Origin of the sequence: Paenibacillus sp. 102, from assembly GCF_039549175.1 — a bacterium.
Classification (GTDB): Bacteria; Bacillota; Bacilli; order Bacillales; family Bacillaceae_G; genus Bacillus_A.
In genome coordinates this window covers 1-55,824 of record NZ_JBCGHT010000021.1, presented here as the reverse complement: position 1 = coordinate 55,824, position 55,824 = coordinate 1, and the positions used below count along the sequence as shown (strand labels likewise).

Below are 55,824 nucleotides of genomic sequence, written 5' to 3'. Positions count from 1 at the left end.
CTTAGATCCCGTTATTGGTCGTAGTAAAGAGATTCAACGTGTTATTGAAGTATTGAGCCGCAGAACTAAGAATAACCCAGTATTAATTGGAGAGCCTGGTGTAGGTAAAACAGCAATTGCTGAGGGCTTAGCACAGCAAATTGTAAATAATGAAGTTCCGGAAACGTTACGTGATAAGCGTGTTATGACGTTAGATATGGGTACAGTTGTTGCTGGTACAAAGTATCGTGGTGAATTTGAAGATCGCTTAAAGAAAGTGATGGATGAAATTCGACAAGCGGGTAATATTATTTTGTTTATCGATGAACTTCATACATTAATTGGTGCAGGTGGTGCAGAAGGGGCAATTGACGCATCTAATATTTTAAAACCATCGTTAGCACGTGGTGAATTGCAATGTATCGGGGCGACGACATTAGATGAGTATCGTAAATACATTGAAAAAGATGCAGCGCTAGAAAGACGTTTCCAACCAATTCATGTTGACGAACCAAGTTTAGAAGAGTCGATTCAAATTTTAAAAGGACTACGTGACCGTTACGAGGCACATCACCGCGTCTCCATTACAGATGATGCAATTGATGCATCTGTAAAACTTTCTGATCGTTATATTACAGATCGTTTCTTACCTGATAAAGCAATTGACTTAATCGATGAGGCAGCTTCAAAAGTACGCTTACGTTCTTATACAACACCACCCAACTTAAAAGAACTTGAAGTGAAGCTTGAAGAAATTCGAAAAGAAAAGGATGCAGCCGTACAGAGTCAAGAGTTTGAAAAGGCAGCTTCTTTACGAGATATGGAACAACGTTTACGTGAAAAGTTAGAAGATACAAAACGTCAATGGAAAGAACAACAAGGAAAAGAAAACTCAGAAGTAACAGTAGAAGATATTGCAAATGTTGTTTCTACGTGGACGCGTATTCCGGTTTCTAAACTTGCACAAACAGAAACAAATAAATTATTGAATCTAGAATCTATTTTACATGACCGTGTAATTGGCCAAGACGAGGCTGTTGTCGCGGTAGCGAAAGCAGTACGACGTGCACGAGCGGGGTTAAAAGATCCAAAGCGTCCAATTGGTTCATTTATCTTCTTAGGACCAACTGGTGTAGGTAAAACGGAATTAGCAAGAGCTTTGGCGGAATCCATGTTCGGTGATGAAGATGCAATGATTCGTATTGATATGTCTGAGTACATGGAGAAACATTCTACTTCGCGCTTAGTGGGTTCTCCTCCAGGATATGTTGGATATGAAGAAGGCGGTCAATTGACTGAAAAGGTTCGCCGTAAACCATATTCTGTCGTTCTATTAGATGAAGTAGAGAAGGCTCACCCAGATGTATTTAATATTTTACTGCAAGTATTAGAGGATGGACGCTTAACGGATTCTAAAGGACGTACAGTTGATTTCCGTAATACAATTGTGATTATGACATCTAACGTTGGTGCGGAAGCGCTAAAACGCAATAAACACCTTGGTTTTAACGTACAAGATGAGAGTCGTGATTATTCAGATATGAAGGGTAAAGTGATGGATGAATTGAAAAAAGCATTTCGTCCAGAATTCTTAAACCGTATTGATGAAATTATTGTGTTCCATATGCTTGAGAAAAAACATATTCAAGAGATTGTAACGCTTATGGTTAATCAACTTGTTAATCGATTAAAAGAACAAGAGATTGAATTAGAGCTAACAAGCAAAGCGATCGAAGCGATTGCTGATAAAGGATTTGATCGTGAGTATGGTGCTCGTCCACTCCGAAGAGCAATTCAAAAGCATGTGGAAGATCGATTATCAGAAGAACTTCTAAAAGGAGCGATTGAGAAAGGTCAAAAAGTTGTTTTTGATGCTGAAGGAGAATCATTTGTCATTCGCAGTGCAGAAAAGGTAAAATAAGTATAGACAAACGAAGAGGGCTAAATAATAGCCCTCTTTCTTGTACAAGAAGGATTATATGTTTACATATGAAAGTGAAGTGAAGTAAAAAACAAGATGGCTAAAAAGAAAACGAAGTTTATATGTCAAGAATGTGGTTATCAGTCACCTAAATATATGGGGAAGTGTCCTGGATGTGGACAATGGAATACCCTTGTTGAAGAAATGGAACAGGTTGTATCCTCGCGCCGTATCAACTATGCAAATGCGATTCAAACGGAAGTAACGAAGCCAAGACGTCTTACAGAAGTAGAGACAAAATCAGAAGCAAGGATTGAAACGAAATTTCAAGAATTTAATCGTGTGCTTGGTGGAGGAATTGTAGATGGTTCTCTCGTACTTATTGGAGGAGACCCTGGAATTGGGAAATCAACCTTATTACTGCAAATATCATCGCAATTAGCGGATTCTTCGTACGATGTATTGTATATATCTGGTGAAGAATCAGCAAAACAAATTAAACTTCGTGCAGATCGTCTACATGTAAATGGAAATAACTTATTTGTTGTTTCAGAAACAGATTTACAGAGAATTGCGGCACATATCGACGAAATGAACCCTTCCTTTGTTGTTATTGATTCCATTCAAACTATTTATTTACCAGAAGTAACCTCAGCGCCAGGAAGTGTTTCACAAGTACGTGAATGTACAGCCGAACTGATGAAACTTGCGAAAACGAAAGGAATTCCAATTTTTATCGTAGGACATGTAACGAAAGAAGGCGCAATTGCAGGGCCGCGTATGTTAGAACATATGGTGGATGCGGTTCTTTATTTTGAAGGAGACCGTCATCATACATATCGTATTTTGCGTGCAGTTAAAAATCGCTTTGGTTCCACAAATGAAATGGGTATATTTGAAATGAAAGAATTAGGTCTTGCGGAAGTATTAAATCCTTCTGAGATTTTTCTAGAAGAAAGACCTGTTGGAGTTGCAGGTTCTACAGTGGTTGCTTCTATGGAAGGGACAAGGCCGGTTTTAGTAGAAATACAAGCATTAATCTCTCCTACTAGTTTTGGAAACCCACGAAGGATGGCTACAGGGATTGATCATAATCGTGTATCGCTTATTATGGCAGTGCTAGAAAAAAGAGCAGGTTTATTATTGCAAAACCAAGATGCTTATTTAAAGGTTGCTGGAGGATTACGATTGGATGAACCAGCAATTGATTTGGCGGTTGCTTTAAGTATTGCATCGAGTTTTCGAGATAAGTCAACTGCACCAACGGATGCGGTAATAGGAGAAGTTGGGTTAACTGGAGAAGTAAGAAGGGTATCGAGAATTGAACAACGAGTACAAGAAGCGGCTAAATTAGGATTTCAGCGCGCCATCATCCCACGAAAAAATTTAGGGGGTTGGACAATTCCTGACGGGATTGAAGTAGTCGGTGTCTCTAATTTAGGAGAGGCGCTTCGTTTGACATTAGGAGGCTAGGCTATGGAAGAAAACAAGCAACGTGTTAAAAGTATGATTAATATTTTACAGCTTGTTGCGCCAGGGACACCTCTGCGAGAAGGAATAGATAATGTACTTCGTGCGCAAACAGGTGGCTTAATTGTCCTTGGATATAACGATCAGATTAAAAGCATTGTTGATGGAGGGTTTCATATTAATTGTGCGTTCTCCCCTGCTAGTTTATACGAACTAGCAAAAATGGATGGAGCTCTTATTTTAAATGAGACGGGAAGTAAAATTTTAATTGCAAATGCACAATTGGTTCCCGAGTCATCTATTGATTCCATTGAAACAGGAATGCGTCATCGGACAGCAGAACGCGTAGCGAAGCAAACGGGAAGTCTTGTTGTTGCTATTTCACAAAGGCGTAACGTAATTACGCTATATCAGGGAAGTTTACGTTATACACTAAAAGACATAGGTGTTATTTTGACAAAGGCAAATCAGGCGATTCAAACTTTAGAAAAATACAAGGCAGTATGGAATGATGGTATTACGAACTTGGGCATTCTAGAGTTTGAGGAAGTTGTTACGATGTCTGAAGTGGTCCATGTCTTGCATAGCGTCGAGATGGTCCTTCGTATTAAGAATGAAATCTTAAGTTATATTCATGAATTAGGAACAGAAGGTAGACTGATTCGTTTACAACTTACTGAGTTATTGGCAGATTTGGAAGCGGAGGCAGCATTATTAATTAAAGATTACTATCAGGAAAAGACACAGGATCACTATCAAATATTGAAAAAATTACAGGAACTTGCAAATGCGCAACTTTTAGAAGATAGTGATTTAGTGAAATTACTTGGTTACCCAGGGCAAATGAGTTTAGAGGAAAGTGTTACACCGAGAGGATATAGGATTACAAGTAAAATTTCTAGGGTACCACCTCTTATTATTGAAAACTTAATTAATCGATTTAAAACATTGCAAGGTGTTTGTCGTGCGAGTATTAACGAGTTAGATGATGTAGAAGGAATTGGGGAAGTTCGAGCGAAAAAAATACGAGAAGGTTTAAAACGAATCCAAGAGCATTTATATATGAGTAGACACAATTAAGAATATTACATTGATTTCATAATATAACGACACTAGCGCATTTTTGGTATATGATATGATATATTGGTAAATAAAACAATTTATGAAAAGACACGTCCGCTTTTGCATTCGGCGTTTTGATTAGCAAAACAATGGTTAATAATGAGTAGGAGGTGGTTGGATGTTAAAACGGATCGTACAGCTCTTCTTTTTAGTAATCGGGGGAGCATTAGGGATTTATTTAATCCCGAAAGTTATTAATGTATTGGACATTGGTGCAGTTCCTTTACTTGAAGGTTCATATGTTCGTGCAATTATTGGTGCAATTATTTTATTCTTAACAACATTTTGGCTCGTAGATTATATTGTTCAGCTTATTAAACATATTGAAGAGGCCCTTGTAAAGGCGCCTGTAACAGATGTTTTATTTGGTACGCTAGGGTTAATCTCGGGTCTTATTGTTGCATATTTAATTTTGATACCAATTCGTGAATTTACAATTCCAGTCATTAGCACTGTATTACAGATCTTCTTTACACTTTTACTTGGTTACTTAGGATTCCAAGTAGGATTTAAAAAGAGAAATGAATTGCTAGGGTTATTTACATTACCACAACGCGGAGGTAAAAAGAAAAATAATCATAGCGAAAATGAAGAGGCTGAAGCGGTAGCAGAAAAAAGCTCAGCTCATTGGAAAATTCTTGATACAAGTGTAATTATTGATGGACGTATTGCTGACATTTGTCAAACAAAGTTTCTAGAAGGAACAATTGTGATTCCGCAGTTTGTGTTAGAAGAGTTGCAACATATTGCTGATTCTTCGGATGCATTGAAGCGTAATCGAGGGCGTAGAGGGTTAGATATTTTAAACCGTATTCAAAAAGAAATGCCAATTCCAGTAGAGATTTATGAAGGCGATTTCGAAGACATTCAAGAAGTGGACAGCAAACTTGTGAAATTAGCGAAGATAACTGGTGGTACTGTTGTCACAAATGATTTTAATTTAAATAAGGTTTCTGAACTACAAGGAGTAACGGTTCTGAACATTAATGATTTAGCAAATGCGATTAAACCGGTTGTGCTCCCTGGTGAAGAATTAAGTGTTTATGTTGTTAAAGATGGAAAAGAACAAAATCAAGGTGTTGCTTATTTAGATGATGGTACGATGATTGTAGTAGAAGACGGTAGGGAATATGTTGGTTCACAACTTGATGTACTCGTTACGAGTGTACTACAAACATCTGCTGGTCGCATGATTTTTGCAAAGCGTAAGTCATTAGAAAAAGCATTATAAGTAGAGGATTATTAGCATGTATACATTAATTATTCCGGCTGCAGGTCAAGGGAAGCGAATGGGCGCTGGTAAAAACAAACTATTTTTGCTTATTAATGAAGTTCCTATTATTGTGCATACGTTACGCGCCTTTGAAAAAGATAAAGCATGTAAAAATATTATTATGGCAATTAATGAAGAAGAACGCACTTATTTTGAAGAGTTAATACAGAAGTATCGTATTCAGAAGGATGTGCAGTTTATTCAGGGTGGAGCTGAAAGACAAGATAGCGTGTATAATGCTGTTCAACATGTGAAGCATGTTGATTACGTTCTCGTACACGATGGAGCACGTCCGTTTGTAACGAATAAAATGATTCATGCTGTATTAACTACAGCGAAGCAGAAGGGTGCTTCTATTTGCGCAGTACCTGTTAAAGATACAGTGAAAAAAGTAGAACAGAATACGGTTGTTGAAACGGTTGAACGTTCTCAGTTGAGGGCGGTACAAACACCGCAAGGGTTTTCTGTTGCGCTTTTACTAGAAGCACACAGAAGTGCAAAACAAGGATGCTTCCTTGGTACCGATGATGCAAGCCTTGTAGAACGCATAGGAAAAGAAGTAGGCGTAGTAGAGGGTAGTTATTACAATATTAAAGTAACAACACCAGAAGATTTATTAATTGCTGAAAGTTTCCTACGTGTTCAGAAGGAACGATAGTGATGGTATAATGTTAAGGAAAGCTCGGTAATTACCGGGCTTTTCTTAATAGATTCATCGATATAAAATCATGAGTTTCGGTAGTTTAGCTTGAGGAGGATGTAAAATGTTTCGAATTGGACAAGGTTTTGATGTACACGAATTTGCAGAAGGTAGACCATTAATTATCGGTGGAATTAAGATTCCGCATGAAAAAGGTTTATTAGGTCACTCAGATGCAGATGTACTTTTACATACAATTGCTGATGCATGTTTAGGAGCGATTGCTGCAGGTGACATCGGAAAACATTTTCCAGATACAGATCCTGCCTTTAAGGATGTGGATTCAGCGGTATTATTACAAAAGGTTTGGGAATTTGTGCGTGAGCAAGGGTATGAGTTAGGTAATTTAGATTGTACAATCATTGCACAGAAGCCAAAAATGGCCCCGCATATTGAAAGTATGCGTAAGCGTATTAGTGAGTTGTTAGAAACTTCTATAGACAATATTAACGTAAAAGCGACAACCACTGAAAAATTAGGATTTACAGGAAGAGAAGAAGGAATTGCTTCTCAAGCAGTTGTATTATTACAGAAAAAATAGTTATTTTTGATTTGCAAGATGGATAATCATATTTTTTTGGTGTACAATTATAGAATGTGTTGACATTAAGAATGGAAGGTGTACCAATTATGGAAAAGCAAGTGAGAGTGCGCTATGCGCCAAGTCCAACAGGACACTTACATATCGGAAATGCGCGTACGGCATTATTTAATTATTTATTTGCTCGTCATCAAGATGGTAAGTTTATTATTCGTATTGAAGATACTGATGTAAAACGTAACGTTGCTGGTGGTGAAGAAAGCCAATTGAAATACTTGAAATGGCTCGGTATGGACTGGGATGAAGGTGTTGATGTTGGTGGTGAATATGGCCCATATCGCCAAACAGAACGTTTAGATATTTATAAAAAGTTATATGAAGATTTAGTAGAGCGTGGTTTAGCTTATAAGTGTTACATGACAGAGGAAGAATTAGAAGCAGAGCGCGAAGGACAAATCGCTCGTGGTGAAACACCTCGTTATGCAGGTAACCACCGTGATTTAACAGAAGAACAAGTGAAGCAATTTGAAGCGGAAGGACGTATTCCAAGTATTCGATTCCGCGTACCAGCTGACCGCGATTACACATTTAAAGATATCGTAAAAGATGAAGTTGCCTTCCACTCAAATGACTTTGGTGATTTTGTTATTGTGAAAAAAGATGGTATTCCAACTTATAACTTTGCGGTAGCAGTAGATGATCATTTAATGGAAATCACACACGTTCTTCGTGGTGATGATCATATTTCTAATACACCAAAGCAAATGATGATTTATGAGGCTTTCGGATGGGATATCCCGCAGTTTGGTCATATGACATTGATTGTAAATGAAAGTCGTAAAAAATTAAGTAAGCGCGATGAATCTATTATTCAATTTATTGAGCAATATAAAGAGCTTGGATATCTTCCAGAAGCGATCTTTAACTTTATCGCATTACTAGGTTGGTCACCAGTAGGAGAAGAAGAGATTTTCTCTAAAGAAGAGTTTATCGAAATGTTTGATGCAGCTCGTTTATCAAAATCACCTGCATTATTTGATTCTCAAAAACTTAAATGGATGAACAACCAATATATGAAAAAGCAAGATCTAGATGCTGTTGTTGCATTAAGTTTACCGCATTTAGTGAAAGCTGGTCGTGTAAATGAAAACGTAAGCGAGCAAGAACAAGCTTGGATTCGTGATGTGATTGCTTTATATCATGAACAAATGAGTTTTGGAGCTGAAATTGTAGAGCTTTCTGAAATGTTCTTTAAAGATCATGTAGACTATGAAGAAGAAGGACAAGAAGTATTGAAAGGTGAACAAGTACCTGAAGTACTTCGCGCATTTGCAACAGGATTAGAAGCGTTAGAGGAAGTAGAACCAGCGGCAATTAAGAAAGCAATTAAAGCTGTTCAAAAAGAAACGGGTCATAAGGGTAAAAACTTATTTATGCCAATTCGTGTTGCAACTACTGGCCAAACGCATGGTCCAGAACTTCCAAATGCAATTGCACTTCTTGGAAAAGAAAAAGTTTTAAATCGTATTCGTAAAGTAATTGGTTAACATTTAACGAATTTAGAAATATAATAAGAATACTTAAAAAACCTAATAAATGAAAGCGACGAGAAGGAGAAGTAGAAAATCAGGCTTTTTACAGAGAGAACCACCTTTTGGCTGGAAGTGGTTTATAAGCGGATTTTTGAAATGCCCCTTCGAGTCTTCTGCTGAACAAAGAAGAGTTTCGGGAAACGTCATAAGAACGCAAAGTAAGCAGAAGCGGTATAAACCGTTATCATGATGAGTTTGAGGCTGTATTTAAGCCTAAACAGAGTGGAACCGCGCTTATAAGGCGTCTCTGTCAATTTGACAGGGGCGTCTTTTTTTATACCATATAATAGGTAAAGGTATAAATTTTTGTACAGGTGGATAAAGACTAGGTAACAAGTAAGGGAGTTAACGATAAAGTGAAACTTTAATCAGTGGATGTTTTTCTTCATGCCTCACTAATTATGAGTTTTTACTAATCGGGCCTTTACGGATAGTCTATCTCCAACTTAACTTTTTGCTTTTGCTAAATGTTGAGGTGGAAGTATGATTGTCCGCGAATAGCGAGGTAAATCGGTTCACTCAGAAAAGTAGCCCATAAAGGGGAGGGGACATCGATGTTTAAGAGGCTTCGAGAAGATATTGAAGTCGTTTTTGAACAAGATCCAGCGGCACGAAGTTATTTCGAGGTCATTTTAACTTACTCTGGATTACACGCAGTTTGGGCACACCGAATTGCACATGCCTTTTATAAACGGGATTTTTTCTTTATCGCACGCCTAATTTCACAAGTTAGTCGTTTCTTTACCGGTATTGAGATTCATCCGGGAGCCACTATTGGTCGTCGTTTTTTTATTGATCATGGTATGGGGGTTGTTATTGGAGAGACGTGTGAGATTGGAGACAATGTAACAATTTATCAAGGAGTTACATTAGGTGGTACAGGGAAAGAAAAAGGAAAAAGGCATCCAACAATCCAAGATAACGTACTTATTGCGACTGGTGCAAAAGTACTCGGATCCATTACAGTTGGGGAGAATTCCAAAATTGGTGCAGGCTCTGTTGTATTGAAAGAAGTTCCTGCGCATTCGACAGTTGTAGGTATACCTGGTCGTGTCGTAATTCAAAATGGAGTAAAGATAGGTCAGGAATTGAATCATTCAGATCTGCCAGATCCAATTTTCGATAAATTAAAAGTGATGGAAGCTGAACTTGAGAAAGTAAAAAAGCAACTTGAAGTAAAAGTGGAAAGGAAGGATGAAAATGACTATTCACATTTATAATACGTTAACGCGTCAGAAAGAGGAGTTTGTTCCTTTAGAAGAAAATAAAGTGAAGATGTATGTATGTGGACCGACAGTATACAACTATATTCATATTGGGAATGCAAGACCACCTATGGTATTTGATACAGTACGTCGCTACCTAGAGTATAAAGGGTATGAAGTGCAGTATGTTTCCAATTTTACGGATGTAGACGATAAGTTAATTAAAGCGGCAAATGAATTAGGAGAAGATGTTCCAACGATTGCAGATCGCTTTGTTGAAGCGTACTTTGAAGATGTAACTGCACTAGGTTGCAAGCACGCTACAGTTCATCCTCGTGTAACGGAAAATATGGATATCATTATCGAGTTTATTCAGGAACTTGTGAATAAAGGATATGCATACGAATCTGAAGGTGATGTTTATTACAAAACAAAGGAATTTGAAGGTTATGGTAAATTATCACATCAGCCAATTGCAGACCTGCGCCATGGTGCACGTATTGAAGTTGGGGAAAAGAAACAAGATCCGCTTGATTTTGCCTTGTGGAAGGCAGCGAAAGAAGGAGAAATCTTTTGGGAGAGCCCTTGGGGAAAAGGTCGTCCAGGATGGCACATTGAATGCTCTGCAATGGCGCGCAAATATTTAGGTGATACAATTGATATTCATGCTGGTGGGCAAGATTTAGCATTTCCTCACCATGAAAATGAGATTGCTCAATCTGAAGCATTGACTGGAAAAACATTTGCACGTTACTGGATGCATAATGGATATATTAATATTAACAATGAAAAAATGTCTAAATCATTAGGGAACTTCATTTTAGTTCATGACATTATTAAGCAATATGATCCGCAGTTAATTCGTTTCTTTATGCTATCTGTACATTATCGTCACCCAATTAACTTTAGTGAAGAGTTATTACAGAGCACGAATAATGGGTTAGAGCGCATTAAAACAGCATACGGTAACTTAAAGCACCGTATGGAAAGTAGCACGGATTTAACAGACCATAATGAAAAATGGTTAGCTGAAATAGAAAAATTCCAGTTGGCATTTGAAGAAGCGATGAATGATGATTTTAATACAGCGAATGCGATAACTGAGTTGTATAATTTAGCAAACCACGCAAATCAATATCTACTGGAAGAGCATACATCAAAAGCTGTAATTGGCGCGTATGTAAAACAATTTGAAACGTTATTTGGTATCTTAGGATTAGAATTAACAAAAGAAGAATTGCTTGATGAAGAGATTGAGGCATTAATTCAAAAACGTATTGAGGCTCGTAAAAACCGCGACTTTGCATTGTCTGATCAAATTCGTGATGATTTAAAAGAGCGTAATATTATTTTAGAAGATACCGCTCAAGGTACAAGATGGAAAAGAGGATAAGCATGATTGATGCAAAGCAATTAAACAGCTTAGCGTTAGCATATATGGGTGATGCGGTATATGAACAATATATCCGCTATCACCTTCTTCAAAAGGGAACGGTTCGTCCTAACCAATTACATCGTTTAGGGACAAGCTTTGTTTCAGCGAAAGCGCAAGCGAAAGTTGTTTATTATTTACTAGAAACAGCGTTTTTGACAGAGGAAGAAGAAGCGGTATTAAGAAGAGGACGTAATGCAAATTCGGGTTCTGTTCCTAAAAATACGGATGTGCAAACATATCGCTATAGTACTGCCTTCGAGGCGTTGCTTGGTTATCATTATTTATTAAACAACCGTGGAAGATTAGAAGAACTTGTATATAAAGCAATTGATGTTTTAGAAGCGAAGGAAGGGGGCGCATCAATATGAGTAGTGAGTATATTATCGGACGTAACCCTGTAATTGAAGCGTTACGATCAGGGAGAGATATTAATAAAATTTGGATTGCAGAAGGTGCTGCTAAAGGACAAGTGCAAATTGTATTAGCGTTAGCGAAAGAGAATAAAATCATTTTGCAGCATGCACCAAAGAAAAAATTAGACCAACTTGTTGAAGGAAATCACCAAGGTGTAATTGCACAGGTAGCAGCCTATCAATATGCAGAATTAGAGGATTTATTTGAAGCAGCTGCTAAACGTAATGAAGATCCGTTCTTCTTAATTCTAGATGAAATTGAAGATCCTCATAATTTAGGTTCTATTATGCGTACGGCAGATGCAACAGGTGCTCATGGGATTATTATCCCGAAAAGAAGAGCTGTCGGTCTTACAGCATCAGTTGCAAAAGCTTCAACAGGAGCAATTGAATATATTCCTGTTGCTCGCGTGACAAACTTATCTCGAACAATTGATGATTTAAAAGAGCGCGGTCTTTGGATTGCGGGTACAGATGCAAGAGGGAAAACAGATTACCGTAATTTAGATGGTAATATGCCGATAGGATTAGTAATTGGTAGTGAAGGAAAAGGTATGAGCCGTATTATTGGTGAAAAATGTGATTTCTTAATTAACTTGCCGATGGTTGGTAAAGTTACATCCTTAAATGCTTCAGTAGCTGCAAGTCTGTTAATGTATGAGGTATATCGTAAACGTCACCAAATCGGTGAGTGAAAATGAATGATATCTTAATCGTTGATGGTTACAACATTATTGGGGCTTGGAGAGACTTGAAAAAGTTGAGGGATGTAGACTTACAGGCATCAAGGGAAGCGTTAATTGATAAGATGGCCGATTATCAAGGTTACACAGGAACAAGAGTAATGATTGTATTTGATGCTTATACAGTTCAAGGTATTGAAAAGAAAATGAAGCAATCGCGTGTTGAAGTTATTTTCACAAGGAAAAATCAAACCGCTGATGAAAAAATTGAACAGCTCGCGATTGAACTTCGTAACATTAATACGCAAATTTATGTTGCAACTTCTGATTATACGGAGCAGTGGGTTATTTTTGCACAAGGAGCGCTTAGGAAGTCAGCCCGTGAACTAGAAATAGAAGTACAGGCGATGGAACAACAAGTGCGCCATCAAACGCAAGAGGTAAAAGAGAAACAACCAGCTATGCGAACAATATTTAGTAAAGATATTGCAGAAAAATTGGAAAAATTAAGACGAGGAGAGCGTTGAAGCATTGACGCTCTTCACGCGCTTACTGTATAATATTTCTAAATAAATAGCGGTCGGAGGGATCAAAGTGGAAACAGGCTTCGTAAGTACCAACAACGTTACGTTTCGCGATTTAGAGGATGAGGCAATAGTTGAGTTAGTTCGAAAAGGTAATATTGATGCTCTTGAATATTTAATTCACAAGTACAAGAACTTTGTTCGCGCAAAATCAAGATCGTATTTTTTAGTAGGTGCCGATCGGGAAGATATTGTTCAAGAAGGTATGATTGGATTATTTAAAGCCATTCGTGATTATAAAGAGGACAAGCTATCTTCTTTTAAAGCATTTGCTGAGTTATGTATTACTCGTCAAATTATTACTGCTATTAAGACAGCAACGAGACAAAAACATATTCCTTTAAATTCGTATGTTTCTTTAGACAAACCGATTTACGATGAGGAATCTGATCGTACGCTATTAGATGTTATTTCAGAAGCGAAGGTGACTGATCCTGAAGAGATGATTATTAGTCAGGAAGAATATACCGACATAGAACTTAAAATATCTGAATTATTAAGCGATTTAGAAAGAAAAGTTCTTTCTTTATACTTAGATGGTCGTTCTTATCAAGAAATCTCAGAGCAGTTAAACAGGCATGTGAAGTCCATTGATAATGCCTTGCAGCGTGTAAAAAGAAAGCTTGAACGATATATGGAAATGAGAGAAAATACAACTTTAAACTCATAGTATATGTTGCAGGGGAGAAAAAGATTCTCCTGCTTTCTTTTTGTAAGGTAGTAAGCGGCATGTCATTGACATTGTCTTTTATTGTATGATACATTTTTAGGGACATAATGTTACAAGGCTGGTGTAACAAATGAGGAAAAAAGTTGTACTCTCATGTGAAGAGTGTAAGAACCGAAACTACTCCACAATGAAAGATACGAGCTCAGTAGAGCGACTTGAGATAAAGAAATTTTGTAAAACATGCAATATGCATACAGTTCATAAGGAAACAAAATAAATAATCGAAACAATACACTGGAGGTCCCGTAAATGCGTTTGACGAACTTTTTCGGCGATGTAGGTCGCGAAATGAAAAAAGTAAGTTGGCCTAAGAAAGATGAATTACTTCGTTCGACAGCTACCGTTATTGCGACGGTTGTGTTTTTTGCAGTTTTCTTTGCAGTAGTTGACATGGGTATTTCTTCTTTAATTCGGTTAATTCTTGGTTAATTCTTGAATAAGAAGCACTTATCCATGATATAATGTTATTTATACGAACTGTGTAAAAGCCCGATGAACGGGTTTTTTCATTTGCACAAAAAAATGTACGTCAGGGAGGGAAGGACGCTCGTCCTAAATGAATGGAAAAAAGTTGGTATGTTGTCCATACTTATTCTGGATATGAAAATAAAGTAAAAGCAAACCTAGAGAAACGTGTAGAATCAATGGGAATGCAAGATAAAATTTTCCGTGTTGTTGTTCCGGAAGAAGTAGAAGTAGAAATGAAAAACGGAAAAGAAAAATTAACAAAAAGAAAAGTATTCCCAGGTTATGTATTAGTTGAACTAATTATGACTGATGATTCTTGGTATGTTGTTCGTAATACACCGGGTGTAACAGGTTTTGTTGGATCTTCTGGATCAGGTTCAAAACCATCTCCTTTATTAGAAGAGGAAGTTGTTACCATTATGAAGCATATGGGAATGGACAATGAAGTGGTTGATTTTGACTTTGAACTTCATGAAACAGTACGTGTAAATGAAGGGCCATTCGCGAACTATACAGGCGCAATCGAAGAGATTGACATGGAAAAACAAAAGGTAAGAGTGCTTGTAGATATGTTTGGTCGTGAAACACCGGTCGAGCTGGATTTCCATCAAATTGAAAAATTATAAAATGAAACTTGAAATGAATTGTAAAAAGTGATAATATCTTTTAAGTCAGTACGTCTTCGGTAACGGAGACGTTTTTTGAAAAAGATTTTATCGTTACAGATAAAATATGAAGTGGGAGGGCAAATCACTGCCCAATTGACCACATCACGGACTTAAGGAGGTGTGTCTCGTGGCTAAAAAGGTAATTAAAATGGTAAAACTTCAAATTCCTGCAGGTAAAGCTAACCCAGCTCCACCAGTTGGTCCAGCATTAGGACAAGCGGGTGTTAACATCATGGGCTTCTGTAAAGAGTTCAACGCTCGTACAGCAGATCAAGCTGGTCTTATCATTCCTGTTGAAATTACGGTATTCGAAGACCGTTCATTCACTTTCATTACTAAAACTCCTCCTGCTGCTGTTCTTCTTAAGAAAGTAGCTGGTATTGAGTCTGGTTCTGGTGAACCAAACCGTAATAAAGTGGCAACTGTTAAGCGTGATAAAGTACGCGAAATCGCTGAAACAAAAATGCCTGACCTAAACGCTGCTAGCGTAGAAGCTGCAATGCGTATGGTTGAAGGTACTGCGCGCAGTATGGGTATCGTTATCGAAGACTAATTCGATTTGTTTTTTTGTAAAAAAGGTTGCGGGTCTGGAATTCCAATTCGCAACCTTTATTATCGTAAATGAGTATCGTTTTTAAATAAATGGATGGGCGCACATCCTCGGGGGTTTCCCGAAATGAAGGCGTAAACGTGGGAGGTTATTCCGCTAAAACCACATTCAAGGAGGAAATAAACATGGCTAAAAGAGGTAAAAAGTACGTAGAAGCTGCGAAGCTTGTTGATCGTGCAACTGCTTATTCTGCAACAGAAGCAGTAGAATTAGTAAAGAAAACAAACACAGCTAAATTTGATGCAACTGTAGAAGCTGCATTCCGTTTAGGTGTTGACCCTAAGAAAGCTGACCAACAAATTCGTGGTGCAGTTGTTCTTCCACACGGTACTGGTAAAGTACAACGTGTATTAGTGTTCGCTAAAGGCGAAAAAGCAAAAGAAGCTGAAGCTGCTGGCGCTGACTTCGTAGGCGATACTGATTACATCGGTAAAATCCAACAAGGTTGGTTCGATTTCGATGTAGTAGTAGCAACTCCTGACATGATGGGTGAAGTTGGTAAACTTGGTCGTGTATTAGGACCTAAAGGTTTAATGCCAAACCCTAAAACTGGAACAGTTACTTTCGATGTAACAAAAGCTGTTAACGAAATCAAAGCTGGTAAAGTTGAATACCGCGTTGATAAAGCTGGTAATATCCATGTTCCAATCGGTAAAGTATCTTTCGAAGATGCTAAACTAGTAGAAAACTTCAAAACAATTGCTGATACGCTATTAAAAGCTAAGCCAGCTGCTGCAAAAGGTACTTACATGAAGAATGCAACTGTTGCTTCTACAATGGGACCTGGCGTACGTGTAGACGTTTCTACAATCGCGTAAAAATTGGAAGTTGACTTCATAAAGAAGTTTTAATATAATCATTTATGTTGTGAATTTAAATAGTGTACCGTAGACAGTAGGCGCCAACTTGGCTTAATTTCCTACCTAGGTGTTAATATACGAAGCGGAATTTTTTTCTGTGACTATATGCCTCCATGTCTACAACTGGGCATGGAGGTTTTTTAGTGCACTTTCGGTACATCTTCTATATAATCTACAGGAGGTGTAATAACATGAGCAAAGCAATCGAAACTAAACAACAAGTTGTAACTGAAATCGCTGATAAACTTCGCGAAAGTAAATCTACAATTGTTGTTGACTACCGTGGTTTAACAGTATCTGAAGCAACTGAATTACGTAAAAACTTACGTGAGGCTGGCGTTGAGTTCAAAGTTTACAAAAACTCTTTAACTCGTCGTGCTGCAGAATCTGTTGAAATGGCTGAGTTAAATGAATTCTTAACAGGACCAAACGCAATCGCGTTCAGTAACGAGGATGTAGTTGCTCCTGCAAAAGTATTAAACGACTTCGCTAAAGATCATGAAGCTTTAGAAATTAAAGCGGGCGTAATCGAAGGTAAACTTGTAACACTTGATGAGGTTAAAGCTATCGCTACTCTTCCATCACGTGAAGGCTTACTTTCTATGCTTCTTAGCGTTCTTCAAGCTCCAATCCGTAACCTTGCACTTGCTACTAAAGCAGTTGCAGATCAAAAGGAAGAGCAAGGCGCTTAATTTTTTAAAAGATAATTACGTGTTATCGATAAAACAATACAAACCTATTTAAGGGAGGATATTTACAATGACTAAAGAACAAATCATTGAAGCAGTTAAATCTATGACTGTATTAGAACTTAACGACTTAGTAAAAGCTATCGAGGAAGAATTCGGCGTAACTGCTGCTGCTCCTGTAGCTGTAGCTGGTGGCGCTGGTGAAGCTGCTGCTGAGCAAACTGAATTTGACGTAGTACTTGAAAGTGCTGGCGGACAAAAAATCAAAGTTATCAAAGTTGTTCGTGAAATCACTGGTCTTGGCTTAAAAGAAGCTAAAGAATTAGTTGACAACACTCCAAAAGCAATCAAAGAAGGCGCTTCTAAAGAAGAAGCTGAAGAAATGAAAGCTAAACTTGAAGAAGTTGGCGCTGCTGTAGAAGTTAAGTAATTAACTTTTGAAGCTTTAAAAAAGCTCGCTCTTATGCGGGCTTTTTTTTTAACTGTAAAGAAAAGAGGTGGCCATATGGCAGACCATTATTTTTCTAACGACCCTTCGAGCAAAAGTGATCGTAAACGATGGGAATATACATTGCGAGGATCTCAATTTGCTTTTTTATCTGACCATGGGGTGTTTTCGAAAAACGAGGTGGACTTTGGTTCTCGTCTTTTAATTGAAGCGTTTCAAATGCCGGATATTAAAGGTGATGTATTAGACGTCGGATGTGGATACGGTCCAATCGGTTTGTCGTTGGCAAAAGAGTTTCAAGAGCGTAGTGTTCACATGGTGGATGTGAACGAAAGGGCACTTGGACTTGCAAAAGAAAATGCTGCTAATAACAAAGTTGAAAACGTTCGTATTTTCCAAAGTAGCGTCTATGAAAATGTAGATGGCAAGTACGCTGTTATTCTATCTAATCCTCCAATTCGTGCTGGTAAGCATATCGTGCATGAGATTTTAGAAAAAGCTGTGCAACATCTAGTGCCAGGTGGGGAGCTTTGGATTGTTATTCAAAAGAAACAAGGTGCACCATCTGCGCTTAAAAAACTAGAGGAAACATTTTCTGAAGTTGAGGTTGTAGAAAAGAAAAAAGGATATTATATCATAAAATCAAAAAAACGTTGACGGTTATTTTTGGCTATGTTAACATTATACAATGCCAATATATGATTTTCTGCGTTGAGAAATATGTATATTTTTGTTTCTCTTGGAAAAGATAGTAAAATCAGCAGATTATGAAACAGAATGATGGTTTTCTTATAGAAGCCATTTTTCTTTTTTGAGCAGGTAGAAAGACTCAACGTATCTATCTTTGAGAGAAAGAGCTACGCTAATAGCGTTAGCTGTATTTATTTGTGATTTTGCACAAATTTTTTTGTGCATTTATAATACTCATGATTTGAGGGGTGAAGCAGTTGACAGGTCAACTAGTTCAATACGGACGCCACCGCCAACGAAGAAGTTATGCCCGTATTAGTGAAGTATTAGAGTTACCAAATCTTATCGAAATTCAAACCTCTTCTTATCAGTGGTTTCTTGATGAGGGTTTGCGAGAAATGTTCCAAGACATTTCTCCGATTGAAGACTTTACGGGAAATCTATCGCTTGAATTTATCGACTACAGCTTAGGTGAACCTAAATACTCTGTAGAAGAATGCAAAGAGCGTGATGTGACGTATGCAGCACCACTTCGTGTGAAAGTTCGTCTAATCAACAAAGAAACTGGTGAAGTAAAAGAACAAGATGTGTTCATGGGAGATTTCCCACTCATGACAGAGACAGGAACATTCGTAATTAACGGTGCAGAACGTGTTATCGTTTCCCAGTTAGTTCGCTCTCCAAGCGTATACTATAGTGGCAAAGTGGATAAAAACGGAAAACGTGGTTTTACTGCTACTGTAATTCCAAACCGCGGAGCTTGGTTAGAGTATGAAACAGATGCTAAGGATGTTGTATATGTGCGTATCGACCGTACGCGTAAACTTCCTGTAACTGTTTTGTTACGCGCATTAGGGTTTGGCTCTGATCAAGAAATCACCGAGCTTTTAGGTGATAACGAATACTTAAGCAATACGCTAGAAAAAGACAACACAGATAGTACAGAAAAAGCATTGCTTGAAATTTATGAGCGTCTACGCCCAGGTGAACCGCCAACAGTAGAAAATGCGAAAAGCTTGCTTGTTTCTCGCTTCTTTGATCCAAAGCGCTACGATTTAGCAAATGTAGGTCGCTACAAGATCAACAAAAAGTTACACATTAAAAACAGATTGTTTAACCAACGCTTAGCTGAAACATTAGTAGATCCAGAAACTGGAGAAATTTTAGCGGCAGAAGGAACAGTCTTAGACCGTCGTACACTAGATCGCATTTTACCTTACTTAGAGAAAAACATTGGATTCAAGACAGCGAAACCAATGGGTGGAGTGGTAGAAGGCGATGTTGAGCTGCAATCTATTAAGATTTATGCTCCAGAGTCAGACGGTGAACGTTCTATCAATGTAATTGGGAATGCAAATATCACTCGTGACGTAAAACACATCACACCAGGCGATATCCTTGCTTCTATTAGCTACTTCTTTAACTTACTATACAAAGTAGGAGATACAGACGATATTGACCATTTAGGAAACCGTCGTCTGCGTTCTGTAGGGGAGTTATTACAAAACCAATTCCGTATCGGTCTTTCTCGTATGGAACGTGTTGTTCGTGAGAGAATGTCGATTCAAGATACAAATGCAATTACACCACAAGCGTTAATTAATATTCGCCCGGTTATTGCATCTATTAAAGAGTTCTTCGGAAGTTCTCAGTTATCTCAGTTCATGGACCAAACAAATCCATTAGCAGAGTTAACACACAAACGAAGACTATCTGCATTAGGACCTGGTGGTTTAACACGTGAGCGTGCAGGCTTTGAAGTACGTGACGTTCACTACTCTCACTATGGTCGTATGTGTCCAATCGAAACGCCAGAGGGACCAAACATCGGTTTGATTAACTCATTATCTTCATTCGCGAAAGTAAATGAGTTTGGTTTCATTGAAACACCATACCGTCGTGTTGACCCAGAAACTGGTCTTGTAACGGGCCATGTTGATTACTTAACAGCAGATGAAGAAGATAACTATGTTGTAGCCCAAGCGAATATGAAATTATCTGAAGAAGGGGAATTCCTTGATGAGGATATCGTAGCTCGTTTCCGTGGTGAAAACATTGTCACAAATAAAGAGCGTATCGACTACATGGATGTATCTCCAAAGCAGGTAGTATCTGCAGCGACAGCTTGTATTCCGTTCTTAGAAAACGATGACTCTAACCGTGCACTTATGGGTGCGAACATGCAACGTCAGGCGGTTCCGTTAATGAATCCGGAATCACCAATTGTAGGTACAGGTATGGAGTACGTATCAGCAAAAGATTCAGGTGCTGCAGTAATCTGTAAACACCCGGGTACTGTTGAACGTGTAGAAGCACGTGAAGTTTGGGTACGCCGTTATGTAGAAGTTGACGGACAAAAAGTAAAAGGCGATTTAGATCGCTACAAAATGTTAAAATTCATTCGTTCTAACCAAGGAACTTGTTACAACCAACGCCCGATCGTAAGTGTTGGGGATCAAGTTGTAAAAGGTGAAATCCTTGCGGATGGTCCTTCTATGGAAAAAGGTGAACTAGCACTTGGACGTAACGTGCTTGTTGGCTTCATGACATGGGATGGTTATAACTACGAGGATGCGATCATTATGAGTGAGCGCCTTGTAAAAGATGATGTGTACACTTCTATCCATATTGAAGAATATGAATCAGAAGCACGTGATACGAAGCTTGGACCAGAAGAAATTACACGTGATATCCCGAATGTTGGGGAAGATGCACTTCGCAACCTTGACGAACGCGGTATTATTCGTGTCGGTGCTGAAGTAAAAGACGGAGATCTACTTGTTGGTAAAGTAACGCCAAAAGGTGTAACAGAATTAACAGCAGAAGAACGTTTATTACATGCAATCTTTGGTGAAAAAGCACGTGAAGTACGTGATACATCATTACGTGTACCACACGGTGGTGGCGGTATTATCTTAGACGTAAAAGTATTCAACCGTGAAGATGGCGATGAATTGCCACCTGGTGTGAATCAACTTGTACGTGCATATATCGTTCAAAAACGTAAAATCTCTGAAGGTGACAAGATGGCCGGTCGTCACGGTAACAAAGGTGTTATCTCCCGTATTTTACCGGAAGAAGATATGCCTTACTTACCAGATGGCACACCAATCGATATCATGTTGAACCCATTAGGGGTACCATCTCGTATGAATATCGGTCAGGTGTTAGAACTTCATCTTGGTATGGCAGCAAGGTACCTAGGTGTCCACGTTGCAACACCAGTATTCGATGGTGCTCGTGAGGAAGATGTATGGGGAACAATCGAAGAAGCTGGTATGGCACGCGATGCTAAGACAGTTCTGTATGATGGACGTTCTGGTGAACCATTCGACAACCGCGTATCTGTTGGTGTCATGTATATGATCAAACTTGCGCACATGGTTGACGATAAACTTCATGCTCGTTCTACTGGACCGTACTCACTTGTAACGCAGCAACCTCTTGGAGGTAAAGCGCAATTCGGTGGACAACGTTTCGGTGAGATGGAGGTTTGGGCACTTGAAGCTTACGGTGCTGCTTATACTCTTCAAGAAATCTTAACAGTGAAGTCTGATGATGTTGTCGGCCGCGTTAAGACGTATGAAGCGATTGTTAAAGGCGAAAATGTTCCAGAACCAGGCGTTCCAGAGTCATTCAAAGTATTGATTAAAGAGCTACAAAGCTTAGGTATGGACGTTAAGATGATGTCTAGCGACGATACAGAAATTGAAATGCGTGATACAGAAGATGATGATCATCAATCCGCAGATAAATTAAATATCGAAGTTGAGGCAACAAAGGAATAATTGGGATAACCTGTAGACTAAAAGGGAGGTAGGCCCCTTGATAGATGTAAATAACTTTGAATATATGAAGATTGGACTTGCTTCACCTGACAAGATTCGTTCTTGGTCATACGGTGAAGTTAAGAAACCAGAAACGATTAACTATCGTACATTAAAGCCTGAAAAAGACGGCTTGTTCTGTGAGCGTATTTTCGGACCACAAAAGGACTGGGAATGTCATTGCGGAAAGTATAAACGTGTACGTTATAAAGGTGTAGTTTGTGATCGATGTGGCGTTGAAGTAACACGTGCGAAAGTTCGTCGTGAACGTATGGGTCATATTGAATTAGCTGCTCCTGTATCTCATATTTGGTATTTCAAAGGTATCCCGAGCCGCATGGGACTTGTCTTAGACATGTCCCCTCGCGCGCTTGAAGAAGTAATTTATTTCGCTTCTTATGTTGTAACAGAGAGTGGAGATACACCACTTGATAAGAAGCAATTGCTTTCTGAAAAAGAATACCGTGCATATCGCGATCGATATGGCAGCACATTCCAAGCTGCTATGGGTGCAGAAGCGATTAAGAAGTTATTACAAGATATCGATTTAGATAAAGAAGTAGACTTCTTAAAAGAAGAATTAAAAACAGCGCAAGGACAACGTCGTACTCGTGCTATTAAACGTCTAGAAGTATTAGAAGCATTCCGTAACTCGGGAAATGAACCATCTTGGATGATTTTAGATGTTCTTCCAGTTATCCCACCAGAACTACGTCCAATGGTACAGTTAGACGGTGGACGTTTTGCAACTTCTGACTTAAACGATTTATATCGTCGTGTAATTAACCGTAACAACCGTTTAAAACGTTTATTGGACCTAGGTGCACCAAGCATTATCGTTCAAAACGAAAAACGTATGTTACAAGAAGCTGTAGATGCACTAATCGATAATGGTCGCCGTGGCCGTCCAGTTACTGGACCAGGTAACCGTCCATTAAAATCACTATCTCACATGCTTAAAGGTAAACAAGGACGCTTCCGCCAAAACTTATTAGGTAAACGTGTTGACTACTCTGGCCGTTCCGTTATCGTTGTAGGACCGAACTTAAAGATGTATCAATGTGGATTACCAAAAGAAATGGCACTTGAACTGTTCAAACCTTTTGTTATGAAAGATTTAGTGGAAAAAGGATTGGCACATAACATTAAGAGTGCGAAACGTAAAATCGAGCGTGTACACCCTGAAGTTTGGGATGTTTTAGAATCTGTGATTAAAGAACACCCAGTACTTCTAAACCGTGCTCCAACGCTTCACCGTCTCGGTATCCAAGCATTTGAACCTACATTAGTAGAAGGTCGCGCAATCCGTCTTCACCCACTTGTGTGTACTGCATACAACGCGGACTTTGACGGTGACCAAATGGCGGTTCACGTTCCATTATCATCAGAAGCACAAGCAGAAGCTCGTCTTCTTATGTTAGCGGCGCAAAACATCTTGAACCCGAAAGACGGAAAACCGGTTGTTACACCATCTCAGGATATGGTATTAGGTAACTACTACTTAACACTTGAGCGCGAGGGTGCAATTGGTGAGGGTATGGTGTTTAAAGATGCAAATGAAGCATTGCTTGCGTATCAAAATGGATATGCGCATCTTCACACTCGTGTTGCAGTTGCTGCAAGCTCAGTGAACAACAATGAAACATTTACTGAAGAGCAAAAAGGCAAGCTACTATTAACAACAGTTGGTAAATTAATATTTAACGAAATCTTACCGAAGTCGTTCCCTTATATTAATGAACCGACAAACTCAAACCTTGAGAAAGAAACACCAGCGAAATATTTCGTTGAAAAAGGTGCGAACATTAAAGAAATTATTGCTAGTCGCGAAGAAGTGGCACCATTTAGCAAGAAAATTCTTGGTAACATCATTGCGGAAGTATTCAAACGTTTCCAGATTACAGAAACGTCTCGCATGCTTGACCGTATGAAAAACTTAGGATTTAAATACTCTACTAAAGCTGGTATTACAGTTGGGGTAGCGGATATTCTTGTATTAGGTGAAAAAGATGAGATTCTCCACGAAGCACAAGCAAAAGTAGATAAAGTAATTAAACAATTCCGTCGCGGTTTGATTACGGAAGAAGAACGTTACGATCGCGTAATCTCTATTTGGAGTAATGCGAAAGATGTTATCCAAGGAAAGCTGATGAAATCCTTGAATAAACGCAACCCAATCTTCATGATGAGTGATTCTGGGGCCCGTGGTAACGCATCAAACTTTACTCAGCTTGCTGGTATGCGTGGTTTGATGGCCAACCCATCTGGACGTATCATTGAACTTCCAATTAAATCAAGTTTCCGTGAAGGTTTAACAGTACTTGAGTACTTCATCTCTACGCATGGTGCGCGTAAAGGTCTTGCCGATACAGCACTTAAAACAGCCGATTCTGGTTACCTAACACGTCGACTTGTTGACGTTGCACAGGATGTTATCGTTCGTGAAGATGACTGTGGAACAGATCGTGGTTTACTAATTGGTGCGATTAAAGAGGGTAATGAAGTAATCGAGTCATTATATGATCGTCTTGTAGGACGTTTTGCAAGAAAAACTGTAAAACACCCTGAAACAGGTGAAGTATTAGTTCGTGAAAATGAATTAATTACTGAAGATATCGCTCATATCGTTGAAAACTCAGGTGTTGAAACAGTGAATATCCGTTCAGCGTTCACATGTAACACTCGCCACGGTGTATGTAAGAAATGTTACGGTCGCAACTTAGCTACTGGTACAGACGTAGAAGTAGGAGAAGCGGTAGGTATTATCGCAGCTCAATCTATCGGTGAGCCAGGTACACAGTTAACGATGCGTACGTTCCATACAGGTGGGGTTGCCGGAGATGATATCACACAAGGTTTACCTCGTATCCAAGAGATCTTCGAAGCTCGTAATCCAAAAGGTCAGGCAGTTATCAGTGAAATCGACGGTATTATCGCGGCGGTCAACGATGTTAAAGATCGTCAAGAGGTAGTTGTACAAGGTGAGGTTGAAACTCGCACATACGCAATTCCTTACGGTGCTCGTCTGAAAGTAGCGCCAGGACAGCCGATTAGTCACGGGAAAGAGTTAACAGAAGGTTCTATTGATCCGAAAGAATTACTAAAAGTAACGGACATTACAGCAGTTCAAGAATACTTACTACGTGAAGTTCAAAAAGTATACCGTATGCAAGGGGTAGAAATTGGTGACAAACACGTAGAGGTAATGGTTCGCCAAATGCTTCGTAAAGTTCGTGTAATTGATGCTGGTGAAACAGATGTGTTACCAGGAACATTGCTGGATATTCATCAATTTACTGATGCGAATGCAAAAGTGTTGCTTAAAGGTAAACAACCTGCAACAGCAAGACCAGTACTTCTTGGTATTACAAAAGCTTCACTTGAAACAGATTCATTCTTATCTGCAGCGTCGTTCCAAGAAACAACTCGCGTTCTAACAGATGCAGCAATTAAAGGCAAACGTGATGAGCTTCTAGGATTGAAAGAGAATGTTATTATCGGTAAGCTTGTTCCAGCTGGAACGGGCATGAATCGTTATCGCAAAGTGGATCTTGTTAAAACAAAACAAGACGACATGAATGTAGAAAACGATGAAGTTTACGTGGAACAGTAAAATTTTCCGTCGTAAATTTTGTATAAAAACAGATAATCTTAGTTGACATTATATGAGTCAAAATGTTACTATAATCAAGGTTGCTCCTGAATGATGCTTTGGAGGATATGTATATGTCTTATCAAAAAGTATCAAATGCCGAAAATGTAGTCGTTGGTCATAAACGAACATTGGAAGCGATCAAAAATGGTACAGTTAAAGAAGTTGTCATTGCAGAAGATGCTGACATGAGGTTAACCCATGTTATCACTCGTACTGCCTTGCAACATAACGTGCCCATAACCAAAGTTGAATCAGTTCGTAAACTTGGGAAAGTTTCGGGGATTCAAGTGGGAGCTTCAGCAATAGGAATAATAAGTTAAAACTGTTTTTGTGAGGAGAGAGCATTTGCTCTCCCTTGCAAAAACTTTGTTTTCAACTAATAATGAACCACCTGGATATGTGGTCATACAAACATGCGAAGGGAGGATAAATCAAATGCCTACTATTAACCAATTAGTGAGAAATGGTCGTACTGATAAAGTATGGAAATCTAAATCACCTGCGTTAAACAAAGGTTTCAACTCTTTAAAGAAAAAATCAACTGATATCTCTGCACCTCAAAAACGTGGTGTATGTACTCGTGTTGGTACAATGACTCCAAAGAAACCAAACTCAGCGTTACGTAAATACGCTCGTGTACGTTTAACAAACGGTATCGAGGTTACTGCTTACATCCCAGGTATCGGTCATAACCTACAAGAGCATAGCGTAGTATTAATTCGCGGTGGTCGTGTAAAGGATTTACCGGGGGTACGTTACCACATCGTTCGTGGTGCGCTTGACACAGCTGGTGTTGACAAACGTATGCAAGGACGTTCTAAATATGGTACTAAGAGACCAAAACCTGCTAAAAAATAATAAACTTACAATGAAAGGAGGAACTCAATATGCCTCGTAAAGGACCTGTTGCGAAACGTGACGTGTTACCAGATCCAATGTACAATTCTAAACTTGTAACACGCCTAATCAACAAAATGATGGTTGACGGTAAAAAAGGTAAATCTCAAACAATTCTTTATAACGCGTTCGATATCGTTCGTGAACGTGCTGGTAAAGAACCAATGGAAGTATTCGAGCAAGCTCTTAAGAACATTATGCCTGTTCTTGAAGTACGCGCTCGTCGTGTTGGTGGTGCTAACTACCAAGTTCCAGTTGAGGTTCGTCCAGAACGCCGTACAACTTTAGGTCTTCGCTGGTTAGTAAACTATGCTCGTCTTCGTGGTGAAAAAACTATGGAAGAGCGTTTAGCTTACGAAATCTTAGATGCAGCTAACAATGCTGGTGCATCTGTTAAGAAACGTGAAGACACTCATAAAATGGCAGAAGCTAACAAAGCATTTGCTCATTACCGTTGGTAGGATTCAACGTAAAATAAATTGTAAGCATAAACCGCTTTATTTGTCGCTTATGAAAGTGTGGAGAGGGAGAATGCCTCTCCCTTTCAATGGGCGCTCGTTTTACATAATGAGGGTACTGGACATACTGACATATGTAACAAAATAAAGTGGCTTTTTTGCTACTTAAAATAAAATAATCCAATCCATATATGGAAGGAGCAAGACACCAAATGGCAAGAGAGTTCTCTTTAGAAAACACTCGTAATATTGGTATCATGGCTCACATCGATGCTGGTAAAACAACAGCAACTGAACGTATCCTGTACTACACAGGTCGTATTCATAAAATCGGTGAAACTCACGAAGGTGCATCTCAGATGGACTGGATGGAGCAAGAGCAAGAGCGTGGTATCACAATTACTTCTGCTGCAACTACAGCTCAATGGAAAGGTCACCGTGTAAACATCATTGACACTCCAGGACACGTAGACTTCACAGTAGAAGTAGAACGTTCTTTACGCGTACTTGATGGCGCAGTAGCAGTACTTGATGCACAATCTGGTGTAGAACCACAAACAGAAACTGTTTGGCGTCAGGCTACTACTTACGGCGTACCTCGTATCGTATTCGTTAACAAAATGGATAAAATCGGTGCGGACTTCTTATACTCTGTAGGAACAATCCATGATCGTTTACAAGCGAACGCACATCCAATTCAGTTACCAATCGGTGCTGAAGATGAGTTCAATGGTATCATTGACCTTGTTGAAGAGTGTGCTTACATGTACGGTAACGATTTAGGAACAGACATTCAACGTGTCGAAATTCCTGAAGAGCATAAAGAGCTAGCTGAAGAATACCGTGGAAAACTTATCGAAGCGGTAGCTGAGCTTGATGAAGAAATGATGATGAAGTACCTAGAAGGTGAAGAAATCACTGTAGAAGAGCTTAAAGCTGGTATCCGTAAGGCTACAACTTCTGTAGAATTCTTCCCAGTAATCTGTGGTTCTGCATTCAAAAACAAAGGTGTTCAAATTCTGTTAGATGCAGTTATCGACTACCTACCATCTCCATTAGATGTACCAGCTATTAAAGGTACTCTTCCGGATACAGATGAAGAAGTAGAACGTAAATCTAGCGATGAAGAGCCTTTCGCAGCTCTAGCATTCAAAATCATGACTGACCCTTATGTTGGTAAGTTAACGTTCTTCCGTGTGTACTCTGGTGTGTTAAACTCTGGATCATACGTGAAAAACTCAACTAAAGGTAAGCGTGAGCGTGTAGGTCGTATCCTACAAATGCACGCTAACAGCCGTGAAGAGATTTCAACAGTTTACGCTGGTGACATCGCTGCTGCTGTAGGTCTAAAAGATACTACTACTGGTGATACTCTTTGTGACGAGAAGAGCCTTGTTATCCTTGAGTCTATGGAATTCCCAGAGCCAGTTATCTCTGTAGCTATCGAACCAAAATCTAAAGCTGACCAAGATAAAATGGGTACAGCATTATCTAAGCTTTCTGAAGAAGATCCAACATTCCGTGCTCACACTGACCAAGAAACTGGCCAAACAATCATCGCTGGTATGGGTGAACTTCACCTTGATATCATCGTTGACCGTATGCGCCGTGAATTCAAAGTAGAAGCAAACGTTGGTGCTCCTCAGGTAGCATACCGTGAGACTTTCCGCGCTGCAGCGAAAGTTGAAGGTAAGTTCGCACGTCAATCTGGTGGTCGTGGACAATTCGGTCACGTTTGGATTGAGTTCGAGCCTAACGAAGAAGGTAAAGGATTCGAATTCGAAAACAAGATCGTCGGTGGTGTAGTTCCTCGTGAATACATCCCAGCTGTTGGAGCAGGTCTTGAAGATGCACTTAAAAATGGTGTACTAGCTGGTTATCCACTAGTAGACATTAAAGCTGCACTAGTTGACGGATCTTACCATGATGTTGACTCCTCTGAGATGGCGTTCAAAATCGCTGCATCTATGGCGCTTAAAGCTGCGGTTTCTAAGTGTAACCCAGTAATTCTTGAGCCAATGATGAAAGTTGAAGTTGTAATTCCTGAAGAGTACATGGGTGACATTATGGGTGACGTAACATCTCGCCGTGGACGTGTAGAAGGTATGGAAGCTCGCGGTAACGCTCAAGTTGTTCGCGCTATGGTTCCACTTTCTGAAATGTTCGGTTATGCAACGTCATTACGTTCTAACACGCAAGGTCGCGGTACATTCTCTATGGTATTTGACCACTATGAAGAAGTGCCAAAATCTGTTTCAGAAGAAATTATCAAAAAAAATAAAGGTGAATAATTGATTTTTATCAATTGTTCAAGTATAACTACTTATGTAAGCTTAGAAAGTGGGACGTAAGTTTCACTTTCTAGTCTAAATATAAAATAACCTATATAAACTAAGGAGGAATTTAGAATGGCTAAAGCTAAATTCGAACGTTCTAAACCCCATGTTAACATCGGTACAATCGGCCACGTTGACCATGGTAAAACTACATTAACTGCTGCGATCACTACAGTTCTTGCAAAAGCTGGTGGTGCTGAAGCACGCGGATACGATCAAATCGATGCTGCTCCAGAAGAAAGAGAGCGCGGTATCACAATCTCAACTGCACACGTTGAGTACGAAACTGAAACTCGTCACTATGCACACGTTGACTGCCCAGGTCACGCTGACTATGTTAAAAACATGATCACTGGTGCTGCTCAAATGGACGGCGGTATCTTAGTAGTATCTGCTGCTGATGGCCCAATGCCTCAAACTCGTGAGCACATCCTTCTTTCTCGTCAAGTAGGTGTTCCTTACATCGTTGTATTCTTAAACAAATGCGACATGGTAGACGACGAAGAATTATTAGAATTAGTAGAAATGGAAGTTCGCGACCTATTATCTGAATACGGATTCCCAGGCGATGACATTCCTGTAGTTAAAGGTTCTGCTCTTAAAGCTCTTCAAGGAGAAGCTGAGTGGGAAGAAAAAATTATCGAATTAATGGCTGAAGTTGATTCTTACATCCCAACTCCAGAACGTGAAACTGACAAACCATTCTTAATGCCTGTAGAGGATGTATTCTCTATCACAGGTCGTGGTACAGTTGCTACTGGTCGTGTAGAGCGCGGTATCGTTAAAGTTGGTGACGTAGTAGAAATCATCGGTCTTGCTGAAGAAAATGCTTCTACAACTGTAACTGGTGTAGAGATGTTCCGTAAACTTCTTGACCAAGCTCAAGCTGGAGACAACATTGGTGCTTTACTTCGTGGGGTTGCTCGTGAAGACATCCAACGTGGACAAGTACTTGCGAAAAGCGGTTCTGTAAAAGCTCACGCTAAATTCAAAGCTGAAGTTTTCGTATTATCTAAAGAAGAAGGTGGACGTCACACTCCATTCTTCGCTAACTACCGTCCTCAGTTCTACTTCCGTACAACTGACGTAACTGGTATCATCCAATTACCAGAAGGTACTGAAATGGTAATGCCTGGTGACAACATTGAAATGACTATCGAACTTATCGCTCCAATCGCTATCGAAGAGGGAACTAAATTCTCTATTCGTGAAGGTGGACGTACAGTAGGTTACGGCGTAGTTGCTACAATCGTTGCTGAATAATCTTTAAATAGATTATTAAAAACTCAAGGGATTCTCCCTTGAGTTTTTTTATTGCTTATTTATATAGAAGAAAGAGATTCGTTTTCTATTTTTGAATGAGTTTCTTCTATAGTATATAAACAATAAAAATACCATCCAGAAACTGTAAGTTGAATTAGGATGGATGAAAACTTGAAATTCTTTAAAGTGCCATGTATAATAGCAAAAGTAGAGAAAAGCAGATGCAAACAAAAAGATACTTGCATCTAGACGAATAACATTGTATAATAGACAATGTTGGTCTTTGACTGCGATGAAGTGGAAGGTTGCTGACACACCCGGCCGCTTTGCCATGGCATGGTGTGAGGAAATTTCCATGGAGAAGGTCTATTTTAGAAATAGGCGAACGAAGGAGGGAAAATAATGGCAAAAGAAAAAATTCGTATCCGTTTAAAAGCTTACGATCACCGTATTCTTGATCAGTCAGCTGAGAAAATTGTAGAAACAGCAAAACGTTCTGGGGCAACAGTTTCTGGTCCGATCCCATTACCAACGGAAAAAACTGTTTACACAATTCTTCGTGCTGTTCATAAGTACAAAGATTCTCGTGAGCAATTCGAAATGCGCACGCATAAACGTTTAATCGACATCGTGAGCCCTACTCCACAAACAGTAGACTCATTAATGCGTTTAGACTTACCATCTGGTGTAGATATCGAAATCAAATTATAATTTATATAACTTAAAAATGTAGGAGGTGTAACTCATGACCAAAGGAATCTTAGGAAGAAAGATCGGTATGACTCAAGTATTTGCTGAAAACGGTGAGTTAATCCCAGTAACAGTAATCGCTGCGACTCCAAACGTTGTTCTTCAAAAGAAAACAACAGAAACTGACGGCTATAATGCAATTCAGTTAGGATTCGAAGATAAACGTGAAAAGTTAACTAATAAACCTGAACAAGGCCACACTGCTAAAGCAACTACTACTCCTAAGCGCTTCATTCGCGAAATCCGCGATGCAGACGTGGACGGATTAGAGGTTGGTCAAGAGGTAAAAGTTGAAGTTTTCACTGCAGGTGAAATCGTTGACGTAACAGGAATTTCTAAAGGTAAAGGTTTCCAAGGTGTTATCAAACGCCACGGACAATCTCGCGGACCTATGTCTCATGGTTCTCGCTATCACCGTCGTCCTGGTTCAATGGGCCCAGTTGCTCCGAACCGTGTATTCAAAGGCAAAAAACTTGCTGGACGTATGGGTGGAGACCAAGTTACAATCCAAAACTTAGAAATCGTTCAAGTTGACGCTGAGCGCAACTTATTGTTAGTAAAAGGTAACGTTCCAGGTGCTAAGAAATCTCTTGTAGTTGTTCAAGGCGCTGTGAAGGCTAGCAAATAATTCACAATAGGAAGGAGGAATTCCAATGCCAAAAGTTACTGTATATAATCAAACTGGTTCACAGGTCGGTGAAATCGAGTTAGCTGAAGCTATTTTCGGTATCGAACCTAATGAAGCTGTACTTTTTGAAGCTGTAATGATGCAACGTGCATCTTTACGTCAAGGTACACATAAAGTAAAAACTCGCTCTGAAGTGCGCGGTGGTGGTCGTAAACCATGGCGTCAAAAAGGAACTGGACGTGCTCGTCAAGGTTCTATCCGCTCTCCTCAATGGCGTGGTGGTGGTACGGTATTCGGACCTACACCAAGAAGCTATGCTTACAAACTTCCTAAGAAAGTTCGTCGCTTAGCTATTAAATCTGCATTAGCTACTAAAGTAGTTGAGAACAACATTGTAGTTCTTGAGGACCTAGTGTTAAATGCACCAAAAACAAAAGACATGGTAGCAGTACTTAAAGGATTACCTGTTGAGAAGAAAGCTCTTATCGTAACTGCTGATGCAAACGAATCTGTAGAGTTATCTGCTCGCAATATTCCTGGAGTAACAGTAATCACTGCTGATGGCGTAAACGTTTTAGACGTGCTTCATCATGATAAGCTAATCATGACAAAAGCGGCAGTGGAAAAAGTAGAGGAGGTGCTTGCATAATGAGAGATCCTCGTGATATCATTAAGCGCCCAGTTATCACTGAACGTTCTATGGAAATGATGGCTGAAAAAAAATACACGTTCGATGTGGACGTTAAATCTAATAAAACAGAAGTTAAAGACGCTGTAGAAGCGATCTTTGGTGTTAATGTAGAAAAAGTGAACATCATGAACTACAAGCCGAAAGCAAAACGCGTTGGTCGTCACGCTGGTTTTACTAGCCGTCGTCGTAAAGCAATCGTTAAGCTAACTGCTGACAGCAAAGAAATCGAAATCTTCCAAGGTGTTTAATTCTTACTAAAGAAGGAGGGAAATTGAGATGGCAATTAAAAAGTATAATCCAACTACTAATGGTCGTCGTAACATGACTACGAATGATTTCGCTGAAATTACGACTGACAGACCGGAAAAGTCTTTACTTGCGCCTTTAAGCAAAAAGGCTGGTCGTAATAACCAAGGTAAAATCACTGTACGTCATCAAGGTGGCGGACATAAGCGTCAATACCGTATCATCGACTTTAAGCGTAACAAAGATGGAATTCCTGGACGCGTTGCTACGATCGAATACGATCCAAACCGCTCTGCGAATATCGCATTAATTAACTACGTTGACGGTGAAAAACGTTACATTCTTGCTCCTAAGAATTTAGAAGTAGGTATGGAAGTTATGTCTGGCGCTGATGCTGACATTAAAATCGGTAACGCATTACCATTAATCAACATTCCAGTAGGTACTGTTGTTCATAACATCGAGCTTAAGCCTGGTCGTGGCGGACAATTAGTTCGTTCTGCAGGAACTTCTGCTCAAGTACTTGGTAAAGAAGGTAAATACGTACTTGTACGTTTAACTTCTGGTGAAGTACGTTTAGTATTATCTGCTTGTCGTGCTACAGTAGGTCAAGTAGGTAACGAACAACACGAACTTATCAAAATCGGTAAAGCAGGTCGCTCTCGCTGGTTAGGTAAGCGCCCAACAGTTCGTGGTTCTGTAATGAACCCTGTTGATCACCCACACGGTGGTGGTGAAGGACGCTCTCCAATCGGACGTAAGTCTCCAATGTCTCCATGGGGTAAACCAACTCTTGGATTCAAGACTCGTAAGAAAAATAAAGCGTCTGATAAATTTATCGTTCGTCGTCGTAAAAAATAATGGGATTGAAGTACGGTTCATTTCTAGAACCGTACGCCAATCACGAAGGGAGGCACCAAAATGGCTCGTAGCTTAAAAAAAGGACCATTTGTCGATGATCACTTAATGAGCAAAATGGAAAAATTAGTTGCATCTGAGCAAAAACAAGTTGTTAAAACTTGGTCTCGTCGTTCAACGATCTTCCCTCAGTTCATTGGTCATACAATTGCTGTATATGATGGTCGTAAACACGTACCTGTGTACATCACTGAGGATATGGTTGGCCATAAGTTAGGTGAATTCGCACCAACTCGTACGTACAAAGGTCACCTTGCTGACGATAAGAAAACTAGAAGATAATGAGAGGAGGCACTTCAATGCAAGCTAAAGCAGTAGCGAGAACAGTTCGTATTGCTCCTCGTAAAGTTCGTTTAGTTGTAGACTTAATCCGAGGTAAGCAAGTGGGTGAAGCGATTGCTATCCTTAACCACACACCAAAAACTGCTTCTCCAGTTGTAGAAAAGGTTTTAAAATCTGCAATCGCAAATGCAGAGCACAATTACGAAATGGACATTAACAACTTAGTTGTTGAAACAGTTTTCGTTGACGAAGGTCCAACGTTGAAACGTTTCCGTCCACGTGCAATGGGTCGTGCAAGCCAAATTAACAAACGCACAAGCCACATCACTGTTGTGGTATCAGAAAAAAAGGAGGGATAATCGATGGGTCAGAAGGTTAATCCAATTGGTCTTCGTGTCGGTGTTATCCGTGACTGGGAATCTCGTTGGTTCGCTGAAAAAGATTACGCTACACTATTACATGAAGACATCAAAATCCGTGAGTACATTACTGGACGCTTAAAAGATTCTGCTGTTGCTAAAGTAGAAATCGAACGTGCAGCAAATCGTGTAAATGTTACAATTCACACTGCAAAACCTGGTATGGTAATTGGTAAAGGTGGTACTGAAGTTGAAGCACTTCGTAAAGCTCTTAACCAATTAACAGGCAAGCGTGTACACATTAATATTTTAGAAGTTAAGAGAGCTGATCTTAACGCTAAATTAGTAGGCGAAAACATCGCTCGTCAATTAGAAAACCGTGTATCTTTCCGTCGTGCACAGAAGCAAGTTATTCAACGTGCTATGCGTGCAGGAGCTAAAGGTATTAAAACACAGGTTTCTGGTCGTCTTGGCGGAGCTGATATCGCTCGTGCAGAATCTTACAGTGAAGGAACTGTTCCACTTCATACACTTCGCGCTGATATTGACTATGCAGCAGTTGAAGCTGATACAACATACGGTAAATTAGGCGTAAAAGTATGGATCTACCGTGGAGAAGTCCTTCCTACAAAAAAGAAAGCTTCTGAGGAAGGAGGAAAATAATATGTTAATGCCTAAACGCGTAAAATATCGTAGAGAGCATCGTGGTAAAATGCGTGGTCGTGCAAAAGGTGGCACTGAAATTGCTTTCGGTGAGTTCGGTCTTCAAGCTCAAGCAGCTTCATGGATCACTAACCGTCAAATTGAGGCAGCTCGTCGTGCAATGACTCGTTACATGAAACGTGGCGGTAAAGTATGGATTAAAATTTTCCCTTCTAAGCCTTACACTGCAAAACCTCTAGAAGTACGTATGGGTTCCGGTAAAGGGGCACCAGAAGGCTGGGTAGCAGTAGTAAAACCTGGGAAAATTATGTTCGAAATCGCGGGTGTATCTGAAGAGGTAGCACGCGAAGCATTACGTCTTGCAGCTCACAAATTACCAGTGAAATGTAAATTCGTAAAACGTGAAGAAAATGGTGGTGAATCTAATGAAAACTAATGATATTCGTGAATTAACCACTGCCGAAATCGAAACAAAAGTTAAAGCTTTAAAGGAAGAGTTGTTTAATCTTCGCTTCCAACTTGCTACAGGACAATTAGAGAATCCAACTCGCATCCGTGAAGTGCGTAAAGCAATCGCTCGTATGAAGACTGTAGTTCGTGAAAGAGAGATCGGAATTAATCGATAAATTGAGGGGAGGTTTGCATAGTGAGCGAACGTAACCAACGCAAAGTTTATACTGGTCGTGTAGTGTCTGACAAAATGGACAAAACGATTACAGTTTTAGTTGAAACTTACAAAACTCATTCCTTGTACGGAAAACGTGTTAAGTATTCTAAAAAGTACAAAGCCCATGATGAGCAAAACCAAGCAAAAATTGGCGATATCGTAAAAATCATGGAAACTCGCCCGCTTTCTGCTACTAAGCGTTTCCGTTTAGTTGAAATCGTTGAAGAAGCGGTTATTATCTAAATAGACGAATCGGAATTTTTAGTCCGAAGGGAGGTTTCATAACATGATCCAACAAGAATCTCGTTTGAAAGTTGCTGACAACTCTGGTGCACGTGAACTTTTAACAATTAAAGTATTAGGCGGCTCTGGTCGTAAATATGCTAACATTGGTGATATTATCGTTGCTACGGTAAAACAAGCAACACCAGGTGGCGTTGTTAAAAAAGGTGACGTTGTTAAAGCAGTAGTAGTACGTACGAAGAGCGGAGCTCGTCGTCCGGACGGTTCTTATATTAGCTTTGATGAAAACGCAGCGGTTATCATTAAAGACGATAAGAGCCCACGTGGTACTCGTATCTTCGGACCGGTAGCTCGTGAATTACGTGATAGCAATTTCATGAAGATCGTTTCTTTAGCTCCAGAAGTTCTATAATTTAAGGTATTGCCTTGCTAAGGAGGTGCAGAATTAAGATGCATGTAAAAAAAGGTGATAAAGTACAGGTGATCACTGGTAAAGACAAAGGAAAACAAGGCGTTATCCTTGCTGCTTTTCCAAAAGAAAGCCGTGTTATCGTTGAGGGTGTCAACATCGTTAAAAAACACTCTAAGCCATCTCAATTAAATCCACAAGGTGGAATTATTACGAAAGAAGCACCTATTCACGTTTCTAATGTTATGGCATTAGATCCGAAAACAGGTGAACCTACTCGCGTAGGCTTCAAAGTAGAAGATGGTAAAAAAGTTCGTATTGCAAAAAAATCTGGTGAATTATTAGATAAATAATTTTCTTAAGAAAGGAGGTCACTTCATTGAATCGCCTTAAAGAGAAGTTCCAAAAGGAAATTACTCCTGCTCTAGTGAGCAAGTTTAACTATAAATCTGTGATGGAAGTACCGAAAATCGAAAAGATCGTAATCAACACTGGTGTTGGTGACGCGGTATCTAACTCAAAAGCTTTAGACAATGCAGTAGAAGAATTAACGCATATCGCAGGTCAAAAACCTGTTGTAACTCGCGCTAAGAAATCAATCGCTGGTTTCCGTCTTCGTGAAGGTATGCCAATCGGCGCGAAAGTAACTTTACGCGGTGAGCAAATGTATGAGTTCTTCGACAAATTAGTATCAGTTTCTTTACCACGTGTGCGTGATTTCCGTGGTGTTTCTAAGAAATCATTCGACGGTCGTGGTAACTACACATTAGGTGTTAAAGAGCAACTAATTTTCCCTGAGATTGATTATGATAAAGTAAGCAAAGTCCGCGGTATGGACATCGTAATCGTTACTACAGCGAAAACTGATGAAGAAGCTCGTGAACTTTTAACACAATTCGGTATGCCATTCCAAAAATAATGGAAGCCAACGCTAAGTAGAGGAGGCGAAAACGTGGCTAAAAAATCTATGATAGCGAAACAAAAGCGTACTCCTAAGTTTAAAGTACAAGAGTATACACGTTGCGAACGCTGCGGTCGTCCGCATTCTGTATACCGCAAATTTAAACTTTGCCGTATTTGTTTCCGTGAACTTGCATATAAAGGTCAAATTCCTGGTGTTAAAAAAGCTAGTTGGTAAAACCCACAAATGGGAAGGAGGTAAAACACATGGTGATGACAGATCCAATTGCAGACATGCTTACTCGCATCCGTAATGCGAACATGGTACGTCATGAGAAATTAGAGGTTCCTGCTTCTAAAATCAAAAAAGAGATCGCTGAACTTTTAAAACGTGAAGGTTTCATTCGTGATGTAGAATACATCGAGGATAACAAACAAGGTATCCTTCGTATTTTCCTGAAATATGGTGCAAACAATGAACGTGTAATCACTGGATTAAAACGTATCAGTAAGCCTGGCTTACGCGTTTACGCAAAAGCTGATGAAGTACCACGTGTACTTAACGGATTAGGTATCGCTCTTGTTTCTACATCTAAGGGAGTAATGACAGACAAAGACGCTCGTCAATTACAAACTGGTGGAGAAGTAGTAGCATACGTTTGGTAATATATATTTAAAACGAACGGAGGTGTGACCACATGTCTCGTATTGGTAAAAAGATTCTTGAAATCCCTGCAGGTGTTACTATCACAATTGCAGAAGACAATACTGTAACAGTAAAAGGCCCTAAAGGTGAATTAACTCGTACTTTCAACGCTGATATGTCTATCAAAATTGAAGAAAATACACTAACAGTTGAGCGTCCATCTGAACAGAAGGAACACCGTGCATTACACGGTACAACTCGTGCTTTAATCGGAAACATGGTTGAAGGTGTAACTACAGGTTTCGCACGCGGACTTGAATTAGTCGGTGTTGGTTACCGTGCCCAAAAACAAGGAAACAAACTTGTATTAAGCGTAGGTTATTCTCATCCAGTAGAAATGACTCCGGAAGCAGGACTTGAAGTTGAAGTACCTGCACCAACTAAAATCGTAATTAAAGGTATCGACAAGCAACGTGTTGGTGAATTTGCTGCTAACATCCGTGCTGTACGTGCTCCAGAGCCATATAAAGGCAAAGGTATTCGTTACGAAGGCGAAGTTGTTCGTCGTAAAGAAGGTAAAACTGCTAAGTAAACCCGTTAGGTGAGAGAAAGGAGTGACAAGAATGATCACTAAAGCTGATAAAAATGCGACTCGTAAGAAAAGACATGCACGTGTACGTGCTAAACTTACTGGTACTGCAGAACGTCCACGTTTAAATGTGTTCCGTTCTAACCAACATATTTACGCACAAGTTATTGATGATGTAAATGGTGTAACATTAGTAAGTGCATCTACTCTTGATAAAGACCTTGCTCTTAACGGTACTAGCAATATTGAAGCTGCTACGAAAGTTGGAGAATCAGTTGCTAAGCGTGCTGTAGAGAAAGGCGTTAAAGAAGTAGTATTTGATCGCGGTGGTTACTTATACCATGGCCGTGTTAAAGCTCTAGCTGAAGCTGCTCGTGAGGCTGGATTACAATTTTAATGGTCAAAGGAGGGAAAATTGATGCATCGCATTGACCCAAGTAAATTAGAACTTGAAGAACGTGTAGTTACGATAAATCGTGTCGCGAAAGTTGTTAAGGGTGGTCGTCGTTTCCGCTTTGCTGCACTAGTTGTAGTTGGCGATAAAAACGGTCATGTTGGATTCGGTACTGGTAAAGCACAAGAGGTACCAGACGCAATCCGCAAAGCTATCGAAGACGCTAAGAAAAACTTAATCGCAGTACCATTAGTTGGTACAACAATTCCACACACAATCAATGGTCATTTTGGAGCTGGTGAAGTATTCTTAAAACCTGCTGCTGAAGGTACTGGAGTTATTGCTGGTGGACCAGTTCGTGCGGTACTTGAATTAGCTGGTGTACAAGATATTCTTTCGAAATCTCTTGGTTCTAACACACCAATTAACATGATTCGCGCTACTGTGAACGGATTAAGCGAACTTAAGCGCGCTGAAGATGTTGCAAAATTACGCGGTAAATCTGTAGAAGAGCTACTAGGTTAAGGAGGGAAAACAAATGGCGAAAAAGTTAGAAATTACCCTCACTCGTAGTGTAATTGGTCGTCCACAGGATCAACGTGCGACGGTAGAAGCTTTAGGTCTTAAAAAGTTGAATTCAACTGTAGTTAAGGAAGAAACTCCTGCTATTCTTGGTATGATCAACAAAGTTTCTCACCTTATAACTGTAAAAGAAGCTTAAGGATAACTCATTAATATAAGGAGGTGCCTGGGAATGAAACTTCATGAATTAAAACCTGCAGAAGGTTCTCGTAAAGTACGTAACCGTGTCGGTCGTGGTATCGGTTCTGGTAACGGTAAAACTGCTGGTAAAGGTCATAAAGGACAAAACGCACGTTCTGGTGGCGGTGTTCGTCTTGGCTTCGAAGGTGGTCAAACTCCATTATTCCGTCGTTTACCAAAACGCGGCTTCACAAACATTAACCGTAAAGAGTTTACTATCGTAAACCTATCAACGTTAAATCGTTTTGAAGATGGTACAGAAGTAACACCTGAATTATTGCTGGAAACTGGCGTTATCAGCAAATTAAACGACGGTGTTAAAGTTCTTGCAAGCGGAGCTGTAGAAAAAAAATTAACTGTTAAAGCGCACAAGTTCTCTTCAAGTGCTAAAGAAGCAATTGAAGCAGCTGGCGGATCAGTTGAGGTGATCTAATGTTTCGTACAATCTCCAACTTTATGCGCGTTGCTGAGATAAGACGTAAAATATTATTCACTTTAGCGATGTTAATCGTGTTTAGGATTGGCACGTTTATCCCAGTGCCATTTACAAATGGAGACGTACTGAAAGCACAAGATCAGTTAAATGCATTAGGAATCCTAAACACATTTGGCGGTGGAGCTTTGAAAAACTTCTCCATCTTTGCGATGGGAATCATGCCGTATATTACAGCATCCATCATCGTGCAATTATTGCAGATGGATGTTGTTCCTAAATTTTCGGAATGGTCGAAGCAAGGCGAAATGGGCCGTCGTAAACTAACGCAATTTACGCGTTATTTTACAATTGTTCTTGCGTTTATTCAGGGGTTTGGTATGTCAATCGGTTTTAACGGTATGGTAGGTGGGCAATTAATTTTGAATCCAGGTTGGAGCACTTATTTATACATTGCTACGGTACTGACTGCTGGTACTGCATTTTTAATGTGGTTAGGTGAACAGATTACAGCTAAAGGTGTAGGGAATGGTATTTCCATCCTAATCTTTGGTGGTATTGCTGCAGCGATCCCAAGTGTAATATCTCAAGTGTATCAACAACAGTTTCAAAACATCGGAGATCAATTGTTCATGAGTATCGTTAAAGTTGTATTGATTTTACTAGCTGTGCTAGCAGTTGTTGTTGGTGTTATTTTCATTCAACAGGCTGTTAGAAAGATCCCAATTCAATATGCGAAGCGTGTAACAGGAGGAAATGGGAATCATGCTGGAGCACAAAACACACATTTACCGCTTAAGGTAAATAGTGCGGGTGTTATTCCAGTAATTTTTGCTGTTTCATTCTTAATTACACCTCCAACTATTGCACAGTTCTTCCCGAAACATGACGTATCGCAGTGGATTATTGCAAACTTTAACTATTCTCACCCAGTGGGAATGATAATATATGTAGCGCTCATTGTAGCCTTCACATACTTCTATGCATTTGTTCAGGTTAATCCAGAGCAAATGTCAGAAAACCTAAACAAGCAAGGTGGATATGTTCCAGGTATTCGTCCGGGTAAGAATACAGAACAATACCTAACAAAAATCTTGTATCGTTTGACCTTTGTAGGATCAATTTTCCTAGCAGCGATTGCAATTCTTCCAGTTATCTTTACGAAATTGGGAAATCTTCCTCCATCTGCACAGATCGGTGGAACGAGTATGTTAATCGTTGTCGGCGTTGCTTTAGAAACAATGAAGCAGCTAGAAAGCCAACTGGTAAAACGCCATTACAAAGGGTTTATCAAGCAGTGAGTAAGTGGGAAGAATTGTCTTCCCTACGTGCTCATGTATTGAGGGGGAACAAGGATGAACTTAATTTTAATGGGGCTTCCTGGTGCTGGTAAAGGTACACAAGCCGAGCAGATTGTTGCCAAGTATAACATCCCTCACATCTCAACAGGTGATATGTTCCGTGCAGCTATGAAGGCTGAAACTGAACTTGGTTTACAAGCAAAATCTTTTATTGATAAAGGTGCGCTTGTTCCAGATGAAGTTACAATCGGAATTGTTCGTGAACGTTTAAGTCAAGAAGACTGTATAAAAGGCTTCTTACTAGATGGTTTCCCACGAACAGTTGCACAGGCATCTGCGCTTGAAGAGATTATGAAAGATCTTGGCAAAAAAATCGACTATGTTTTAAACATTAATGTGGATTCAGGATTGCTATTAAAACGTCTTACAGGCCGTCGTATTTGTAAAGAGTGCGGTGCGACTTACCACTTAGAATTCAATCCGCCAGCAAAAGCTGACGCGTGCGATAAATGTGGTGGCGAATTATATCAACGCTCTGATGACAATGAAGAGACTGTAGCGAATCGTTTAGATGTAAATATTAAGCAAACAAAACCTTTGCTTGATTTCTACGAAGAGCTTGGTTACTTACAAAGCATTAATGGTGAGCAAGATATCAATAAGGTATTTGCTGATATTGATGTTCTCATTGGAGACTTAGCGTAATGATCATTTGCAAAACTCCTCGTGAGATAGAAATTATGCGAGAAGCTGGCAAGATCGTTGCTTTAACTCATCAAGAGTTGAAAAAGCATATTACTCCAGGAATTACAACGAAAGAGCTCGATCAAATAGCGGAAAAGACGATTCGAAAACATGGTGCTACGCCATCTTTTAAAGGATACAACGGATTTCCGGGAAGCATCTGTGCTTCTGTAAATGAAGAGCTTGTACATGGGATTCCAGGTAAGCGCAAGCTCCAAGAAGGCGATATCATCAGTATCGATATTGGTGCGAAATACAATGGGTACCATGGAGATTCTGCATGGACGTATCCAGTAGGAAACATTTCTGAATCTGTTCAAAAGCTACTTGATGTCACAGAAAAATCGTTGTATCTTGGTCTAGAACAAGTAAAACCAGGCGTGAGATTATCAAACGTTTCACATGCGGTTCAAACGCATGCTGAAGAGAGTGGGTTCTCGATCGTTAGGGAGTATGTTGGTCACGGAATCGGGCAAGACTTACATGAAGACCCTCAAATCCCGCACTACGGTCCACCAAATAAAGGTCCTAGATTAAAGCAGGGAATGGTCATCTGTATCGAACCGATGGTGAACCAAGGAAGACGATATGTAAAAACACTATCTGATGACTGGACAGTGGTAACGGTAGATGGTAAATGGTGTGCACATTTTGAGCACACGATTGCTCTTACAGAAGCAGGATACGAAATCCTTACCACTTTATAAGTAGCTGGCTCTCCGGGATTTCAGAGCAGTGTAAAATGTTACTGATTTGAAGAAGGGAGAACTATTGAATGGCTAAAGATGATGTAATTGAAGTCGAGGGTACCGTTCTTGAAACGTTGCCAAATGCTATGTTCAAAGTAGAATTAGAGAATGGGCATGTCGTATTGGCTCACGTTTCTGGTAAAATCCGTATGAACTTCATTCGTATTTTACCAGGAGACAAAGTTACGGTAGAATTATCTCCGTACGATTTAAATCGTGGTCGTATTACGTACCGTTTTAAATAATATAGCACTCCGTAATCTTTAAGGAGGTTCGAGACATGAAAGTAAGACCGTCAGTTAAACCAATCTGCGAAAAATGTAAAGTTATTCGTAGACGTGGAAAAGTAATGGTTATTTGTGAAAACCCTAAACATAAACAAAAACAAGGTTAATCAGAAGGAGGTGCATTCGGAATGGCACGTATCGCAGGTGTAGATATTCCTCGTGACAAGCGCGTTGTTATTTCTTTAACTTACGTATTCGGCATTGGTCGCACAACTGCTGAAAAAATTCTTGCTGAAGCTGGTGTTTCTGAAGAAACACGAGTTCGTGATTTAACGGAAGACGAATTAGGTCGTATCCGTGACATCGTAGACCGCGTTAAAGTTGAGGGAGACCTTCGTCGTGAAGTTTCTCTTAACATTAAACGTCTAATGGAGATCGGTTCTTACCGTGGTCTTCGTCACCGTCGTGGTTTACCAGTTCGTGGTCAAAATTCTAAAAACAATGCTCGTACGCGTAAAGGTCCACGTCGTACAGTAGCAAATAAAAAGAAATAATAAGTAAAGGAGGTTGAACTAACAATGGCACGTAAAACAAACACTCGTAAAAAACGTGTGAAAAAGAATATTGAAGCTGGTATTGCTCATATTCGTTCTACTTTCAACAACACAATCGTAACACTTACAGATACTCATGGTAACGCACTTTCTTGGTCTAGTGCTGGTGCACTTGGTTTCCGTGGATCTCGTAAATCTACTCCATTCGCTGCGCAAATGGCTGCTGAAACTGCTGCTAAAGTTGCAATGGAGCATGGTTTAAAAACTTTAGAGGTTACTGTTAAAGGTCCTGGTGCTGGTCGTGAAGCTGCAATTCGTGCTCTTCAAGCTGCAGGTCTAGAAGTAACAGCAATTAGAGATGTTACTCCAGTTCCTCATAATGGATGTCGTCCGCCAAAACGTCGTCGTGTGTAATTTTTCTGTATAGAATTTTCCCTTTTGTCTATAATGGATATGATGCATTATCGAGAAATTTCGTACAGAAACATCGCTTGTTGTGCACAATCGGGAACTGCCTAAGGGGGACTTTCGGTTAGACAGAGGTTTTTCCTTTGTTTAGCCGGGGTTTCGACGTTTTGAAGGAGGGTTTAGTTAATGATTGAAATTGAAAAACCGAAAATCGAAACGGTTGAACTTAACGAAGATGCTAAGTATGGCAAATTCGTGATTGAACCGCTTGAGCGTGGATATGGTACTACTTTGGGTAACTCCTTACGTCGTATTCTGTTATCCTCACTCCCTGGTGCCGCTGTAACTGCTATCCAAATCGATGGCGTATTACACGAATTTTCAACAGTTGAGGGCGTAGTAGAAGACGTTACAACGATCATCTTAAACTTGAAAAAGTTAGCTCTTAAAATCTACTCTGAAGAAGAGAAGACGTTGGAAATCGATGTACAGGGCGAAGGTATTGTCACAGCTGCTGATATTACTCACGATAGTGATGTTGAAATCTTAAATCCAGATTTATACATTGCAACGTTAGCAAAAGATGCGCATTTCCGCGTGCGTTTAACTGCAAAGCGTGGCCGTGGGTATACGCCAGCTGATGCAAATAAAAGCGAAGATCAACCAATAGGAGTTATTCCTATTGATTCTATTTATACTCCAGTATCACGTGTAACTTACCAAGTGGAAAAGACACGTGTCGGACAAGTGGCAAATTATGATAAGCTTACGCTTGATGTATGGACGGATGGAAGCATCGGGCCAAAAGAAGCTATCTCTTTAGGTGCCAAAATCTTAACTGAGCATTTAAATATCTTCGTTGGTTTAACTGATGAAGCACAAAATGCTGAGATTATGGTCGAGAAGGAAGAAGATCAAAAAGAAAAAGTTCTAGAAATGACTATTGAAGAACTTGATCTTTCTGTTCGTTCTTATAATTGCTTAAAACGTGCAGGAATTAATACTGTACAAGAGCTTGCGAACAAAACAGAAGAAGATATGATGAAAGTTCGTAACTTAGGACGTAAATCTTTAGAAGAAGTTAAGCATAAGCTTGAGGAATTAGGTTTAGGCTTACGTAAAGACGACTGAGGATTTAATCTCATCAACAAAGGAGGGAACTACGAATGGCATACAGAAAATTAGGCCGTACAAGTGCGCAACGTAAAGCTATGTTACGTGACTTAGCTACTGATTTAATTATCAACGAGCGCATCCAAACGACAGAAACTCGTGCAAAAGAACTTCGTTCTGTAGTGGAAAAAATGATCACTTTAGGTAAACGCGGAGATCTTCATGCTCGCCGTCAAGCTGCATCTTTCATCCGCAATGAAGTTGCTAATGCTGAGACTGGTCAAGATGCACTTCAAAAATTATTCGCTGATGTAGCTCCACGCTATGCTGAGCGTCAAGGCGGATACACTCGTATTGCAAAAATTGGTCCACGTCGCGGAGACGCAGCACCAATGGTAATTATCGAGTTAGTATAATGATAATTAAAAGGGCAGGACAGTTCTTTTCAAGTAACTGGTCGTGGCCCTTTTTTTTTAAATGTAGAAAATAGGCTAACTTGATGAAGTAATGAGAGAGGATGCCTTGCATTGAAAAAAGAGAAACTTCGCACGCAAAATATATCATTTCAATATCCCGGGACAACTTCTTATGCGCTAAAAGACGTATCATTCTCTTTATATGAGGGAGAATGGGTTTCTGTAATTGGACAAAATGGTTCAGGAAAGTCTACACTTGCAAAATTATTAAATGGTTTGTTTTTACCGGCATCAGGAACAATTGTTGTAAATGATACAATGACTTTATCTGAAGAAACGGTATGGGATATTCGAAAACAAATAGGTATGGTATTTCAAAACCCAGATAATCAATTTGTTGGGACAACCGTGCAAGATGATGTTGTGTTTGGTCTTGAGAATATCGGGATGCCTCGGGAACAGATGGTAGAACGGATGAATCAAGCACTCCAGATGGTCCGAATGGAAGAGTTTCTTAATGAAGAGCCTCATTCGTTATCTGGTGGACAAAAGCAACGTGTTGCGATTGCAGGTGTGCTAGCATTGCAACCATCTATTTTAATATTGGATGAAGCAACATCGATGTTAGATCCACAAGGACGACGTGAAGTAATTGAAACGGTTAGGAAGCTTGTGGATACAAAAGGTATTACCGTGTTATCGATTACGCACGATTTGGAAGAAGCTGCACAGTCAGACCGTGTTATCATTCTGAATCAGGGAGAAATATTAGAGGTAGGTACGCCAAAGCAAATTTTCAAATCTTCTCATATGCTTAGGGAAATTGGATTAGATGTACCGTTCTCAGTAAAAATAGCAGAATTATTAAAAAGAAATGAAATTCCACTGCAAAATACGCATCTTACAATGGAAAGCTTGGTGAACGAACTTTGGAGATTACATTCCAAACAGTAGAGCATCGTTATCAATATAAAACTCCATTTGAAAGACGCGCGCTTTATGATGTAAACGTGTCGTTTCCAAGTGGGGGGTATTATGCCATTATCGGTCATACTGGTTCGGGCAAATCAACGATGATTCAGCATTTAAATGGTTTATTGCAGCCGACAAATGGCACGGTCCAAATTGGGGAACATTTGATTTCCTCGCAAAAGAAAGAAAAGAAATTAAAGCCGCTGCGAAAAAAAGTAGGGGTTGTCTTTCAATTTCCAGAGCATCAGTTATTTGAAGAAACAGTTGAGAAAGATATTTGTTTTGGACCCTCAAATTTCGGAGTATCGGAAGAAGAGGCAAGACAAAAGGCAAGGGATGCAATCGAGCTTGTGGGATTGGATCCAGAGCTATTAGTGCGTTCTCCATTTGAGTTAAGTGGTGGACAGATGAGACGTGTTGCAATAGCGGGCGTACTTGCAATGGAGCCTGAAGTTCTCGTATTAGATGAACCGACAGCAGGGCTTGACCCTAAAGGACAGCAAGAGCTTATGGAGATGTTTTATAAGCTTCATAAGAAACAGGGTTTGACAGTAATCCTAGTTACCCATAATATGGAGGATGCTGCCAAGTATGCAGATCAAATTGTGGTTATGCATAAAGGAACGGTCTTTTTGCAAGGAACAGCAGAGGAAGTATTTTTACATACAGATGAGTTAGAACAAATCGGTGTAGATCTTCCAATGTCTTTAAAGTATAAACGTGCAATTGAAGAGAAGTTTGGTATTTCGATTCCGAAGGCTACCTTATCTTTAGAGGATCTTACTCATGAAGTTGTACAGGTGTTACGAAAAGGTGGTCATGAATCATGCAGCAGTTGATTATTGGGAGATATATTCCTGGTAGGTCGCTCATTCATCAACTTGATCCACGTGCGAAGCTGTTGATTGTCTTTTTATATGTATTTGTGGTCTTTTTAGCAAATAATGCGATTTCATATGGACTTTTATTTTTATATGCACTCATTGCTTTATTTTTTGCAAAAGTGCCGATTCGTTATATACTTTCGGGCTTAAAACCAATCTTATGGATTTTTCTGTTTACCTTTTTTCTGCATATCTTTACAAATAAAGAAGGGAATGTACTGCTTCAGCTTGGTTGGTTTTCGATACATGAAAAGGGGTTAGAGCAAGGGATATATATTTCTATACGCTTCTTTGTCATTATTTTAATGACGACATTATTAACGTTAACAACAACACCAATTGAAATTACTGATGGTATGGAAACGTTGTTAAAGCCATTAAAGCGTATAAAAGTTCCTGTTCATGAAATCGCATTAATGATGTCTATTTCTCTCCGTTTTATTCCAACATTAATGGATGAGACAAATAAAATTATGAAAGCACAAGCATCTCGTGGTATTGATTTTGCTGGTGGACCGATAAAAGATCGATTGAAGGCGGTTATTTCTTTGCTTGTGCCACTTTTTATTAGTGCTTTTAAACGTGCTGAGGACTTAGCAATTGCAATGGAAGCACGTGGGTATCAAAGCGGTGAAGGACGTACTAAATTTAGGCAGCTGCGTTGGAAAACAAGTGATACGTTAACAATAGTGAGTTTACTTTGTTTAGCGTGTATTCTAGCGTGGGTGCGATCGTAATGGAGAATAGAGAAATGGAAAGAATAAAATGTACAGTTGCATATGATGGCATCAATTTTTGTGGTTATCAAATTCAACCACAGCACCGTACTGTGCAACAAGAAATAGAGAAAGCACTGCAAAAATTGCATAAAGGAGAGCTTGTTCGTGTTCAGGCATCAGGGCGGACAGATTCTACTGTTCATGCAAGAGGACAAGTGATTCATTTTGATACATCATTATCCCTTGAAGGATGGCAATGGATGAATGCTTTAAATACGATGCTACCAGACGATATTGTGGCCCTGCAAGTAGAGAAAAAAACAGAAGATTTTCACGCGCGATACGGTGTGGAAAGAAAAGAATATCGTTACCGGGTATTATTATCTAAAACAGCTGATGTATTCCGTAGAAATTACGTATATCAGTATCCATATCCACTAGAGATAGAATCTATTCGGAAGGCAATTCCTCATTTTATTGGAACGCATGATTTCACTTCATTTTGTTCGGCAAAAACTGACAAAAAGGATAAAGTGCGAACAATTTATGAAATAGATTTAATTGAACAAGGTGATGAACTAATTTTTCGCTTTGTAGGAAATGGATTTTTGTATAATATGGTTAGAATTATTGTTGGCACGCTACTTGGCGTAGGACAAGGAAAGCTTGCTCCTGACAGCATTCCAGAGATTTTAAAAAAACAAGATCGTTCTTATGCTGGGAAGATGGTGCCGGGGCATGGGCTTTATTTATGGCAGGTAAACTATAACAACTAATCCTGGTGTAACATTTGCTTGACATTAGAATCTCAAAAGGATATCATAACATATGGTATTGTTTCTAAAACCACGATTAGCCCCGGAAGGAAATCGTGTTTAAGATAAACAATAGATTTTTTCTATGGAAAAGATAACGAGGAGGGAAACACATGCGTACGACTTTTATGGCAAAAGCTAACGAAGTTGAGCGTAAATGGTATGTGGTTGACGCTGAAGGTCAAACTTTAGGTCGCCTAGCTAGTGAAGTAGCATCCATTTTACGTGGTAAAAACAAACCTACATTTACACCACACGTTGACACGGGTGATCATGTAATTATTATTAACGCTGAGAAAATTCATTTAACAGGTAATAAATTAAACGATAAAATTTACTACCGTCATACTAACCACCCAGGTGGTCTTAAACAAAGAACAGCTCTAGAAATGCGTACAAACTACCCTGTACAAATGTTAGAGCTTGCAATTAAAGGCATGCTTCCAAAAGGACGTTTAGGACGTCAAGTGTCTAAAAAATTAAATGTGTATGCTGGAGCAGAGCATCCACACCAAGCACAAAAACCAGAAGTTTACGAACTTCGCGGATAATTAATTAAAGGAGGGCTTACTTTGGCACAGGTTCAATACTATGGTACTGGACGTCGTAAGAGTTCAGTAGCGCGCGTACGCCTAGTTCCAGGCGAAGGACGCGTTATCATTAACGGTCGTGATTTTGAAAACTATATCCCATTTGCTGCATTACGTGAAGTAGTGAAACAACCTCTAGTTGCAACAGAAACTTTAGGTAACTACGATGTACTTGTAAACGTAAATGGTGGTGGATACACTGGTCAAGCTGGTGCTATTCGTCACGGTATCTCTCGCGCTTTATTAAAAGCTGATCCAGAATACCGTCTAACATTAAAACGTGCAGGTCTATTAACTCGTGACGCACGTATGAAAGAGCGTAAAAAATACGGTCTTAAAGGCGCACGTCGTGCACCTCAGTTCTCAAAACGTTAATTTTTGCGAACTTCAAACCCCAGCCATTTGGCTGGGGTTTTTTATTATGTCTTAATTAATGGAACTATATAAATTAAACTTTTCATCAGCTACCGTGAGTTTATAGGATAAATCTATTTTGACTTTTTACTATATAAGTCCCTGCTACGAAGAATAAAAGGCAACCTGCATCTATCTGTATATTCCTTTTGTTTTCACACGGCATGGGGCAGAAAAAGGGTCTGGCCGTTTTTATTCATGGCTGGATGCTCTCTCCATCTAAAAAGAAAGGTTTTGTGCCGTTTTTTTATGTATTATAGCTTGGAATATTTTAGTGCTACCTTCTCACGTATGCTTCTACTTCAGAAGCTTAGACTAATACGTATTAGGGAGGTTTATAAGTACTATGAATGTCATTGTTACCTTGCAAGAAAAACAAAAAGAAAAGCAGTTGAAATATGAGCGGAAGATGCTTCGCGAATTATCATTAAAAACGTTAAGGTCCAATATTCGTGATGCTTTCGATATGAAAGAATTGCACAGGCAGTATGAGGATTATTGTATTGAACTGGGAATTGAATCGTACTTATTAGGAGCAAGATATAGCAAATTTGGCTATTATGGTGAATCTTTTTTTGATGTGAAATATAGAGCATTAGAAGAGGAACATCAATTAACGGAGATGTTGTTTCAATTTTTAACAAGCACGACTATGCGGGAGATAGAATCGAACGATGAGGAATTGCTTTATGAATCCTGTGCGCGATTTATTAGTTCATGGTGGCGTGAGGGATACGAAAAGGGTGAAAGAAGATATCGCTTAAAGCTGCATTAAGAAAAGCATAAACTTTCCTCTTGTCCCATATAAGTAATTAGAGGGACTAGCTGGAGGAGGAAAGGTATGAAGAGAATTCGAATTATCTCTTTTATGCTTGCTGCAGTTGTATTGTTTTTCTTGGTAAAACAAGAATTTCAAATTACAAAGTCGTGGCGAGCATGGAACTTACCCTTATCTGGGAAAGTAATTGTATTGGATGCTGGGCATGGCGGACCAGATGGAGGAGCGGTTGGTGGCGAGGATATAGTGGAAAAAAATATTACGCTTGAAATTACAAAAATGGTACAAGATTATTTGCAGGAGCAAGGAGCTTTAGTTATTTTGACGAGAGAGGGAGATTATGATTTAGCTGATAAAAGCACAAAATCATACAGTAGGCGTAAAGCAGAGGATTTAAAACAGCGTGTAGACATTATTAATAAGCCTGATGTAGACTTTTTTGCAAGCATCCATTTAAACGCCTTGCCAAGTAGTGGGTCGAAAGGGGCGCAAACGTTTTACTATCGCTCTTTAATTGAAAATGAACGAGCAGCGAAGTTTATACAGGCTGAATTACGAACGAGTTTAGAAAATACAAACCGCTCGGCTAGAACAATCTCACACGTTTATTTGCTTAAGTATGCGAAAACACCAGGTGCTTTAATTGAAGCTGGATTTTTATCGAATGTAAATGAACGATATATGTTAAATTCGGAGAAATATCAGCAAAAGGTGGCAGCTGCGATATACCGTGGAATACTACGTTATTTTACGGAAAAAGGGAATCCTCCTGAATAAGGGGGGTTTTTTGAATTCCTCTCGTTAACGAAGTTTTCGGAAAATATGTTATACTGGAAATGAAAACGCATTTATTTTTGGAATGAAAATATACAAACCCAATTCATTTAACATTACTTTACTTTTCATACAGGGGGCTGGGCTGATTATGGTAACGAAAGAGCAAGTAGTGAAAGCACTTGAAGGGATTACTGATCCATTTCTACATAAAACATTGAAAGAAACAAATGCAATTAAAGAGGTAACTGTAAAGTCTGAGAAAGAGCATGTCAGTGTTAAAATTGCGATTGTAAAAACAGGGACTGCTGAACAAATGCAATTGCAGTCAGCTATTGTGAAGCTTGTGAAAGAACTTGGAGCCGCAACGGTTGGTTTACGTTTTGCTGAATTTACAGAGGACGAGCTAGCAGAGTTTGCGCCGCCTCAGGAAGAACAAGGAAGCGAATCGTTACTATCACCGCATTCTAAAACAACATTTTTAGCGGTTGCAAGTGGAAAAGGTGGGGTTGGTAAATCAACTGTTTCTGTAAACCTTGCAATTTCATTAGCTCGTTTAGGAAAGAAAGTTGGCATTATTGACGCTGATATATATGGCTTTAGTGTACCGGATATGATGGGAATCGAAAAACGTCCAATCGTAAGGGGCGATAAAATTATTCCTGTAGAGCGTTTAGGGATAAAAGTAATTTCGATGGGCTTCTTTGTAGAAGACAATGCTCCTGTTATTTGGAGAGGACCAATGCTTGGTAAAATGTTAAATCACTTTTTCACAGAGGTGGAATGGGGCGATTTAGACTATTTAGTATTAGACTTACCACCTGGTACAGGGGATGTCGCCTTAGATGTGCATTCAATGTTACCATCTTGTAAAGAAATTATTGTAACAACGCCTCATCCAACAGCGGCATTTGTAGCAGCTCGTGCAGGTGCTATGGCACTTCGTACTGAACATAGTATTCTTGGGGTTGTTGAAAATATGGCTTACTTCGAAAGTAAAGTAACCGGTGAGAAAGAGTATGTGTTTGGCAAAGGCGGAGGAGATAAATTAGCTGCAGAATTACAAACAGATGTATTAGGGCGAATTCCACTTCAGCAACCAGATTGGAATAAAGATGATTTTGCACCATCAGTATACGAGGATACACATAAAACAGGTGTCATCTACCGGACAATAGCTGAGCAAGTTATTGATAGAACATCAGTTAAACAAAAATAAATCTCTACGAGTAGAAAAATCCCCCGCCCTATATATGTAGAGGTGGGGAATTTATTATGTGTAGAGATTCGCTTTATTTTTGTTCTTGTTTCTCGTCTTGTGATCCGCCTTCGCCGCCACCTTCTTTTTTCTCAGCTCCCCCACCTTTTTCAGCTTTTTCAATACCTTTACTAATGATGTCAATCATCTTAGTCTGGAAGAGTGGGCTTTCGGCAGTTTCTGTTAATACTTGTTGCAAATATTGACGATACTCTTTGCTTTTCATTGTCTGTAGCATCATTTTTTCCACTTCGGGATTTTTCATAATTTCTATAACGCCTGCTTGGTATTCAGGGTCTTTTAATAGAGTCTTCATTAAAGTTGTTTGTTCTTTTTCAATACCTTTAGCGAATTTCGTTGAAAACTCAGGATCCTTAAATAATTTTTCCCAAAGCTGTTGCCCCTTTTCGGATACCATCGTATCTTCAATCGTTTTTTTGACTACAGTTTCATCCAATATAAGTGCTTGTTTCATTTTCTCATCTGTCAATACATCTTGGATTGCTTTTTTCCCTTGATCAGTCTTTAAAATATCGACAATCATTTTTTTTGTTTGATCGTAATCTAATTCGGATTTCGCTTCTTTTCCTTGTGCACATGCGGCAAGTGTAGTGAAAAGAAGTGAAGAAACTAAAATGAGCAGCATCCGTTTCATTAGTTGGAGCTCCTTTCAACACAGTTCTCTTTTTTAATATAAATATCTTAGAGGAATTTATACATGTTCATGGCTAGCTTTTTGAAATTGTCATTGATACAATTTAAGTAAAAATATATCAATAATGGGGGATTGATTGTGAATAGCCGAAAATGGGTACGACTATTTTTAACGACGTTGCTGCTTGGGGGAGTTAGTACAATCCTGATTGGTTTTATTCTAGGATGGGACAAGTACGTTAAATTTTTTCAAAATTTCGACGGTAAAGAGATTTTAATGATTTCTTTTTGGTTACTTGGTGTTGGATTTATTTTTAGTGTAATTAGTCAAATGGGCTTTTTTGCGTATTTAACAGTTCATCGTTTTGGACTAGGAATGTTCCGGTCGTCTTCTCTTTGGAACGCAGTTCAGCTCTTTTTCATCGCATTTGTACTGTTCGATTTTGTATATTTAAGATCGGTACTCGTTGCAAATGGAGATGTTTCGTTTGGAAATAATATTCTTGTAGCTGGAATATTGTTTTTATTTGGAGCGATTGTAGCCTATATAAAGAGTAAAGAGACGAATAAAAAAGCATTTATACCTGCTTTATTCTTTATGGTCGTCGTAACAATTCTTGAATGGGTGCCGGCGCTTCGGATTAATGATACCGATTGGTTATATTTAATGGTTATACCACTTTTATTGTGTAATGCATATCAGTTACTCATATTACATCGTTTAATAGGACAACAAAGAAGTAAGTCGGTTAGTTAAGCTGATAACAGTCCAAAAAGGTACAACACCTTTCGTATGGGTGTTGTACCTTTTTGGTATGGATTTATTTTTATCTGCTATTAGCGAATGGTAGTTTCCCTGCCTCGAAGTTTAGAGAAATGAGGGAGATAGGCAGGGGCTTTCCATCGGTGGAGGATGAAAAAACCCCCACTGATGGAAGTTTCACTTTATGTCATTACTTTTTGCATTTGTGTTAGAAATAAGTTGTGATACAGATACTTGCTCATAACCATCACTTTTTAATTTTTGCAGGAGCAGCGGTAGAGATTTATTTGTTTGAAGTGCTGAATCGGAAGCGTGTAATAAAACGATGTCTCCTCCTCGTAAATTGTTAGCAACGGTTGATACAATTTTATTTACACCAGGATTTTTCCAGTCGTTTGAATTATTACTCCAGTGTACAACAGTATATCCGAGAGATTCTGCTACTTTGAGAACAGTTTTATTAAATTCTCCACTAGGAGGGCGCAAGAGCTTGACTTGTTTTATACCAAGCTTTGTAAACACATCTTGAGAACGTGAAAGATCTCTTCGCATCTCGTTAGCTTCCAAAGAAGTATAAGATGTATAGTTATATCCCATACTGCCAATTTCGTGGCCATCTTGTATAATCCGTTCTACAACATCTGGGTGTCTTTCTGCCCATGCTGCAGAGAGAAAGAAAGTCGCATTTTTAATTTCTCTTTCTTTTAAAGTATCCAGGATCGGAAGCGCCTTTTTATCTCCCCAACTAATATCGAATGTTAACGCAACTTGTTTTTTTGTGGTATCGCCTTTGTAAATGACTTTTGGACCAGTTGCAGTTGAAAAAGCAGATTGATGAGAATATGTTTTTAGAAAGAGAAGCCATGCTGTAAATAAGGACAGTACAATAATTAAACTAATGTGCTTAAACTTACGTTTACTTGTTATAAAAAAGAAAAACATAATACCCCGCCCCTTTGTCCAATCCTTTTCAGTTACTTATATGCTCAAAAAGTTGAAAAGAGAACTGAGCGATTAATATCGTAGGAAATGGATATAATGGATGTTATAGTATGATCTTTAATGTTAGTGGTGATGAGTAATTGTTGAGGTGATAGTTTGTTTGGGATTATGATTACAAAAGAAGAACAGAAAGAAATAGAATATTTATTGAAGAGAGAGCTAGATGAACTTTTATTTGATTTTGCAGATGAGCGAATACATGATGTCGTAAAAAAAACAATGGAAGAACGATATAAAATTATTTTTTGTTTGTTTCGAAGAGTAGCAAATGCAGAAGAGTGTACCCGTTATGTAAGAAAAAGAATTTTTTATTAAAAAATGTTGACGATATGGTTTGGTGTATGGTAAATTAATAACCGTCGCTGATGCGAAACAGCAGAAAGCGAAAAAAAGAAATTGAGAAACTTAGTTGACATTAAAAAACGAAGATGTTAACATAAGGAAGTCGCAAATGAGCGACAAACGAGTTCTTTGAAAACTGAACGAAACAAACAACGTGCAACGTCAATTTTTATTTTATGATGCTAGACAAACTAACTTTATTGGAGAGTTTGATCCTGGCTCAGGATGAACGCTGGCGGCGTGCCTAATA

Annotated in this window: 71 protein-coding genes and 2 other annotated features (1 of these 73 only partly in view); of the genes, 69 read left to right on the top strand and 2 right to left on the bottom strand. The window is 39.2% G+C overall.

Features of this window, described 5'->3' with window-relative positions:
* The 67 genes from clpC to AAIE21_RS25320 all read left to right on the top strand — a co-directional run.
* Positions 1–1,900, top strand: the 3' portion of a protein-coding gene (gene clpC, locus AAIE21_RS25650; protein ID WP_343269306.1) for an ATP-dependent protease ATP-binding subunit ClpC. It extends 536 nt beyond the left edge of the window; the window shows 1,900 of its 2,436 coding nt (coding positions 537–2,436); its start codon lies off the left edge, out of view; the stop codon is at positions 1,898–1,900.
* A 96-nt stretch (positions 1,901–1,996) separates the two neighbouring features.
* Positions 1,997–3,373, top strand: coding sequence for a DNA repair protein RadA (gene radA, locus AAIE21_RS25645; protein ID WP_343269305.1), 1,377 nt, complete (start codon positions 1,997–1,999; stop codon positions 3,371–3,373).
* 3 nt (positions 3,374–3,376) lie between these two features.
* On the top strand, positions 3,377–4,450 hold the full coding sequence (disA, locus tag AAIE21_RS25640) for a DNA integrity scanning diadenylate cyclase DisA (protein WP_343269304.1): 1,074 nt from the start codon (positions 3,377–3,379) through the stop codon (positions 4,448–4,450).
* A 160-nt stretch (positions 4,451–4,610) separates the two neighbouring features.
* Positions 4,611–5,723: a PIN/TRAM domain-containing protein gene (locus tag AAIE21_RS25635; RefSeq protein WP_343269303.1), complete on the top strand. Its 1,113-nt coding sequence runs from the start codon at positions 4,611–4,613 to the stop codon at positions 5,721–5,723.
* A gap of 16 nt (positions 5,724–5,739) precedes the next feature.
* A complete protein-coding gene (gene ispD, locus AAIE21_RS25630; protein ID WP_343269302.1) occupies positions 5,740–6,423 on the top strand; it encodes a 2-C-methyl-D-erythritol 4-phosphate cytidylyltransferase in 684 nt (227 codons plus the stop codon).
* A gap of 106 nt (positions 6,424–6,529) precedes the next feature.
* Positions 6,530–7,006, top strand: coding sequence for a 2-C-methyl-D-erythritol 2,4-cyclodiphosphate synthase (gene ispF / locus AAIE21_RS25625; RefSeq protein WP_343269301.1), 477 nt, complete (start codon positions 6,530–6,532; stop codon positions 7,004–7,006).
* A gap of 89 nt (positions 7,007–7,095) precedes the next feature.
* The gene (gene gltX / locus AAIE21_RS25620; protein ID WP_343269300.1) at positions 7,096–8,553 is read left to right on the top strand and encodes a glutamate--tRNA ligase; all 1,458 of its coding nucleotides are present in this window, start codon (positions 7,096–7,098) and stop codon (positions 8,551–8,553) included.
* Between the two features lie 49 nt (positions 8,554–8,602).
* Positions 8,603–8,850: a binding site (T-box leader), on the top strand.
* 302 nt (positions 8,851–9,152) lie between these two features.
* Positions 9,153–9,818: a serine O-acetyltransferase gene (gene cysE, locus AAIE21_RS25615; RefSeq protein ID WP_343269299.1), complete on the top strand. Its 666-nt coding sequence runs from the start codon at positions 9,153–9,155 to the stop codon at positions 9,816–9,818.
* Positions 9,799–11,196 (top strand): cysteine--tRNA ligase, encoded by a 1,398-nt coding sequence (gene cysS / locus AAIE21_RS25610; RefSeq protein ID WP_343269298.1) that lies wholly within the window; start codon positions 9,799–9,801, stop codon positions 11,194–11,196. The genes cysE and cysS overlap by 20 nt, the downstream gene beginning before the upstream one ends.
* Positions 11,197–11,198: 2 nt before the next feature.
* A complete protein-coding gene (locus tag AAIE21_RS25605; protein WP_343269297.1) occupies positions 11,199–11,606 on the top strand; it encodes a Mini-ribonuclease 3 in 408 nt (135 codons plus the stop codon).
* A complete protein-coding gene (rlmB, locus tag AAIE21_RS25600) occupies positions 11,603–12,346 on the top strand; it encodes a 23S rRNA (guanosine(2251)-2'-O)-methyltransferase RlmB (RefSeq protein ID WP_026593154.1) in 744 nt (247 codons plus the stop codon). The genes AAIE21_RS25605 and rlmB overlap by 4 nt, the downstream gene beginning before the upstream one ends.
* Positions 12,347–12,348: 2 nt before the next feature.
* Positions 12,349–12,861: an NYN domain-containing protein gene (locus AAIE21_RS25595; protein ID WP_343269296.1), complete on the top strand. Its 513-nt coding sequence runs from the start codon at positions 12,349–12,351 to the stop codon at positions 12,859–12,861.
* Positions 12,862–12,928: 67 nt separating this feature from the next.
* Positions 12,929–13,588 carry an RNA polymerase factor sigma-70 gene (locus AAIE21_RS25590; RefSeq protein WP_003194323.1) on the top strand — a complete coding sequence of 220 codons (660 nt, stop codon included), beginning with the start codon at positions 12,929–12,931 and terminating at the stop codon, positions 13,586–13,588.
* A 130-nt stretch (positions 13,589–13,718) separates the two neighbouring features.
* Positions 13,719–13,865, top strand: coding sequence for a 50S ribosomal protein L33 (rpmG, locus tag AAIE21_RS25585; protein WP_002055487.1), 147 nt, complete (start codon positions 13,719–13,721; stop codon positions 13,863–13,865).
* A gap of 32 nt (positions 13,866–13,897) precedes the next feature.
* A complete protein-coding gene (secE, locus tag AAIE21_RS25580; protein ID WP_003194325.1) occupies positions 13,898–14,077 on the top strand; it encodes a preprotein translocase subunit SecE in 180 nt (59 codons plus the stop codon).
* A gap of 131 nt (positions 14,078–14,208) precedes the next feature.
* Positions 14,209–14,742, top strand: a complete 534-nt coding sequence (gene nusG / locus AAIE21_RS25575) for a transcription termination/antitermination protein NusG (protein WP_000415795.1) — start codon at positions 14,209–14,211, stop codon at positions 14,740–14,742.
* A 169-nt stretch (positions 14,743–14,911) separates the two neighbouring features.
* Positions 14,912–15,337, top strand: coding sequence for a 50S ribosomal protein L11 (gene rplK, locus AAIE21_RS25570; protein WP_001085872.1), 426 nt, complete (start codon positions 14,912–14,914; stop codon positions 15,335–15,337).
* 182 nt (positions 15,338–15,519) lie between these two features.
* Positions 15,520–16,212 (top strand): 50S ribosomal protein L1, encoded by a 693-nt coding sequence (gene rplA / locus AAIE21_RS25565; RefSeq protein ID WP_003205496.1) that lies wholly within the window; start codon positions 15,520–15,522, stop codon positions 16,210–16,212.
* A gap of 49 nt (positions 16,213–16,261) precedes the next feature.
* Positions 16,262–16,405: a sequence feature (ribosomal protein L10 leader region), on the top strand.
* A 40-nt stretch (positions 16,406–16,445) separates the two neighbouring features.
* Complete coding sequence (gene rplJ / locus AAIE21_RS25560; RefSeq protein WP_017150118.1) at positions 16,446–16,946, top strand: 50S ribosomal protein L10; 501 nt, start codon at positions 16,446–16,448, stop codon at positions 16,944–16,946.
* Positions 16,947–17,013: 67 nt separating this feature from the next.
* Entirely contained in the window at positions 17,014–17,373 is a 360-nt protein-coding gene (gene rplL, locus AAIE21_RS25555) for a 50S ribosomal protein L7/L12 (RefSeq protein ID WP_343269295.1), read from the top strand.
* Positions 17,374–17,448: 75 nt separating this feature from the next.
* The gene (locus AAIE21_RS25550) at positions 17,449–18,048 is read left to right on the top strand and encodes a class I SAM-dependent methyltransferase (RefSeq protein ID WP_343269294.1); all 600 of its coding nucleotides are present in this window, start codon (positions 17,449–17,451) and stop codon (positions 18,046–18,048) included.
* Between the two features lie 290 nt (positions 18,049–18,338).
* A complete protein-coding gene (rpoB, locus tag AAIE21_RS25545; RefSeq protein ID WP_343269293.1) occupies positions 18,339–21,869 on the top strand; it encodes a DNA-directed RNA polymerase subunit beta in 3,531 nt (1,176 codons plus the stop codon).
* 37 nt (positions 21,870–21,906) lie between these two features.
* Positions 21,907–25,521 carry a DNA-directed RNA polymerase subunit beta' gene (gene rpoC, locus AAIE21_RS25540; RefSeq protein WP_343269292.1) on the top strand — a complete coding sequence of 1,205 codons (3,615 nt, stop codon included), beginning with the start codon at positions 21,907–21,909 and terminating at the stop codon, positions 25,519–25,521.
* Between the two features lie 113 nt (positions 25,522–25,634).
* Positions 25,635–25,883, top strand: a complete 249-nt coding sequence (locus tag AAIE21_RS25535) for a ribosomal L7Ae/L30e/S12e/Gadd45 family protein (RefSeq protein ID WP_343269291.1) — start codon at positions 25,635–25,637, stop codon at positions 25,881–25,883.
* 115 nt (positions 25,884–25,998) lie between these two features.
* Positions 25,999–26,421, top strand: a complete 423-nt coding sequence (gene rpsL, locus AAIE21_RS25530; RefSeq protein WP_001142341.1) for a 30S ribosomal protein S12 — start codon at positions 25,999–26,001, stop codon at positions 26,419–26,421.
* Between the two features lie 29 nt (positions 26,422–26,450).
* Positions 26,451–26,921, top strand: a complete 471-nt coding sequence (rpsG, locus tag AAIE21_RS25525; RefSeq protein WP_003194344.1) for a 30S ribosomal protein S7 — start codon at positions 26,451–26,453, stop codon at positions 26,919–26,921.
* Between the two features lie 209 nt (positions 26,922–27,130).
* Positions 27,131–29,209, top strand: coding sequence for an elongation factor G (gene fusA, locus AAIE21_RS25520; protein ID WP_000090369.1), 2,079 nt, complete (start codon positions 27,131–27,133; stop codon positions 29,207–29,209).
* Positions 29,210–29,326: 117 nt separating this feature from the next.
* Positions 29,327–30,517, top strand: a complete 1,191-nt coding sequence (gene tuf, locus AAIE21_RS25515; RefSeq protein ID WP_001029618.1) for an elongation factor Tu — start codon at positions 29,327–29,329, stop codon at positions 30,515–30,517.
* Positions 30,518–30,919: 402 nt separating this feature from the next.
* Positions 30,920–31,228, top strand: coding sequence for a 30S ribosomal protein S10 (rpsJ, locus tag AAIE21_RS25510; protein ID WP_001040596.1), 309 nt, complete (start codon positions 30,920–30,922; stop codon positions 31,226–31,228).
* Positions 31,229–31,262: 34 nt separating this feature from the next.
* Positions 31,263–31,895, top strand: coding sequence for a 50S ribosomal protein L3 (rplC, locus tag AAIE21_RS25505; RefSeq protein WP_343269290.1), 633 nt, complete (start codon positions 31,263–31,265; stop codon positions 31,893–31,895).
* Between the two features lie 25 nt (positions 31,896–31,920).
* Complete coding sequence (gene rplD / locus AAIE21_RS25500) at positions 31,921–32,544, top strand: 50S ribosomal protein L4 (RefSeq protein ID WP_001127259.1); 624 nt, start codon at positions 31,921–31,923, stop codon at positions 32,542–32,544.
* A complete protein-coding gene (rplW, locus tag AAIE21_RS25495; RefSeq protein ID WP_098307108.1) occupies positions 32,544–32,834 on the top strand; it encodes a 50S ribosomal protein L23 in 291 nt (96 codons plus the stop codon). Before rplD ends, rplW begins: the two co-directional genes overlap by 1 nt.
* A 28-nt stretch (positions 32,835–32,862) precedes the next feature.
* Positions 32,863–33,693: a 50S ribosomal protein L2 gene (gene rplB / locus AAIE21_RS25490; RefSeq protein WP_098338762.1), complete on the top strand. Its 831-nt coding sequence runs from the start codon at positions 32,863–32,865 to the stop codon at positions 33,691–33,693.
* 60 nt (positions 33,694–33,753) lie between these two features.
* A complete protein-coding gene (gene rpsS / locus AAIE21_RS25485) occupies positions 33,754–34,032 on the top strand; it encodes a 30S ribosomal protein S19 (protein WP_000124454.1) in 279 nt (92 codons plus the stop codon).
* A 17-nt stretch (positions 34,033–34,049) separates the two neighbouring features.
* On the top strand, positions 34,050–34,391 hold the full coding sequence (rplV, locus tag AAIE21_RS25480; RefSeq protein ID WP_003194358.1) for a 50S ribosomal protein L22: 342 nt from the start codon (positions 34,050–34,052) through the stop codon (positions 34,389–34,391).
* Positions 34,392–34,394: 3 nt separating this feature from the next.
* Positions 34,395–35,054, top strand: a complete 660-nt coding sequence (gene rpsC, locus AAIE21_RS25475) for a 30S ribosomal protein S3 (protein ID WP_098338763.1) — start codon at positions 34,395–34,397, stop codon at positions 35,052–35,054.
* 1 nt (position 35,055) lies between these two features.
* Positions 35,056–35,490: a 50S ribosomal protein L16 gene (gene rplP, locus AAIE21_RS25470; RefSeq protein WP_000928969.1), complete on the top strand. Its 435-nt coding sequence runs from the start codon at positions 35,056–35,058 to the stop codon at positions 35,488–35,490.
* Positions 35,480–35,680 carry a 50S ribosomal protein L29 gene (gene rpmC / locus AAIE21_RS25465; protein ID WP_000855718.1) on the top strand — a complete coding sequence of 67 codons (201 nt, stop codon included), beginning with the start codon at positions 35,480–35,482 and terminating at the stop codon, positions 35,678–35,680. Before rplP ends, rpmC begins: the two co-directional genes overlap by 11 nt.
* 20 nt (positions 35,681–35,700) lie before the next feature.
* The gene (rpsQ, locus tag AAIE21_RS25460) at positions 35,701–35,964 is read left to right on the top strand and encodes a 30S ribosomal protein S17 (RefSeq protein WP_016116954.1); all 264 of its coding nucleotides are present in this window, start codon (positions 35,701–35,703) and stop codon (positions 35,962–35,964) included.
* Positions 35,965–36,007: 43 nt separating this feature from the next.
* Positions 36,008–36,376, top strand: coding sequence for a 50S ribosomal protein L14 (gene rplN / locus AAIE21_RS25455; protein ID WP_000615914.1), 369 nt, complete (start codon positions 36,008–36,010; stop codon positions 36,374–36,376).
* A 38-nt stretch (positions 36,377–36,414) separates the two neighbouring features.
* Positions 36,415–36,726, top strand: coding sequence for a 50S ribosomal protein L24 (gene rplX, locus AAIE21_RS25450; protein ID WP_033677169.1), 312 nt, complete (start codon positions 36,415–36,417; stop codon positions 36,724–36,726).
* A 26-nt stretch (positions 36,727–36,752) separates the two neighbouring features.
* Complete coding sequence (rplE, locus tag AAIE21_RS25445; protein WP_018767345.1) at positions 36,753–37,292, top strand: 50S ribosomal protein L5; 540 nt, start codon at positions 36,753–36,755, stop codon at positions 37,290–37,292.
* A 33-nt stretch (positions 37,293–37,325) separates the two neighbouring features.
* A complete protein-coding gene (gene rpsN / locus AAIE21_RS25440) occupies positions 37,326–37,511 on the top strand; it encodes a 30S ribosomal protein S14 (RefSeq protein ID WP_001085700.1) in 186 nt (61 codons plus the stop codon).
* Positions 37,512–37,540: 29 nt separating this feature from the next.
* Complete coding sequence (gene rpsH, locus AAIE21_RS25435; RefSeq protein ID WP_000245511.1) at positions 37,541–37,939, top strand: 30S ribosomal protein S8; 399 nt, start codon at positions 37,541–37,543, stop codon at positions 37,937–37,939.
* A gap of 32 nt (positions 37,940–37,971) precedes the next feature.
* Positions 37,972–38,511 carry a 50S ribosomal protein L6 gene (gene rplF, locus AAIE21_RS25430; RefSeq protein WP_343269289.1) on the top strand — a complete coding sequence of 180 codons (540 nt, stop codon included), beginning with the start codon at positions 37,972–37,974 and terminating at the stop codon, positions 38,509–38,511.
* 31 nt (positions 38,512–38,542) lie between these two features.
* Positions 38,543–38,905 carry a 50S ribosomal protein L18 gene (rplR, locus tag AAIE21_RS25425; protein WP_000628816.1) on the top strand — a complete coding sequence of 121 codons (363 nt, stop codon included), beginning with the start codon at positions 38,543–38,545 and terminating at the stop codon, positions 38,903–38,905.
* A 21-nt stretch (positions 38,906–38,926) separates the two neighbouring features.
* On the top strand, positions 38,927–39,427 hold the full coding sequence (gene rpsE, locus AAIE21_RS25420) for a 30S ribosomal protein S5 (protein WP_000554646.1): 501 nt from the start codon (positions 38,927–38,929) through the stop codon (positions 39,425–39,427).
* Positions 39,428–39,440: 13 nt separating this feature from the next.
* Complete coding sequence (rpmD, locus tag AAIE21_RS25415) at positions 39,441–39,623, top strand: 50S ribosomal protein L30 (protein ID WP_001085231.1); 183 nt, start codon at positions 39,441–39,443, stop codon at positions 39,621–39,623.
* 33 nt (positions 39,624–39,656) lie between these two features.
* A complete protein-coding gene (gene rplO / locus AAIE21_RS25410; RefSeq protein WP_000766084.1) occupies positions 39,657–40,097 on the top strand; it encodes a 50S ribosomal protein L15 in 441 nt (146 codons plus the stop codon).
* Positions 40,097–41,398 carry a preprotein translocase subunit SecY gene (gene secY / locus AAIE21_RS25405; protein ID WP_343269288.1) on the top strand — a complete coding sequence of 434 codons (1,302 nt, stop codon included), beginning with the start codon at positions 40,097–40,099 and terminating at the stop codon, positions 41,396–41,398. The genes rplO and secY overlap by 1 nt, the downstream gene beginning before the upstream one ends.
* A gap of 54 nt (positions 41,399–41,452) precedes the next feature.
* Positions 41,453–42,103, top strand: a complete 651-nt coding sequence (locus tag AAIE21_RS25400; RefSeq protein WP_343269287.1) for an adenylate kinase — start codon at positions 41,453–41,455, stop codon at positions 42,101–42,103.
* Positions 42,103–42,849 (top strand): type I methionyl aminopeptidase, encoded by a 747-nt coding sequence (gene map, locus AAIE21_RS25395; protein ID WP_343269286.1) that lies wholly within the window; start codon positions 42,103–42,105, stop codon positions 42,847–42,849. The genes AAIE21_RS25400 and map overlap by 1 nt, the downstream gene beginning before the upstream one ends.
* Positions 42,850–42,917: 68 nt before the next feature.
* Positions 42,918–43,136: a translation initiation factor IF-1 gene (gene infA, locus AAIE21_RS25390; RefSeq protein WP_001029884.1), complete on the top strand. Its 219-nt coding sequence runs from the start codon at positions 42,918–42,920 to the stop codon at positions 43,134–43,136.
* 35 nt (positions 43,137–43,171) lie between these two features.
* Complete coding sequence (gene rpmJ, locus AAIE21_RS25385; RefSeq protein WP_000868344.1) at positions 43,172–43,285, top strand: 50S ribosomal protein L36; 114 nt, start codon at positions 43,172–43,174, stop codon at positions 43,283–43,285.
* Positions 43,286–43,306: 21 nt separating this feature from the next.
* On the top strand, positions 43,307–43,672 hold the full coding sequence (gene rpsM / locus AAIE21_RS25380; RefSeq protein ID WP_003194382.1) for a 30S ribosomal protein S13: 366 nt from the start codon (positions 43,307–43,309) through the stop codon (positions 43,670–43,672).
* A 24-nt stretch (positions 43,673–43,696) separates the two neighbouring features.
* On the top strand, positions 43,697–44,086 hold the full coding sequence (gene rpsK / locus AAIE21_RS25375; protein ID WP_003194384.1) for a 30S ribosomal protein S11: 390 nt from the start codon (positions 43,697–43,699) through the stop codon (positions 44,084–44,086).
* 180 nt (positions 44,087–44,266) lie between these two features.
* Positions 44,267–45,211 carry a DNA-directed RNA polymerase subunit alpha gene (locus tag AAIE21_RS25370; protein WP_000569645.1) on the top strand — a complete coding sequence of 315 codons (945 nt, stop codon included), beginning with the start codon at positions 44,267–44,269 and terminating at the stop codon, positions 45,209–45,211.
* A 35-nt stretch (positions 45,212–45,246) separates the two neighbouring features.
* A complete protein-coding gene (gene rplQ / locus AAIE21_RS25365; protein ID WP_000331491.1) occupies positions 45,247–45,609 on the top strand; it encodes a 50S ribosomal protein L17 in 363 nt (120 codons plus the stop codon).
* Positions 45,610–45,720: 111 nt separating this feature from the next.
* The gene (locus AAIE21_RS25360; protein WP_343269285.1) at positions 45,721–46,563 is read left to right on the top strand and encodes an energy-coupling factor ABC transporter ATP-binding protein; all 843 of its coding nucleotides are present in this window, start codon (positions 45,721–45,723) and stop codon (positions 46,561–46,563) included.
* Positions 46,539–47,420 carry an energy-coupling factor ABC transporter ATP-binding protein gene (locus AAIE21_RS25355; protein WP_343269284.1) on the top strand — a complete coding sequence of 294 codons (882 nt, stop codon included), beginning with the start codon at positions 46,539–46,541 and terminating at the stop codon, positions 47,418–47,420. Before AAIE21_RS25360 ends, AAIE21_RS25355 begins: the two co-directional genes overlap by 25 nt.
* Complete coding sequence (locus AAIE21_RS25350; RefSeq protein ID WP_343269283.1) at positions 47,408–48,202, top strand: energy-coupling factor transporter transmembrane component T family protein; 795 nt, start codon at positions 47,408–47,410, stop codon at positions 48,200–48,202. Before AAIE21_RS25355 ends, AAIE21_RS25350 begins: the two co-directional genes overlap by 13 nt.
* A 14-nt stretch (positions 48,203–48,216) precedes the next feature.
* Complete coding sequence (gene truA, locus AAIE21_RS25345) at positions 48,217–48,960, top strand: tRNA pseudouridine(38-40) synthase TruA (RefSeq protein WP_343269282.1); 744 nt, start codon at positions 48,217–48,219, stop codon at positions 48,958–48,960.
* A 152-nt stretch (positions 48,961–49,112) separates the two neighbouring features.
* The gene (gene rplM, locus AAIE21_RS25340) at positions 49,113–49,550 is read left to right on the top strand and encodes a 50S ribosomal protein L13 (protein ID WP_001260793.1); all 438 of its coding nucleotides are present in this window, start codon (positions 49,113–49,115) and stop codon (positions 49,548–49,550) included.
* A 21-nt stretch (positions 49,551–49,571) separates the two neighbouring features.
* Positions 49,572–49,964 (top strand): 30S ribosomal protein S9, encoded by a 393-nt coding sequence (gene rpsI / locus AAIE21_RS25335; RefSeq protein WP_000079986.1) that lies wholly within the window; start codon positions 49,572–49,574, stop codon positions 49,962–49,964.
* A 385-nt stretch (positions 49,965–50,349) separates the two neighbouring features.
* The gene (locus AAIE21_RS25330; protein ID WP_343269281.1) at positions 50,350–50,778 is read left to right on the top strand and encodes a DUF2521 family protein; all 429 of its coding nucleotides are present in this window, start codon (positions 50,350–50,352) and stop codon (positions 50,776–50,778) included.
* Between the two features lie 66 nt (positions 50,779–50,844).
* A complete protein-coding gene (cwlD, locus tag AAIE21_RS25325; RefSeq protein ID WP_343269280.1) occupies positions 50,845–51,558 on the top strand; it encodes an N-acetylmuramoyl-L-alanine amidase CwlD in 714 nt (237 codons plus the stop codon).
* A 148-nt stretch (positions 51,559–51,706) separates the two neighbouring features.
* Entirely contained in the window at positions 51,707–52,774 is a 1,068-nt protein-coding gene (locus tag AAIE21_RS25320) for an Mrp/NBP35 family ATP-binding protein (protein WP_343269279.1), read from the top strand.
* A 73-nt stretch (positions 52,775–52,847) separates the two neighbouring features.
* Here AAIE21_RS25320 and gerD read toward each other — a convergent pair whose 3' ends face one another.
* Positions 52,848–53,468, bottom strand: coding sequence for a spore germination lipoprotein GerD (gene gerD, locus AAIE21_RS25315; protein WP_343269278.1), 621 nt, complete (start codon positions 53,466–53,468; stop codon positions 52,848–52,850).
* A 138-nt stretch (positions 53,469–53,606) separates the two neighbouring features.
* Between gerD and AAIE21_RS25310 the strand changes: the two genes are divergently transcribed.
* On the top strand, positions 53,607–54,224 hold the full coding sequence (locus tag AAIE21_RS25310) for a KinB-signaling pathway activation protein (protein WP_343269277.1): 618 nt from the start codon (positions 53,607–53,609) through the stop codon (positions 54,222–54,224).
* A gap of 183 nt (positions 54,225–54,407) precedes the next feature.
* Here the strand turns inward: AAIE21_RS25310 and pdaB are convergent, their stop codons facing one another.
* On the bottom strand, positions 54,408–55,172 hold the full coding sequence (pdaB, locus tag AAIE21_RS25305; protein WP_343269276.1) for a polysaccharide deacetylase family sporulation protein PdaB: 765 nt from the start codon (positions 55,170–55,172) through the stop codon (positions 54,408–54,410).
* A 156-nt stretch (positions 55,173–55,328) separates the two neighbouring features.
* On the opposite strand from pdaB, the gene AAIE21_RS25300 reads away from it, so the two are divergent.
* Positions 55,329–55,547, top strand: a complete 219-nt coding sequence (locus AAIE21_RS25300; RefSeq protein WP_090694416.1) for a hypothetical protein — start codon at positions 55,329–55,331, stop codon at positions 55,545–55,547.
* Positions 55,548–55,824: the final 277 nt, after the last annotated feature.

Excerpts from the sequence above, each read along its gene's own strand:
- rplO (WP_000766084.1), top strand. The coding sequence starts at position 39,657 with ATGAAACTTCATGAATTAAAACCTGCAGAAGGTTCTCGTAAAGTACGT.
- rplC (WP_343269290.1), top strand. The coding sequence starts at position 31,263 with ATGACCAAAGGAATCTTAGGAAGAAAGATCGGTATGACTCAAGTATTT.
- ispF (WP_343269301.1), top strand. The coding sequence starts at position 6,530 with ATGTTTCGAATTGGACAAGGTTTTGATGTACACGAATTTGCAGAAGGT.
- rplR (WP_000628816.1), top strand. The coding sequence starts at position 38,543 with ATGATCACTAAAGCTGATAAAAATGCGACTCGTAAGAAAAGACATGCA.
- secY (WP_343269288.1), top strand. The coding sequence starts at position 40,097 with ATGTTTCGTACAATCTCCAACTTTATGCGCGTTGCTGAGATAAGACGT.
- rpsK (WP_003194384.1), top strand. The coding sequence starts at position 43,697 with ATGGCACGTAAAACAAACACTCGTAAAAAACGTGTGAAAAAGAATATT.
- AAIE21_RS25535 (WP_343269291.1), top strand. The coding sequence starts at position 25,635 with ATGTCTTATCAAAAAGTATCAAATGCCGAAAATGTAGTCGTTGGTCAT.
- rplA (WP_003205496.1), top strand. The coding sequence starts at position 15,520 with ATGGCTAAAAGAGGTAAAAAGTACGTAGAAGCTGCGAAGCTTGTTGAT.
- AAIE21_RS25635 (WP_343269303.1), top strand. The coding sequence starts at position 4,611 with ATGTTAAAACGGATCGTACAGCTCTTCTTTTTAGTAATCGGGGGAGCA.
- gerD (WP_343269278.1), bottom strand. The coding sequence starts at position 53,468 with ATGAAACGGATGCTGCTCATTTTAGTTTCTTCACTTCTTTTCACTACA.
- AAIE21_RS25400 (WP_343269287.1), top strand. The coding sequence starts at position 41,453 with ATGAACTTAATTTTAATGGGGCTTCCTGGTGCTGGTAAAGGTACACAA.
- pdaB (WP_343269276.1), bottom strand. The coding sequence starts at position 55,172 with ATGTTTTTCTTTTTTATAACAAGTAAACGTAAGTTTAAGCACATTAGT.
- rpsH (WP_000245511.1), top strand. The coding sequence starts at position 37,541 with ATGGTGATGACAGATCCAATTGCAGACATGCTTACTCGCATCCGTAAT.
- rlmB (WP_026593154.1), top strand. The coding sequence starts at position 11,603 with ATGAGTAGTGAGTATATTATCGGACGTAACCCTGTAATTGAAGCGTTA.
- AAIE21_RS25370 (WP_000569645.1), top strand. The coding sequence starts at position 44,267 with ATGATTGAAATTGAAAAACCGAAAATCGAAACGGTTGAACTTAACGAA.
- rplW (WP_098307108.1), top strand. The coding sequence starts at position 32,544 with ATGAGAGATCCTCGTGATATCATTAAGCGCCCAGTTATCACTGAACGT.
- rplD (WP_001127259.1), top strand. The coding sequence starts at position 31,921 with ATGCCAAAAGTTACTGTATATAATCAAACTGGTTCACAGGTCGGTGAA.
- nusG (WP_000415795.1), top strand. The coding sequence starts at position 14,209 with ATGGAAAAAAGTTGGTATGTTGTCCATACTTATTCTGGATATGAAAAT.
- cwlD (WP_343269280.1), top strand. The coding sequence starts at position 50,845 with ATGAAGAGAATTCGAATTATCTCTTTTATGCTTGCTGCAGTTGTATTG.
- rpsG (WP_003194344.1), top strand. The coding sequence starts at position 26,451 with ATGCCTCGTAAAGGACCTGTTGCGAAACGTGACGTGTTACCAGATCCA.
- rpsC (WP_098338763.1), top strand. The coding sequence starts at position 34,395 with ATGGGTCAGAAGGTTAATCCAATTGGTCTTCGTGTCGGTGTTATCCGT.
- AAIE21_RS25320 (WP_343269279.1), top strand. The coding sequence starts at position 51,707 with ATGGTAACGAAAGAGCAAGTAGTGAAAGCACTTGAAGGGATTACTGAT.
- AAIE21_RS25605 (WP_343269297.1), top strand. The coding sequence starts at position 11,199 with ATGATTGATGCAAAGCAATTAAACAGCTTAGCGTTAGCATATATGGGT.
- cysS (WP_343269298.1), top strand. The coding sequence starts at position 9,799 with ATGACTATTCACATTTATAATACGTTAACGCGTCAGAAAGAGGAGTTT.
- gltX (WP_343269300.1), top strand. The coding sequence starts at position 7,096 with ATGGAAAAGCAAGTGAGAGTGCGCTATGCGCCAAGTCCAACAGGACAC.
- truA (WP_343269282.1), top strand. The coding sequence starts at position 48,217 with ATGGAAAGAATAAAATGTACAGTTGCATATGATGGCATCAATTTTTGT.
- rpmC (WP_000855718.1), top strand. The coding sequence starts at position 35,480 with ATGAAAACTAATGATATTCGTGAATTAACCACTGCCGAAATCGAAACA.
- rpsL (WP_001142341.1), top strand. The coding sequence starts at position 25,999 with ATGCCTACTATTAACCAATTAGTGAGAAATGGTCGTACTGATAAAGTA.
- rplJ (WP_017150118.1), top strand. The coding sequence starts at position 16,446 with ATGAGCAAAGCAATCGAAACTAAACAACAAGTTGTAACTGAAATCGCT.
- secE (WP_003194325.1), top strand. The coding sequence starts at position 13,898 with ATGCGTTTGACGAACTTTTTCGGCGATGTAGGTCGCGAAATGAAAAAA.
- rpsE (WP_000554646.1), top strand. The coding sequence starts at position 38,927 with ATGCATCGCATTGACCCAAGTAAATTAGAACTTGAAGAACGTGTAGTT.
- AAIE21_RS25330 (WP_343269281.1), top strand. The coding sequence starts at position 50,350 with ATGAATGTCATTGTTACCTTGCAAGAAAAACAAAAAGAAAAGCAGTTG.
- disA (WP_343269304.1), top strand. The coding sequence starts at position 3,377 with ATGGAAGAAAACAAGCAACGTGTTAAAAGTATGATTAATATTTTACAG.
- map (WP_343269286.1), top strand. The coding sequence starts at position 42,103 with ATGATCATTTGCAAAACTCCTCGTGAGATAGAAATTATGCGAGAAGCT.
- rplQ (WP_000331491.1), top strand. The coding sequence starts at position 45,247 with ATGGCATACAGAAAATTAGGCCGTACAAGTGCGCAACGTAAAGCTATG.
- rpsS (WP_000124454.1), top strand. The coding sequence starts at position 33,754 with ATGGCTCGTAGCTTAAAAAAAGGACCATTTGTCGATGATCACTTAATG.
- AAIE21_RS25350 (WP_343269283.1), top strand. The coding sequence starts at position 47,408 with ATGCAGCAGTTGATTATTGGGAGATATATTCCTGGTAGGTCGCTCATT.
- ispD (WP_343269302.1), top strand. The coding sequence starts at position 5,740 with ATGTATACATTAATTATTCCGGCTGCAGGTCAAGGGAAGCGAATGGGC.
- rplV (WP_003194358.1), top strand. The coding sequence starts at position 34,050 with ATGCAAGCTAAAGCAGTAGCGAGAACAGTTCGTATTGCTCCTCGTAAA.
- rpmG (WP_002055487.1), top strand. The coding sequence starts at position 13,719 with ATGAGGAAAAAAGTTGTACTCTCATGTGAAGAGTGTAAGAACCGAAAC.
- cysE (WP_343269299.1), top strand. The coding sequence starts at position 9,153 with ATGTTTAAGAGGCTTCGAGAAGATATTGAAGTCGTTTTTGAACAAGAT.
- rplM (WP_001260793.1), top strand. The coding sequence starts at position 49,113 with ATGCGTACGACTTTTATGGCAAAAGCTAACGAAGTTGAGCGTAAATGG.
- fusA (WP_000090369.1), top strand. The coding sequence starts at position 27,131 with ATGGCAAGAGAGTTCTCTTTAGAAAACACTCGTAATATTGGTATCATG.
- rpmD (WP_001085231.1), top strand. The coding sequence starts at position 39,441 with ATGGCGAAAAAGTTAGAAATTACCCTCACTCGTAGTGTAATTGGTCGT.
- rplX (WP_033677169.1), top strand. The coding sequence starts at position 36,415 with ATGCATGTAAAAAAAGGTGATAAAGTACAGGTGATCACTGGTAAAGAC.
- AAIE21_RS25595 (WP_343269296.1), top strand. The coding sequence starts at position 12,349 with ATGAATGATATCTTAATCGTTGATGGTTACAACATTATTGGGGCTTGG.
- rplF (WP_343269289.1), top strand. The coding sequence starts at position 37,972 with ATGTCTCGTATTGGTAAAAAGATTCTTGAAATCCCTGCAGGTGTTACT.
- tuf (WP_001029618.1), top strand. The coding sequence starts at position 29,327 with ATGGCTAAAGCTAAATTCGAACGTTCTAAACCCCATGTTAACATCGGT.
- rplP (WP_000928969.1), top strand. The coding sequence starts at position 35,056 with ATGTTAATGCCTAAACGCGTAAAATATCGTAGAGAGCATCGTGGTAAA.
- AAIE21_RS25550 (WP_343269294.1), top strand. The coding sequence starts at position 17,449 with ATGGCAGACCATTATTTTTCTAACGACCCTTCGAGCAAAAGTGATCGT.
- rpsM (WP_003194382.1), top strand. The coding sequence starts at position 43,307 with ATGGCACGTATCGCAGGTGTAGATATTCCTCGTGACAAGCGCGTTGTT.
- radA (WP_343269305.1), top strand. The coding sequence starts at position 1,997 with ATGGCTAAAAAGAAAACGAAGTTTATATGTCAAGAATGTGGTTATCAG.
- rpmJ (WP_000868344.1), top strand. The coding sequence starts at position 43,172 with ATGAAAGTAAGACCGTCAGTTAAACCAATCTGCGAAAAATGTAAAGTT.
- rplB (WP_098338762.1), top strand. The coding sequence starts at position 32,863 with ATGGCAATTAAAAAGTATAATCCAACTACTAATGGTCGTCGTAACATG.
- rplN (WP_000615914.1), top strand. The coding sequence starts at position 36,008 with ATGATCCAACAAGAATCTCGTTTGAAAGTTGCTGACAACTCTGGTGCA.
- rpsJ (WP_001040596.1), top strand. The coding sequence starts at position 30,920 with ATGGCAAAAGAAAAAATTCGTATCCGTTTAAAAGCTTACGATCACCGT.
- infA (WP_001029884.1), top strand. The coding sequence starts at position 42,918 with ATGGCTAAAGATGATGTAATTGAAGTCGAGGGTACCGTTCTTGAAACG.
- rplL (WP_343269295.1), top strand. The coding sequence starts at position 17,014 with ATGACTAAAGAACAAATCATTGAAGCAGTTAAATCTATGACTGTATTA.